51 protein-coding genes (1 of these 51 running past the window's edge) are annotated in these 57671 nt (G+C 66.3%); 27 read left to right on the forward strand and 24 right to left on the reverse strand.

Features of this window, described 5'->3' with window-relative positions:
- Positions 1–166 precede the first annotated feature (166 nt).
- Complete coding sequence (locus tag E3T31_RS01825; RefSeq protein ID WP_134467227.1) at positions 167–412, reverse strand: hypothetical protein; 246 nt, start codon at positions 410–412, stop codon at positions 167–169.
- Between the two features lie 175 nt (positions 413–587).
- The gene (locus tag E3T31_RS01830; protein ID WP_134467228.1) at positions 588–1448 is read right to left on the reverse strand and encodes an RDD family protein; all 861 of its coding nucleotides are present in this window, start codon (positions 1446–1448) and stop codon (positions 588–590) included.
- 17 nt (positions 1449–1465) lie between these two features.
- Between E3T31_RS01830 and E3T31_RS01835 the strand changes: the two genes are divergently transcribed.
- Positions 1466–2461, forward strand: a complete 996-nt coding sequence (locus E3T31_RS01835) for a stage II sporulation protein M (RefSeq protein WP_134467229.1) — start codon at positions 1466–1468, stop codon at positions 2459–2461.
- A gap of 1 nt (position 2462) precedes the next feature.
- On the opposite strand, the gene E3T31_RS01840 is transcribed toward E3T31_RS01835, so the two are convergent.
- From E3T31_RS01840 to E3T31_RS17610, 5 genes are read right to left on the reverse strand one after another with little or no spacing between them, the layout of a single operon-like run.
- Complete coding sequence (locus tag E3T31_RS01840; RefSeq protein WP_134467230.1) at positions 2463–3770, reverse strand: DUF58 domain-containing protein; 1308 nt, start codon at positions 3768–3770, stop codon at positions 2463–2465.
- A 2-nt stretch (positions 3771–3772) separates the two neighbouring features.
- Complete coding sequence (locus tag E3T31_RS01845; protein WP_134467231.1) at positions 3773–4768, reverse strand: MoxR family ATPase; 996 nt, start codon at positions 4766–4768, stop codon at positions 3773–3775.
- Positions 4765–6000 carry a DUF4350 domain-containing protein gene (locus E3T31_RS01850; RefSeq protein WP_134467232.1) on the reverse strand — a complete coding sequence of 412 codons (1236 nt, stop codon included), beginning with the start codon at positions 5998–6000 and terminating at the stop codon, positions 4765–4767. Before E3T31_RS01850 ends, E3T31_RS01845 begins: the two co-directional genes overlap by 4 nt.
- A complete protein-coding gene (locus E3T31_RS17605; RefSeq protein ID WP_166788358.1) occupies positions 5997–6656 on the reverse strand; it encodes a DUF4129 domain-containing protein in 660 nt (219 codons plus the stop codon). Before E3T31_RS17605 ends, E3T31_RS01850 begins: the two co-directional genes overlap by 4 nt.
- Complete coding sequence (locus E3T31_RS17610; RefSeq protein WP_166788359.1) at positions 6653–7774, reverse strand: hypothetical protein; 1122 nt, start codon at positions 7772–7774, stop codon at positions 6653–6655. Before E3T31_RS17610 ends, E3T31_RS17605 begins: the two co-directional genes overlap by 4 nt.
- A gap of 154 nt (positions 7775–7928) precedes the next feature.
- Here E3T31_RS17610 and mtrA point away from each other — a divergent pair, with 154 nt between their 5' ends.
- From mtrA to secA, 6 genes are all read left to right on the forward strand, one after another.
- Complete coding sequence (mtrA, locus tag E3T31_RS01860; RefSeq protein WP_134467234.1) at positions 7929–8609, forward strand: MtrAB system response regulator MtrA; 681 nt, start codon at positions 7929–7931, stop codon at positions 8607–8609.
- 45 nt (positions 8610–8654) lie between these two features.
- A complete protein-coding gene (gene mtrB / locus E3T31_RS01865; RefSeq protein ID WP_134467235.1) occupies positions 8655–10292 on the forward strand; it encodes an MtrAB system histidine kinase MtrB in 1638 nt (545 codons plus the stop codon).
- Positions 10285–11997 (forward strand): LpqB family beta-propeller domain-containing protein, encoded by a 1713-nt coding sequence (locus E3T31_RS01870; RefSeq protein WP_134467236.1) that lies wholly within the window; start codon positions 10285–10287, stop codon positions 11995–11997. Before mtrB ends, E3T31_RS01870 begins: the two co-directional genes overlap by 8 nt.
- 107 nt (positions 11998–12104) lie before the next feature.
- Positions 12105–12812 (forward strand): ComF family protein, encoded by a 708-nt coding sequence (locus E3T31_RS18010; protein ID WP_134467237.1) that lies wholly within the window; start codon positions 12105–12107, stop codon positions 12810–12812.
- A gap of 122 nt (positions 12813–12934) precedes the next feature.
- A complete protein-coding gene (hpf, locus tag E3T31_RS01880; protein WP_134467238.1) occupies positions 12935–13639 on the forward strand; it encodes a ribosome hibernation-promoting factor, HPF/YfiA family in 705 nt (234 codons plus the stop codon).
- Positions 13640–13779: 140 nt separating this feature from the next.
- Positions 13780–16587 (forward strand): preprotein translocase subunit SecA, encoded by a 2808-nt coding sequence (gene secA, locus E3T31_RS01885; RefSeq protein ID WP_134467239.1) that lies wholly within the window; start codon positions 13780–13782, stop codon positions 16585–16587.
- Between the two features lie 31 nt (positions 16588–16618).
- Here secA and E3T31_RS01890 read toward each other — a convergent pair whose 3' ends face one another.
- The gene (locus E3T31_RS01890) at positions 16619–17059 is read right to left on the reverse strand and encodes an Rv3235 family protein (protein WP_134467240.1); all 441 of its coding nucleotides are present in this window, start codon (positions 17057–17059) and stop codon (positions 16619–16621) included.
- Positions 17060–17189: 130 nt separating this feature from the next.
- Here E3T31_RS01890 and E3T31_RS01895 point away from each other — a divergent pair, with 130 nt between their 5' ends.
- The 3 genes from E3T31_RS01895 to E3T31_RS01905 all read left to right on the forward strand — a co-directional run bounded on the left by E3T31_RS01895 (position 17190) and on the right by E3T31_RS01905 (position 19764).
- Positions 17190–17789, forward strand: a complete 600-nt coding sequence (locus E3T31_RS01895; RefSeq protein ID WP_134467241.1) for a hypothetical protein — start codon at positions 17190–17192, stop codon at positions 17787–17789.
- 83 nt (positions 17790–17872) lie between these two features.
- A complete protein-coding gene (locus E3T31_RS01900) occupies positions 17873–18502 on the forward strand; it encodes a hypothetical protein (RefSeq protein ID WP_092451345.1) in 630 nt (209 codons plus the stop codon).
- Positions 18502–19764 carry a regulator gene (locus tag E3T31_RS01905; protein ID WP_134467242.1) on the forward strand — a complete coding sequence of 421 codons (1263 nt, stop codon included), beginning with the start codon at positions 18502–18504 and terminating at the stop codon, positions 19762–19764. The genes E3T31_RS01900 and E3T31_RS01905 overlap by 1 nt, the downstream gene beginning before the upstream one ends.
- A gap of 34 nt (positions 19765–19798) precedes the next feature.
- Here the strand turns inward: E3T31_RS01905 and E3T31_RS01910 are convergent, their stop codons facing one another.
- Both E3T31_RS01910 and E3T31_RS01915 read right to left on the reverse strand, forming a co-directional pair.
- Positions 19799–21544, reverse strand: a complete 1746-nt coding sequence (locus E3T31_RS01910) for a DUF5671 domain-containing protein (RefSeq protein ID WP_241977505.1) — start codon at positions 21542–21544, stop codon at positions 19799–19801.
- Positions 21544–22008 (reverse strand): hypothetical protein, encoded by a 465-nt coding sequence (locus tag E3T31_RS01915; RefSeq protein WP_134467243.1) that lies wholly within the window; start codon positions 22006–22008, stop codon positions 21544–21546. The genes E3T31_RS01910 and E3T31_RS01915 overlap by 1 nt, the downstream gene beginning before the upstream one ends.
- Before the next feature lie 79 nt (positions 22009–22087).
- Here E3T31_RS01915 and E3T31_RS01920 point away from each other — a divergent pair, with 79 nt between their 5' ends.
- A complete protein-coding gene (locus E3T31_RS01920) occupies positions 22088–23581 on the forward strand; it encodes a sensor histidine kinase (RefSeq protein WP_134467244.1) in 1494 nt (497 codons plus the stop codon).
- 203 nt (positions 23582–23784) lie between these two features.
- Here the strand turns inward: E3T31_RS01920 and E3T31_RS01925 are convergent, their stop codons facing one another.
- Positions 23785–24033 (reverse strand): WhiB family transcriptional regulator, encoded by a 249-nt coding sequence (locus E3T31_RS01925; RefSeq protein WP_035837005.1) that lies wholly within the window; start codon positions 24031–24033, stop codon positions 23785–23787.
- A gap of 192 nt (positions 24034–24225) precedes the next feature.
- Between E3T31_RS01925 and E3T31_RS01930 the strand changes: the two genes are divergently transcribed.
- A complete protein-coding gene (locus E3T31_RS01930) occupies positions 24226–24675 on the forward strand; it encodes a hypothetical protein (protein ID WP_241977507.1) in 450 nt (149 codons plus the stop codon).
- A gap of 25 nt (positions 24676–24700) precedes the next feature.
- Here E3T31_RS01930 and bcp read toward each other — a convergent pair whose 3' ends face one another.
- Genes bcp through aroA form a run of 3 tightly spaced genes read right to left on the reverse strand, consistent with a single transcriptional unit; the run spans position 24701 to position 27676 of the window.
- The gene (gene bcp, locus E3T31_RS01935; RefSeq protein ID WP_134467245.1) at positions 24701–25180 is read right to left on the reverse strand and encodes a thioredoxin-dependent thiol peroxidase; all 480 of its coding nucleotides are present in this window, start codon (positions 25178–25180) and stop codon (positions 24701–24703) included.
- 24 nt (positions 25181–25204) lie between these two features.
- Positions 25205–26314, reverse strand: coding sequence for a ribosome small subunit-dependent GTPase A (gene rsgA / locus E3T31_RS01940; RefSeq protein ID WP_134467246.1), 1110 nt, complete (start codon positions 26312–26314; stop codon positions 25205–25207).
- Positions 26315–27676: a 3-phosphoshikimate 1-carboxyvinyltransferase gene (aroA, locus tag E3T31_RS01945; RefSeq protein WP_134467247.1), complete on the reverse strand. Its 1362-nt coding sequence runs from the start codon at positions 27674–27676 to the stop codon at positions 26315–26317. It lies immediately after the preceding gene.
- Between the two features lie 105 nt (positions 27677–27781).
- Here aroA and E3T31_RS01950 point away from each other — a divergent pair, with 105 nt between their 5' ends.
- A complete protein-coding gene (locus tag E3T31_RS01950) occupies positions 27782–28450 on the forward strand; it encodes a sigma-70 family RNA polymerase sigma factor (RefSeq protein ID WP_092451332.1) in 669 nt (222 codons plus the stop codon).
- Complete coding sequence (locus E3T31_RS01955) at positions 28447–28689, forward strand: zf-HC2 domain-containing protein (RefSeq protein WP_104134452.1); 243 nt, start codon at positions 28447–28449, stop codon at positions 28687–28689. The genes E3T31_RS01950 and E3T31_RS01955 overlap by 4 nt, the downstream gene beginning before the upstream one ends.
- Positions 28690–28984: 295 nt before the next feature.
- Here the strand turns inward: E3T31_RS01955 and E3T31_RS01960 are convergent, their stop codons facing one another.
- On the reverse strand, positions 28985–32755 hold the full coding sequence (locus E3T31_RS01960) for a multifunctional oxoglutarate decarboxylase/oxoglutarate dehydrogenase thiamine pyrophosphate-binding subunit/dihydrolipoyllysine-residue succinyltransferase subunit (protein WP_134467248.1): 3771 nt from the start codon (positions 32753–32755) through the stop codon (positions 28985–28987).
- Between the two features lie 182 nt (positions 32756–32937).
- On the opposite strand from E3T31_RS01960, the gene E3T31_RS01965 reads away from it, so the two are divergent.
- The 8 genes from E3T31_RS01965 (at position 32938) to E3T31_RS02000 (ending at position 41848) form a co-directional block, all read left to right on the forward strand.
- Positions 32938–34377 (forward strand): GuaB1 family IMP dehydrogenase-related protein, encoded by a 1440-nt coding sequence (locus E3T31_RS01965; protein WP_134467249.1) that lies wholly within the window; start codon positions 32938–32940, stop codon positions 34375–34377.
- 221 nt (positions 34378–34598) lie between these two features.
- Entirely contained in the window at positions 34599–35936 is a 1338-nt protein-coding gene (locus E3T31_RS01970; protein WP_134467519.1) for a hemolysin family protein, read from the forward strand.
- Positions 35933–37003: a hemolysin family protein gene (locus tag E3T31_RS01975; RefSeq protein ID WP_134467250.1), complete on the forward strand. Its 1071-nt coding sequence runs from the start codon at positions 35933–35935 to the stop codon at positions 37001–37003. The genes E3T31_RS01970 and E3T31_RS01975 overlap by 4 nt, the downstream gene beginning before the upstream one ends.
- Positions 37004–37199: 196 nt before the next feature.
- A complete protein-coding gene (locus E3T31_RS01980; protein WP_134467251.1) occupies positions 37200–37637 on the forward strand; it encodes a VOC family protein in 438 nt (145 codons plus the stop codon).
- 251 nt (positions 37638–37888) lie between these two features.
- Positions 37889–38764, forward strand: coding sequence for an ADP/ATP-dependent (S)-NAD(P)H-hydrate dehydratase (locus E3T31_RS01985; RefSeq protein WP_134467252.1), 876 nt, complete (start codon positions 37889–37891; stop codon positions 38762–38764).
- Between the two features lie 162 nt (positions 38765–38926).
- Entirely contained in the window at positions 38927–40219 is a 1293-nt protein-coding gene (locus tag E3T31_RS01990; RefSeq protein ID WP_198416959.1) for a glycosyltransferase 87 family protein, read from the forward strand.
- 10 nt (positions 40220–40229) lie between these two features.
- Positions 40230–40532 carry a thiamine-binding protein gene (locus tag E3T31_RS01995; RefSeq protein ID WP_104132783.1) on the forward strand — a complete coding sequence of 101 codons (303 nt, stop codon included), beginning with the start codon at positions 40230–40232 and terminating at the stop codon, positions 40530–40532.
- A gap of 38 nt (positions 40533–40570) precedes the next feature.
- The gene (locus E3T31_RS02000) at positions 40571–41848 is read left to right on the forward strand and encodes an MFS transporter (protein ID WP_134467253.1); all 1278 of its coding nucleotides are present in this window, start codon (positions 40571–40573) and stop codon (positions 41846–41848) included.
- A 166-nt stretch (positions 41849–42014) separates the two neighbouring features.
- Here the strand turns inward: E3T31_RS02000 and E3T31_RS02005 are convergent, their stop codons facing one another.
- From E3T31_RS02005 to E3T31_RS02030, 6 genes are all read right to left on the reverse strand, one after another.
- Complete coding sequence (locus tag E3T31_RS02005) at positions 42015–42671, reverse strand: response regulator transcription factor (RefSeq protein ID WP_134441752.1); 657 nt, start codon at positions 42669–42671, stop codon at positions 42015–42017.
- Positions 42672–42716: 45 nt separating this feature from the next.
- The gene (locus E3T31_RS02010; RefSeq protein ID WP_134467254.1) at positions 42717–43817 is read right to left on the reverse strand and encodes a hypothetical protein; all 1101 of its coding nucleotides are present in this window, start codon (positions 43815–43817) and stop codon (positions 42717–42719) included.
- Between the two features lie 230 nt (positions 43818–44047).
- Positions 44048–45217: a sensor histidine kinase gene (locus E3T31_RS02015; protein WP_134467255.1), complete on the reverse strand. Its 1170-nt coding sequence runs from the start codon at positions 45215–45217 to the stop codon at positions 44048–44050.
- 70 nt (positions 45218–45287) lie between these two features.
- Positions 45288–46490 (reverse strand): homoserine O-acetyltransferase, encoded by a 1203-nt coding sequence (locus E3T31_RS02020; RefSeq protein ID WP_134467256.1) that lies wholly within the window; start codon positions 46488–46490, stop codon positions 45288–45290.
- Positions 46491–46563: 73 nt separating this feature from the next.
- On the reverse strand, positions 46564–47895 hold the full coding sequence (locus E3T31_RS02025; RefSeq protein ID WP_134467257.1) for a bifunctional o-acetylhomoserine/o-acetylserine sulfhydrylase: 1332 nt from the start codon (positions 47893–47895) through the stop codon (positions 46564–46566).
- A 113-nt stretch (positions 47896–48008) separates the two neighbouring features.
- The gene (locus tag E3T31_RS02030) at positions 48009–49109 is read right to left on the reverse strand and encodes an acyltransferase family protein (RefSeq protein ID WP_134467258.1); all 1101 of its coding nucleotides are present in this window, start codon (positions 49107–49109) and stop codon (positions 48009–48011) included.
- Positions 49110–49138: 29 nt separating this feature from the next.
- Between E3T31_RS02030 and E3T31_RS02035 the strand changes: the two genes are divergently transcribed.
- A complete protein-coding gene (locus E3T31_RS02035) occupies positions 49139–49921 on the forward strand; it encodes an SDR family oxidoreductase (protein WP_174844836.1) in 783 nt (260 codons plus the stop codon).
- A gap of 471 nt (positions 49922–50392) precedes the next feature.
- Here E3T31_RS02035 and E3T31_RS02040 read toward each other — a convergent pair whose 3' ends face one another.
- From E3T31_RS02040 to E3T31_RS02050, 3 genes are all read right to left on the reverse strand, one after another.
- The gene (locus tag E3T31_RS02040; protein WP_134467259.1) at positions 50393–52015 is read right to left on the reverse strand and encodes a cation acetate symporter; all 1623 of its coding nucleotides are present in this window, start codon (positions 52013–52015) and stop codon (positions 50393–50395) included.
- Positions 52012–52359 (reverse strand): DUF485 domain-containing protein, encoded by a 348-nt coding sequence (locus E3T31_RS02045; RefSeq protein WP_134467260.1) that lies wholly within the window; start codon positions 52357–52359, stop codon positions 52012–52014. The genes E3T31_RS02040 and E3T31_RS02045 overlap by 4 nt, the downstream gene beginning before the upstream one ends.
- Before the next feature lie 91 nt (positions 52360–52450).
- Complete coding sequence (locus E3T31_RS02050; RefSeq protein WP_134467261.1) at positions 52451–54379, reverse strand: AMP-binding protein; 1929 nt, start codon at positions 54377–54379, stop codon at positions 52451–52453.
- 88 nt (positions 54380–54467) lie between these two features.
- Here E3T31_RS02050 and E3T31_RS02055 point away from each other — a divergent pair, with 88 nt between their 5' ends.
- The 4 genes in view from E3T31_RS02055 to E3T31_RS02070 are tightly spaced (at most 31 nt apart) and all read left to right on the forward strand, a layout consistent with a single transcriptional unit that may run on beyond the window.
- Positions 54468–55166 carry a GntR family transcriptional regulator gene (locus E3T31_RS02055; protein WP_370304193.1) on the forward strand — a complete coding sequence of 233 codons (699 nt, stop codon included), beginning with the start codon at positions 54468–54470 and terminating at the stop codon, positions 55164–55166.
- Positions 55167–55197: 31 nt separating this feature from the next.
- The gene (locus tag E3T31_RS02060) at positions 55198–56733 is read left to right on the forward strand and encodes an MmgE/PrpD family protein (protein ID WP_241977508.1); all 1536 of its coding nucleotides are present in this window, start codon (positions 55198–55200) and stop codon (positions 56731–56733) included.
- Positions 56733–57650 carry a methylisocitrate lyase gene (gene prpB, locus E3T31_RS02065; RefSeq protein WP_134467263.1) on the forward strand — a complete coding sequence of 306 codons (918 nt, stop codon included), beginning with the start codon at positions 56733–56735 and terminating at the stop codon, positions 57648–57650. The genes E3T31_RS02060 and prpB overlap by 1 nt, the downstream gene beginning before the upstream one ends.
- A 10-nt stretch (positions 57651–57660) precedes the next feature.
- Positions 57661–57671: the beginning of a bifunctional 2-methylcitrate synthase/citrate synthase gene (locus tag E3T31_RS02070; protein WP_134441732.1), read on the forward strand. It continues 1129 nt past the right edge of the window; only the first 11 of its 1140 coding nucleotides appear in the window; its start codon is at positions 57661–57663; its stop codon lies off the right edge, out of view.

Raw genomic sequence — 57671 nt, forward strand, 5'->3', positions numbered from 1 at the left:
TAAGACTCTCAGCGCTGATGGTACTGCAGGGGGGACCCTGTGGGAGAGTAAGACACCGCCGGACTTAACTTAGAAACAAACAAAAAGGCCACCCGCAAGGGTGGCCTTTTTGCGTTAACGAGCCACCCGACGGGTGGCCCTTTTGCGTTAACGTGCGTTGCCGGGACTATTCGTCTACCCGGGTGGCCCGTCGCTTTTCGCTGATGCGGGTCTCCTGCGCTTGTCCAGCTGCGACGCGCCCAATCGGCGCGAGGATGGCGACCTTCTCGCCGATCCACTCGTCTACGGCTGGCATGGCCACGACCAGTGCGAGGAGCTTCGCGGCGCCCGCTCCGATGATCACGGCGCCGTTGATATAGACATAAAGAATCGGTGGCATCGCCGTGCCGAACACCGGTTCGGTCAGGAACACCTGGAGCCCCCCAGTAGTGCGTTTAACGCAGCGAGGTCTTCAAACCCGACGCGCCGCCCACGTGTTTCAAGTCGCAACGAGCATGTTCCCGCTCGCACTCATCCGTTGGTCGAGCTTGTGGAGACCGCCATCGACCAACGCGAGGTGGTCTGCGAAAACCAGCCACCGTGGTTCTCTAGCGGTTGGGGAAGCCGTGGGGGAGGCCGGTTAAGACCGGGGCCAGGCGGGCGAGGCGCCCACGTTCGAGGAGGAGCGCGGTGTACTCGCGTTCGCGGCGCACTGCGGCGACTCCAGCGAGAAGGTCCTCGGCGGAAGTTTCAGGCAATGGCGAGACGAACGGAGTGACCTCGGCGGTCAGGGATTGAGCCAGGCGCTCGCGCGTGAGCGGAGTGAGCTGTGGAGACTGGCGCAGGTATTGGGCGACGCGGCGGGACAGGCGGTCGGGCAGCCGGGCGACGTCGACGGTCTGGGACCAGACCAGGAGTTCTGAGGGGAGCGGTCGCACGACCTCGCGGTTGCGCGGCACCCGCTCGTGCTGGCTGTAGGTGCCGGCCAGCAGGTCGCCGAGTCGCTTAGAGCGGCCATTGAGGAGGGCAACGGTTGCGGCCAGTCCGCCGACGGTCATCACAATCTCAAGCACGCCGGTGAGGGAACGGATGAAGGCGTGCCGCAGTGAGATCGCTCCGCCGTCGTCGCGCACAATGCGGGCGCCAATGGCGAGTTTGCCGAGCGAACGGCCCTGTGTGAGAGTTTCGACCAGCACGGGCACGACCAGAATAGAGAAGACCAGCGCGGCGATCACGAACGCCTGGGTGAGCGCCGCGTCGGTGCGTTCCCCCAGGCTTCCAAAGAAGGCCAGCAGAATTAGCAGGTAAAGGGCTGCGTAGGCAACGGTGTCGATGATCGAGCCGGCAGCGCGCAGAAAGACGCTGGCCGGCCGCACGTCGAGCGCAACCGCCTCGCCGGTCACGAGCTCGTCATCGCGCGCCAAGTCGTCATGTTCGGCACGATCAGACGGGCGCGCGGTCTCCTTCATGTCTACTATTGAACCAGATGGATCTCGACGCATACACGGCAGCGCATCGCGCCGACTGGGACCGCCTGACCGAGCTCGGGGCCAGTCGGCGTCTGACCGGTGCCCAGGCGGACGAGCTGATCGAGCGGTATCAGGCTGGAGCCACCCAACTCTCCGCCATCAAGTCCACCGCCGGGTCGACCCTCGAGGGGGATCGGCTGTCGGTCGGTCTGTCGCGGGCGCGGCTGAGGTTCACCGGCGTGAGTGCCAATGTTTTAGCGCAGATTCCCCGGTTCTTCCTGGCTCAGCTTCCCGCGGCCCTGTACCGGCTGCGCTGGCTCACCCTCGCCGTTGCCGTCGTGACGTTCGCGGTCGCCGCGCTTTACGCCGTGTGGGCGTTCAACGATCCGCAGGTGCTGGCTAACCTGGGAACGGATGCCCAACTCGCGCAGATCGCGAATGAGGATTTCGTGGGGTACTACTCGGCGAACCCGGCGGCATCCTTTACCGGGTTGGTCTGGACCAACAACGCCTGGATCGCCGCGCAGTGCATCGCTTTTGGCATCGTCGGAGTGTACGTGCCGTTCATTATTCTGCAGAACGCGATGAACCTCGGCACCACGGCGGCCGTGATGTTCGCCTATGACAAGGGTGACGTGTTCTTTCTGTATATCGCTCCGCACGGCCTGCTCGAGCTCACCGCGATTTTTGTGGCGGCGGCCGGTGGGCTACTGATCTTCTGGGCCTGGATCGCTCCCGGCGCACGCACCCGCGGGCAAGCCCTCGCCGAAGACGGGCGGGCGCTGTTCACGGTGGCCATTGGTCTGGTTTTCGTGCTGCTGGTGTCCGGCATTATTGAGGGCTTCGTCACCGCCCAGCCGTGGCCGTGGCCGGTCAAGATCGGCATCGGAGCGGTCGCTCTGGGTGCCTTTCTGGCGTACATGATCGTCGTCGGCGGCCGTGCCTTCCGGGCCGGCGAGACCGGCGACCTCGGCGAATTCGAAGCCGGAAGCACCCGAATCTACAGCGCCTGAGTTAGAGCCGCCCGGCGGCCTTCAGCGCGATGTACCGGTCGGCCAGGGTCGGCGGAAGCTGCGCGGGGGAGTCGGTGACGACATCCGCTCCCAGCTGACGGATCGCGGCCGACACGCGGGCCACGTCGAGCAAGGCCCGCTCAGCTGCCGCCGCCCGGTAAATCTCGTCGCGGCCTCCGCGATCACCGGCCGCGAGAACGGTGACCGGGTCGAGAACAGATGCCACGACAACCGTGTGCCGTTTGGTCAGCTGGGGCAGCACCGAGAGCAGCCCGGTTGAGGCTCCGGCAGCGTCGATCGAGGTCAGCAGCACGATCAGGGCATGCTGGCTCGTGACCGAGCGCACCTGGCCGGGAATTGCCGCCCAGTCCATTTCGATCAGTTCCGGGTCGATCAGGGCCATGGAATCGACCATCTGCGCCAGCAGCGCGGCACCGCTGGCGCCCTGCACCCGACCGCGCACCCGCCGGTCGAAGGCGAGAAAGTCCACCCGGTCTCCAGCGACCGAGGCGAGGGCGGCGAGAAGCAGCGCGGCCTCGAACGCGGTGTCCAGCCGGGGTTCGTCGCTCACCCGGGCCGCCGAGGTGCGGCCAGTGTCGAGCACAATGACCACGCGGCGATCCCGTTCCGGTCGCCAGGTGCGCACCATTACATCGTTCCGCCGGGCGGTGGCCCGCCAGTCGATCGAGCGCACGTCGTCACCGCGCACGTATTCGCGCAGACTGTCGAATTCGGTGCCCGGCCCGCGCACCATCACGCTGGTACGCCCGTCGAGCTCCTTCAGCCGGGTGATGCGGGACGGCAGGTGTTTGCGAGCGTGAAACGGCGGCAGGACCCGGATGCGCCCGGGCGCGTTCAGGGTCACCTGACGGTTCCAGAGACCCAGCGGGCCGCGGGAGCGCACCGTCACCTGCAGGGCTCGACGTTCGCCCCGGCGAAAGGGCGTGAGCACGAGCGAGACGAGGCGCCGTTCTCCCGGCGGAATTTCGATCGGGATGCGGTTGGTGCTGGCACCCGCCGACGGTTGCCAGGCGTCGCGCACCACGCCGACCAGGCGTCGACGGCCGGAATTGCTGAGGTAGAGCCCGCTCGTGACCGATTCGCCGAGTCGTACGCGGGCGGGCAGCATCCGTTCGACGGTCAGTGCGCGCGGCGAGGCGGCGAGGGCGAGGTCGATGCCGCCGAGCAGGATCACCAGCAGCAGCCAGGCTGAAAGCAGCCCGAAGGCCGTCGGCACCGTGTTTCCGAGTAGCACGATGGGCACCACGCCGAGAGCGACGAGTGCAACGAACCGTCCGCTGAACGTCATCGTTAGATCGGAACCTGAACCTGCTGCAGCACGCCGCGCAGTATCGCATCGACCGAGACGCCCTCGAGTTCGGCCTCGGGTCGAAGCTGCACGCGGTGCCGCCAGACCGGCAACACCATCGCCTGAACGTGATCGGGCGTGATCGCGTCATAGCCGCTCAGCCAGCCCCAGGCCTTCGCGGCGGCGAGCAGCGCGGTCGTGCCGCGCGGGCTCACGCCGAGTTTGACCGAGGGGCTCACGCGCGTGGCGCGGGCCAGGTCTACGAGGTAGGCAAGCACATCCGCGCTCGAGCCGACGCGAGCAACGGCAGCCTGCGCGGCCGCGAGTTCCTCCGCGCCGAGTACCGCGGCGACGCCGGCACCGGCGAGGTCGCGCGGGTTGAATCCGGCCGCGTGGCGCCGCAGCACCTCGATCTCCTCGGTGCGCTGCGGCACGTCGAGCACGAGCTTGAGCAGAAACCGGTCGAGCTGAGCTTCGGGCAGCGTGTACGTGCCCTCGTACTCGATCGGGTTCATGGTCGCCGCCACGATGAACGGCTCCGGCAGTTTGAGCGACTCGCCGTCGACGCTGACCTGACGTTCCTCCATCGCTTCGAGCAGTGCCGACTGGGTCTTCGGCGGCGTGCGGTTGATTTCGTCGGCGAGCATGATGTTGGTGAACACCGGCCCCCGCCGAAACTCGAACTCGCCGGCCCGTGCGTCATAAATGAGCGACCCGGTCACATCGCCCGGCATCAGGTCGGGCGTGAACTGGATGCGCTTGGTATCGAGGCTCAGCGCCTGGCTGAGCGTGCGCACGAGCAGCGTCTTGGCCACCCCCGGCACGCCCTCGAGCAGCACATGGCCGCGGGCGAGCAGGGCGATGATCAGCCCGGTCACCGCGCCGTCCTGGCCGACGACGGCCTTGCCGACCTCGGCGCGCACTCGGTTGAGCGACGCGCGCAGGGCTGCTGCCTCATCGGCGACCGGCAGTTGGGTAGGCGTGGTGGGAATCGTCATGGTTCCATTCTTTCGGCTGAATCGGTTAAGGACTGTTGTGAACCGGATGCCGCCACTCCCGCAGCGACGGCCCGGCTGGCCGCGCATTCCAGAGCCTGCAGCGCGTCTGACAACGCCAGAAGTTGGGCATCGCGGGTGGGAACAGCCTCAACCAGCAGGCTTCGAACCTCGGCCGGGGTACGCCCGGTGATCCCGGCAACGGTGAGCATGATCTCCTCCAACGCGGCGAGATGCCCGAGCCCGACGGTGCTGGCGAGTCGCTGCACCGCCCCGATTCGGAGCGCATCGAGGGCGCGCAGCCGGGCATTGCCGCGGGCATAGAGCCGGGCGCGACCCTCCATGGTCTCGCTCGCCTTCACCGTGACCGGCAGGTTCTCGGCCACGAGCGGCCCAAATCGCCGTCCCCTCCAGAACGCGGCGGCCACGGCGGTCAGCCCGAGCAGCAGCAGCACCGGGGTCACCCAGCCGGGCGTCAGCGCGGCGAGCGAGGGCGGCCCGGTGCGGGGCAGGTCGGCGAGCGTCGGCAGGTACCAGATCAGGGAGCCACTCTGGCCGAGCAGGCCGAGGGCCAACGCCGCGTTGCCGTAGCCGGCCACGTTCTCGTTGTTGAACACCCGCAGGTCGGCGACCAGTGTGGCTCGGTCGTTGGCGACCACCGAGAATGTGTTGTCGCCGCTCGGAAAACAGCCCATCAGCAGGGAATCGGCCGGAAGGGACAGCGTGTCGCCGCCGGGAATCAGCTCTTCGGCGCGGTTAGCGGCCGGTAGGGCGCAGGCGGCGACGAGCGATTCCGCGCCGGACACCCCGCCGAAACCGACGGTCGGAGCGAGCGACTGCAGGGTGAGAAAGTCCGGCGCCACGACAACGGTGCGCGCGGCCAGCCGGGTCAGCTGGGCCAGCTGGGAATCGACCAGATAGCTGTTTTCGTCGTAGAGCAGAACGGTTGAATCCGTTTCGGCCAGGCTTCGCACCTCGGCCAGGGAATCGGCCAGCGTTACGGTGACGCCCTGCTGGCGCAGCACCTCGACCAGGGCCATCGAACCGGCCGGAGCGGGGTTGTCCCCGGCCAGCGCGCGGCCGGCGACGTTGGCGCCGCCCGACACGAGCACGGCGACGATCGCGACCACGATGATGCCGGCACCGGCGATGATCCAGAATGAGGAACGGCGCAGCTGGGCGCGCAGGGTCGGAGTGGCGACATCGGTTTCACCATCGATCACGGGCGCGCTCACAGCACTCCAGCCAGCGGCGCGGGCGATGCCGCGCCGAGCTCGGCGTCCAGCTCCGCGAGGGCTCGATACTCCGCCTCCGTGCCGGTCTGCTCGAGGTAGCGCACGCGGTCGAAAATGTCAGCGGCGCTCGAGAGGGCAGCGCCGGCCTGGGGGAATGCCAGCCCGGCCCGCGCTGCGAAATCGTGCGCGGTCGTGCCGGGGGTGACCGTGAGCACGGTGCGCTCCGCGAGCCCGCGGGCCACGGCGCGAAAAATCTCTTCACAGGCGAGGCTCCAGTCGCCCACGCTGGCAGCTCGAGAGGCCGCCGTGCGCATCTCGGCGCTGTTGCGCTGGTCGACGGCGCCGAACAATTCGCTGCTGATCCGCCGCCGGAGAGCCAGTTTCGGAGCCCCGAACACCAGCCAGCTGGCCACGATCGCCGCGATCACGACCAGGGTCGCCAGGACCGGCAGCCAGTTGGCGCCGCCACCGGACGGCAACGTCAGCGACTGCAGCCAGTCCAGAAAAGTCTGCGCGACCCGATCGAACCAGGTCGGCCTGGCCGCGGTGTACTGTGCCTTGGCGAGTTCCTCGCGCAGCCAGCTACGGGCATCCGGTGCGTCGGGATCAACCGGGACACCGACCGCGCCGATGAGCAGCACCACGGCCAGGGTCATGGCGCCGGGTGCCCGGTAACCAGATACGGGTCCGGCACGTCGAAGCCCTGCGCCGCCGACTCCACGTAGCGTGCGAGTTCCAAATCGAGGCCCTCTTTGCGCATGCGCAGGTCGAGGTAAATCAGCGCGACGGCCGCCGACTGCACGACCGCGGCCACGGCCGCAATGGGGATGGCAACGATCAAGGTGACCACGACCGTCACGATCGACGATTCGAGGGCGAAGGCACCATTGGGGTCGACTAGCACGGTTCCGAAACCGAGTACGAGCGAGACTGGAAGGCTGACGACCTGGCTGATGACCTGCACGATCAGGGCGACCAGCAGCAGCACGCCGAGCGTGCGCCAGAAATAGCCGCGAGTGAGCGACCATGACCGAATAACGGATGCCCGTACGCCCAAATTTTCGAGCACGATCAGGCTCGGCACCACACTGGTCTTGGTATAAAAGTAGAAGCTGGCCGCAGCGAGCAGCAGCCCGCCAAAGACGCCGACCAGAACCCCGGCGACGATGCCCGCGACACCGCCGACGGAAACCAGCAGCACCACGATGCCGGCAACCACGGCGACGCCGAGCAGCAGCGCGCCGGTAATGAGGATGGTCCACAGCGCCAGTGGCCAGAGGCGGGTCGCCGCTCGCCGCCACAGAGCGCTGAGTCGCTGCTTTTCGCCGAGGGTCGCGCGGGCCACCTCGACCACAATGATGGCCTGCAACAGTGCCGAGGCGATCACGGTCAGGGCCAGCGGAATAATGGCCGAGAGGACGCCGGTCAGCATTGAGCCGGCCGCGACGGCGTCCTGCTGGTCGAGCGGGGCGCTGTCGATCCGGTCGAACGCCCACAGCGTGACCAGGCCGACAACCAGCACGGTGACCAGCATGATGGCCGCCTGAATGATCAGGCCGCTGCCGAACGTCGCCTTGGGGTTTCGACGCAACACCTGAAAGGATGCCCCGAGCAGGGTGCCGAGACCGATCGGTCGCAGCGGGATCAACCCGGGTTTGGGCGGCGGCGCCCAGCCGTGCCCCGGAAGGGGGCCCTGGTAGGAGGGCGTCGGCGTGGCAAACTCCCCGTATTGGGGCGGAACCGGGGAGTCGGGGGCTTGCCAGTGGTCGGTCACCGTTCCATGCTGGCACAGGTCGCTCGAAGAAACGCCCGCGCGACCACTCTGTCAGCGGTCTCGGCTACTCTTATGCCAGACTTTGCCCTACTCATCGGGCAATCTGCCCCGCGCACCATCAGAACACACCGGACCTTGTTCTGGAAAGAGACCCATGACCGCACGCATTTTGGTTGTCGATGACGACACCGCCCTGTCCGAGATGATCGGTATCGTTTTGCAGGGCGAAGGCTTCACCCCGGGCTACTGCGCCGACGGATCACTCGCCCTCAACATTTTTCGCACCGAGAAGCCCGACCTGGTGCTGCTCGACCTCATGCTGCCCGGCCTCGACGGCATCGAGGTCTGCCGCCTGATCCGGGCCGAATCCGGCGTGCCCATCATCATGCTCACGGCCCGCTCCGACACCACTGATGTGGTCAAGGGGCTCGAATCCGGTGCCGACGACTACATGGTCAAGCCGTTCAATCCCAAGGAACTCGTCGCCCGCATCCGCACCCGCCTGCGTCCGCCAGCCGTCGACGGTGCGCTTAGCCTGCACATCGGCGACCTCGTCGTGAACGCGGTCGGCCATGAAGTCACCCGCGGCGATGCATCGATCAACCTCACCCCGCTCGAATTCGACCTGCTGCTGGCTCTCGCCTCCAAACCGCAACAGGTGTTCACCCGGGAGATGCTGCTGGAGCAGGTCTGGGGTTACCACTACAAGGCTGACACCCGGCTGGTGAACGTGCACGTGCAACGACTGCGCGCCAAGGTCGAGCACGACCCGGACAATCCGAAAATTGTCATGACGGTGCGCGGCGTCGGCTACCGTGCCGGTGTCGTCAGCTAGCCCCGCCATGAACGTCAGGCAACAGCAGAACCGGTGGAGCTCCCCATGCCGCAATTGACCTATTGGAGCAGACCACGCAACTGGCCGCGTCTGCTGCGTTCGTCGTGGCGATCCTCCCTGCAGTTTCGTACGGTGACCATTTCGGTCGCCTTCTCCGGGCTGGCCATCCTCGTCGTCGGCGTTTATATGTCGGTCAGCATCGGCAATGACCTGTTTCAGTCCCGGCTCAGCCAGGTGCTGCTCGATTCCAACCGGGCGACGAGCGCCGCGCAGAGCCTGTTTGATGCCTCGGATGCCACGGACCGGGTTCAGGTCCAGAACCTGCTCAGTTCCGCTCGAACCTCCATCTCCACGACGTCATCGAGCCGGCTGGTCGCCGTGCTTCGCGTGCCCGGCCAGGAATCGTCGACCGTTGCGCCGCAGGATTCCTCGACGTTCGGGCAGTCCACCGGGGTGATCGGCGCCGACCTGCGCACCCAGGTCCAGGGCAACAACGGTGAGCAATTCTGGCAATCGGTCACTCTGACCGGCGAGACCACGACCGTCCCCGGCATCGTCGTGGGGTCGCAGATCACCGTTCCGGTCGCGGGCCGCTACGAGCTCTACATCGCGTACAGCCTGCAAGACGCCGAAGCGACGCTGCTCTTCGTGCAGCAGACGCTCGGCGTCGCCGGTGTCGCCCTCGTGCTGCTGATCGGTGCCGTGACCTGGATTGTGGTTCGTTTCGTCGTTACACCGCTGCGGGTCGCCGCCGAAACCAGCCAGAAACTGGCCTCCGGCGATCTCATGGTGCGTATCCCGGAGAAGGGCGAAGACGTCATCGCCACGCTCGCGCGCTCATTCAACGGAATGGCCGACAGCCTGCAAAGTCAGATTCGTGAACTCGCCGACCTGTCCGAGGTACAACAACGCTTTGTCTCGGATGTCTCGCACGAACTGCGCACGCCGCTGACGACCATCCGCTTGGCCGGTGATGTGCTCTACGACCAGCGGGCGAGTTTTCCGCCGGCGACCGGGCGCACGGCCGAGCTGCTGCACACCCAGGTGGAGCGGTTTGAGCTGCTGCTGAGCGACCTGCTCGAAATCAGCCGCTACGACGCCGGCTCTGTTGAACTGGAGAGCGAACCGACGAACCTGGTTTATCTCGCCGAGGACGCCATCGACAGCCTGCGATCCCTGGCCGAATCCAAGGGCAGCGACCTGCGGCTGGTGGCGCCGGGCGGGTACCTCAACGCCGACGTCGATCCGCGACGCATCCGTCGGGTGCTGCACAACCTCATCGGCAACGCTATCGAGCATGGTGAGGGTAAACCGGTCGTGGTGTCGGTCGACAGCGACGCGAAGGCGGTCGCGCTCGCCGTGCGCGATTACGGCCTGGGCATGAGCCAGGCCGAAGTCGCGCACGTCTTCGACCGGTTCTGGCGCGCTGACCCGTCCCGTCAGCGCACGATCGGCGGCACCGGCCTGGGGCTGGCGATCTCGCGGGAAGACGCGAGCGTGCACAACGGATGGCTGCAGGTCTGGTCCCGTCCCGGCGAGGGTTCCTGCTTTCGGCTGACTCTGCCCCGCACCGCCCAGGGCCTGCTCGAATCCTCGCCCCTTCCGCTGCCACCCGCCGACGCCACGGACCAGCTCGGCGAGTCCGGGCACGTTCCCGTTCTGGGCGGAGGCCCGCATGCCTAACCACCATTCACCGTGGCGCGGCTGGGTCTGCCGCGTTGTACCGGCCGGACTCGTCGCTATCGCGCTGGCCGTCGGCCTGGGCGGCTGCACCGGCATTCCCCGCGACGGAGTGGTGCACGCCGGAACGGACCTCGCCCCCGACGCCAATCCGGCTCCGGTTTTTCTCCCGGCGCTGCCGCAGAAGGACGCGTCAACGGATTCCATTCTGCGCGGATTCATCGATGCTTCCTCGAGCCCGGAGAACAACTACGATATCGCTCGCCAATTTCTCGTTCCGCAGTTCGGTTCCGTCTGGGACCCCACCGTCGGAGTCACGGTCGACAATGGCTCTGGGCGGACCCTCACCGTCGTCGACGAGGGCACAACGCTCGTGGCCATCACGCCGATCGCCGAGGTGGACGTGTCCGGCGAATACCGCGAGGTCGACGCCACCCCGGTTCCGTTGCGCTACGAATTTGCGAAGGTCGGTGACCAGTGGCGCATTAGTGTGGCCCCCAACGGTACCGTCATTGATGAAAACACCTTCAACGACGTGTTCAGCGCTCAGCCGGTGTACTTCTACGACCCAGGGTTTCGCTATCTGGTGCCGGACCTGCGCTGGTTTCCGCGCGGAGCATCCGCCCCCACCAAACTGGTCAACGCCGTGCTCGGCGGGCCGAGCGCCTGGCTGGATGGCGCGGTCGCCACGGCGTTCCCGGCCGGGTCCAAACTCACCGCTGACGCGGTACAGGTTGTGGGGCGCCAGGCCATGGTCGATCTGAACAGCGAGGCGCTCAACGCCGATCGGCAAACCCTGCAGCGCATGAAGGCGCAGCTCGCGGCCAGCCTGCCAGCTGGCCTGTCCGTTGACATCACGATCGACCAGAACTCCCAGTCCATCGACGACCTGCAGTCGGGGGCTCCCACGGTGGACCCGCGCGTCGACGCCCGCGCGCTCGTCTTGCGCGGCGGTGAATTCGGCTTTCTCGCCGCGACCGGGCAAAGCGTCACCCCGCTCGACGGGCTGTCGGCGACCATCGCCCAGCTGGCCCCCACCGCGGTGACGCTCTCGTCCGGCCAGGGAACGGCCGCGGTTCTCGCCGCCGACGGAGTCTACGTCGTGCGCGCCGGCGACGACCCTGAGCTGCTCGATTCTCGCTCGGGCCTGCTCGCGCCGTCCAGCGACAACGACCGCTTCGTCTGGTCGGTGCCGTCGAACGACCCGAGCGCGTTGGTCGTCTACAGCCCAACGGGGGAAGCGACAGTGTTGCCAACACCCTGGCCGGAGGCGACGTCGATTACCGCCCTGAAAATCTCCCGCGACGGCTCCCGGCTGATCGCCCTGCTCGGCACCGGATCCGAAACCCGATTCGTGGTCGCGTCGATCATTCGTGACGGGTCGGTTCCCACCGGCATCGGACCGCCAGTACTGCTGGCCGGAGGCGGAGGGGTCGGCCTCGATGCGACCTGGATCGACGAATTGACCGTCGCCTCGCTCAGTGCCCTGCCGAGCGGCGAGGCCCGCATCGTCACGCAGCAGCTCGGTGGCGTCAGCTCCACCCTGGAGTCGCCCGCGAGCAGCCGGTTCATCGTCGGCAGCAACTCGGTGCGCGACCTGCGTGCCCTCACCGACACCGGTAGCCTCGAGGTGCAACGCGGAGCGGGCTGGCAGGCCCGCATCGACGACGTGACGCTGCTCGCCACCCAGCAGGGTCTCGCCCGCTGAACGCGCGCTGAAGCCGGCCGACTCCTCCACCGGCGGCGCCGGGCGTGGCCGTCCGCCACCCGCCCGCTCGCGCCCATCCGCACCGCAGCATCGGGCACACTGGCGCCATGAGCCACCGGCTGCGTGACCACCTGACCGCTGCGGCACTGGACGCCTGGGCGGCGCTGCTGCCCACCTCCTGCAGCGGCTGTGGAGCCGCTGACCGGGCCCTGTGCGCGGCCTGCCGGCTGGCGCTGCTCCCGGCCGTGCACCCGGTCACCCGCGACGACGTGCGCATCTGGTCGGCGCTCAACTACGAGGGTGTGGCCCGCCACGTGATCGCTGCCTACAAAGACAACGGGCGAACGGATGCCGCCGCGGCGCTGGCTGCACCGCTGCGAGCAGCCATCGTGGCCGCGCTCGTCGCCGCACCGAGCCTGCCCGCACCGACCCTGCCCGCACTCAGCCGGGTCGCGCCGGGCCCGGCCGGAATCGAGCTCGTGACCATCCCCTCCTCACGCCAAGCCTGGCGGGCCCGCGGCTACCACCCGGTCGATGCACTGCTGCATCGCGCTGGCCTCCACCCGGCCCCGTTGCTCGCCCAACGCGGCGTGGTCAGCGACCAGGTCGGTCTGGGCCGTGCTGAGCGCGCCGCGAACAAAGACCACAGCCTCATGGCCCGACATCCACTCAACGGAGTCGCAGTAATCCTGGTCGACGACATCGTGACCACCGGCGCCACGCTCCTCGAGGCGCGCCGTGCCGTGTTGGCTGCGGGCGGCACCGTCGTTGGCCTGGCCACACTAGCGGAAACACGGCGTCTGCTGCCGCGATAACGACCCGTCGCACAAACTGGTTCACAAATACTGTGACTTATCCCACCGCCCCGGCTACGGTGGAGACAAAGGCGCGCAATGATCGCCCGGTTTGAGGGCGGTCCGCCAAACTGGAGGTCGTCATGGAAACTAACATCGTCGGACGCAACCTTGGTATCACTGATCGCTTCCGGGATTACGCGACGGAGAAGGCCGAGAAAATCGCCCTCCTTGCAGAGAAGGCCCTCGCACTCGAAATCAAGGTCAGCCGCCACCACGAGAAGAACGGTGCAGCCGTCGGCAATGACCGGGTTGAACTCACCCTGATCGGTAAGGGTCCGCTCGTTCGGGCCGAAGCGGACGGATCCGACAAGTACGCTGCCTTCGACGTGGCGCTCGGCCGTTTGCTCGAGCGCGTTCGCCGCGCCAAGGACCGCAAGAAGGTGCACCGCGGTGGAGCCCACCGCCCCACCTCGCTGCACGAGGCATCCGCGGTTGGATTCAGCGTCATCGACATCACGCCGGCCAACCCCGAAACGCTCGAGCGGGTGCGCACCGGCGCCATTCCCATCGTGCAAGCGGATGCCCCCGCCGTCGCGGACGAGGAAGAGTACTGCCCCGTCGTCATCCGTCGCAAGGTCTTCGCCGCTGCGCCCATGTCGGTCGACGATGCGCTCTACTTCATGGAGCTGGTCGGGCACGACTTCTACCTGTTCCAGGATATCGAAACCAAGCGTCCGAGCGTGGTCTACCGCCGCAAGGGCTGGGACTATGGAGTGATCGAACTCGATAGTGCCGTCAGTGAGTTGCACGAGGCTGTGCCCGTTGCCAGCGGGCGTGCCAACTGACCAACTAGCATTGCCTTAGTTGCCGACCAGGTCGGCGCTCTGGCATCTGCCAGACGAGAGGCGCAGGCAGGCGCTGCGGGAGCGGTTCAAGCGAGCTTCCGCAGCGCGTGTCTGCACCGTTTGACTAGTGGAGTACATTCGTGGCGTCAATTCTTGAAAAGGTTCTTCGTGTTGGTGAAGGCCGCGTTCTGCGCCGCCTGGAAAACTACGCGAAAGCCATCAACGCGCTGGAAGAGGACTTCCACGAGCTCACCGACGAGGAGCTCAAAAATGAAACCGTCACCCTGCGGGAACGGTACTCCAACGGCGAATCGCTCGATGACCTGCTCCCCGAGGCGTTCGCCGCCGTGCGCGAGGCGAGCACCCGCACGCTCGGGTTGCGTCACTTCGACGTACAGCTGATGGGCGGGGCAGCACTGCACCTCGGAAACATCGCCGAGATGAAGACCGGTGAGGGCAAGACCCTGGTCGCCACCACCGCCGCCTATCTCAATGCGATCAGCAGCCGCGGCGTGCACGTCATCACGGTCAACGACTACCTCGCGAGCTACCAAAGCGAGCTTATGGGCCGCGTCTTCCGCGCCCTCGGCATGACGACCGGATGCATCGTCTCCGGCCAGACGCCGGCTGCGCGTCGGGAAATGTATGCCGCCGACATCACCTACGGCACCAACAATGAATTCGGTTTCGACTACCTGCGCGACAACATGGCCTGGCAGTCCAGCGACATGGTGCAGCGCGGTCACTACTTCGCCATCGTCGACGAGGTCGACTCGATTCTCATCGACGAGGCACGCACCCCCCTGATCATCTCCGGACCCGCTTCCGGCGAAGCCAACCGCTGGTTCAACGAGTTCGCCAGCCTGGCCAAGCGCCTGGTTCCCGACGAAGATTTCGAGGTCGACGAGAAGAAGCGCACCATCGGTGTGCTCGAACCCGGCATTGAAAAGGTCGAGGATTACCTCGGCATCGACAACCTGTACGAATCGGCCAACACCCCGCTGATCTCGTTCCTGAACAACGCTATCAAGGCGAACGCCCTGTTCAAGAAGGACAAGGACTACGTCGTGATGAACGGCGAGGTACTCATCGTGGATGAGCACACCGGCCGAATCCTGATGGGCCGTCGCTACAATGAGGGCATCCACCAGGCCATCGAAGCCAAGGAGGGTGTCGCGGTCAAGGCCGAGAACCAGACCCTGGCCACGGTCACCCTGCAGAACTATTTCCGCCTCTACTCCAAGATCTCCGGCATGACCGGAACAGCCGAGACCGAGGCTGCCGAGTTCATGAGCACCTACAAGCTCGGCGTGGTGGCCATCCCCACCAACAAGCCGATGAAGCGCCTCGACCAGTCCGATCTGATCTACAAGAACGAAGAGTCCAAGTTTCGTCAGGTCGTCGAGGACATCGTCGAACGCCATGCGGCCGGGCAGCCAGTTCTGGTCGGCACCACGAGCGTTGAAAAGAGCGAATACCTGTCGCGTCTGCTCGCCAAGAAGGGCGTGCGGCACGAGGTGCTCAACGCCAAGAACCACGCCCGTGAGGCCGCGATCGTCGCGCAGGCCGGTCGCCTCGGTTCGGTGACCGTGGCCACCAACATGGCCGGTCGTGGTACCGACGTGATGCTCGGCGGCAACGCCGAGTTCATCGCCGTCGCCGAGATGAACTCGAAGGGTCTCAGCCCGATTGAGACCCCCGACGAGTATGAACTTGCCTGGGATGACGTCTTCACCGCGGTGAAGGCCGACGTGGCGGAAGAGGCTGACAAGGTCATCGCCGCCGGTGGCCTGTACGTGCTCGGCACCGAACGGCACGAGTCCCGTCGCATCGACAACCAGCTGCGCGGACGCAGCGGTCGCCAGGGCGACCCGGGCGAGAGCCGCTTCTACCTCTCCCTCACCGACGACCTCATGCGCCTGTTCAATGCCGGCGCCGCCGAAGCACTGATGGGGCGCCAGGGAGTGCCCGACGATATGGCGATCGAGTCTAAGGTCGTCAGCCGGGCCATTCGCAGCGCCCAGTCGCAGGTCGAGGGTCGCAACGCCGAGATTCGCAAGAACGTGCTCAAGTATGACGACGTACTCAACCGTCAGCGCGAGGCGATCTACGGCGACCGCCGGCACATCCTTGAGGGCGACGACCTGCACGAGCGCACCCAGACCTTCCTCACCAACGTCATCGACGAGGTGCTCGACGTGCACGCCGGCGAAGGCAACGGCGACGACTGGGACTTCGATGCCATGTGGACCGAGCTCAAGACGCTCTACCCGGTGGGACTGACCATCGACGAGGTCGTATCAGAGGCCGGCGACAAGGGCAAGATCAACCGCGACTTCATGCGCCGCGAGATTCTCTCCGACGCCAAGCTCGCCTACACCCGCCGGGAAGAGTCCCTCGGTTCTCCGGCCATGCGCGAGCTCGAACGCCGCGTGGTGCTGTCGGTCATCGACCGCCGCTGGCGCGACCACCTGTACGAGATGGATTACCTGAAGGACGGCATCGGTCTGCGCGCGATGGCTCAGCGCGACCCTCTGGTCGAGTACCAGCGTGAAGGCTTCGCCATGTTCCAGCAGATGATGGGACAGATTCGCGAAGAAACGGTCGGGTTTCTGTTCAACCTCGACGTCGAGGTGACGGCCGGAGCCGGAGCAGTCGCCGGACCGGTCGTCGCGGCCAAGGGACTTTCCCCGGCCGATTCACCCGAGGAGAAGCTCAGCTACACCGCCCCGAGCGATTCGGGTGGAGTCGAGGTGCGCAACCAGCGCGGTCAGATTCAGCAGGCCGCTACCGATCGAGCCCGACGCACGGCCACCGTCGCAGCGAGCGACGACGAGCCGACCGAGCCGGCCGGACCGCCCCAGCGTGGAGCCTTCGGCCAGAAAACCGAGGGTGCTGCCCCGGTAAACCGGGCGGAGCGTCGCTCGCAGGGTAAGAAAACAACGTAGCGTTTCGGTCGCCCTCGGTTTTGGCCGTGCTTTACAGCACGACCAGAACCGAGGCTCGCCACCGCCGGTCCATCCCCTCCAAACAGATTGCGACCGCATAGCTCCGGTGCCGCTCACACACGACGACGACGGCGTCTAGGCCTCCAGCGTCGCGCTTCACCTGGGTGACGTGGCCGATGGCGAGCCGGGGGCGGTCAGCAACCTGGCCGGTGACTGCGCGCGCCCGCGCCGCGATCGACGCTCGAACGCGCAGATGGGCATAGACGTCGTCGGTTACCCAGCTCGCAAGGTGTTCAATCTGTCGGACTCCGGCGATGACCTCGAAGGCGCAGATCGCCAGGGCCCGAAGCAGCGGTTCCGGATCGGGGAGCTCCGCCAGGGTACTGGGCTGGGGACCGAAGAACTCGTCGTCTTCGATTCGCTCCCGCCGGAGGGCCTGCGCATTCGATTCGCTGCTACCGGGTGACGGCATGATGCCTCCTGACGTCGAGCACGAGCTGCAATAGCGGAAACCTAAGCAGCATTGTTCCGGCACTGTCGAGGGCTTAAAGAGCCTGTGGACAACGTGAGCGAGAACGCCCAGGTTCGGCTACTTTCGGTGTGTGCGCTGGGATGATTTGTTTGACGACCTGGAAGGGCAGCTCGACTACGAGCTGCAGGCCGAGGTCGCTGACCTGTGCCTGCACGAGGAACGGGAGCGTCTGGAGAAGCTCTCCCTGCGCACCCGGCTGAGCAACGTGGTGCGGTCCGCGAGCCTCGGCAGCACCCTTCGGCTGCGCGTGGTGCTCGTGTCGGGCCAAACGCTCGCCCTGCGTCCGACCGCGCTAGGCCGGGACTGGCTTGCGGCCGACCTGCTCGATTCCGAGAGCGCTCGCGGCCAGTGCGTGGTCCCGCTCGCGGCTATCGCCGCAGTCTTGCTCGACGAGGAACAGATCAGGGCGTCGTTGGCCGTGGAATCGGCAGCGACCGGTCGGGGAGTCGAACGGGTCGGACTGCCGTTCGTCCTGCGCAACCTGTGCCGTCGCCGGCGCGCCGTGGAGCTGGACACCCGGGCCGGTGTGGTGGCCGGAACCATCGACCGGGTGGCGCGGGACCACATTGATCTGGCGGTGCATCCGCTCGGAACGTTGCGCCGTGGCCCCGAAATCGCTCACTACCGCATCGTGCCGATCTGGCAGATCCATGTCATCCGGCTGAAATGACGCTGCCCTGTGGAGAACTTTTTCACCGGGCGGCACAGTGGGCCACGATAAGAGCGAATCCTTCCAAACAAGCGAGGTAGCGGATGATGTCACCCGGTTCCACACGTACGCGCCGCCGCTTCTGGGTGGACCCCCGATTTGTCATCGGCCTCGTGCTCGTCGCCGCGTCGATTGCCGGCGTGAGTGCGATCGTCGCCGGCAGCGACCGCACCACGGCGGTCTATACCGCACGCCACACGCTCACCGTCGGCGATCGCCTCACGAAGACCGACCTCGTTGAAACCCGGGTACGGTTGGGCGGAGCCGCCGACCTCTATCTGTCGCCCACGGTCGAGCCGGGCTTGCTGGTCACCCAGACCATTCTGGCCGGGGAACTCGTGGCGCGCTCCGCGGTCGGAGCAGCAGCCGGAGAGCTGACGACGAGTGTCGTCGTAGACGTTCCCGGCCGGTTGGCAGCCAGGGTCGTGTCCGGTTCGGTGGTGGACATCTGGTCGGCGCGGGCGACCGGGCCGGGCGAATACGCGCCGCCGACGATTCTCGTGGCGCAGGCTGTCGTGGTGCGGATCGTGATCCCGACCGGCATCATCGCCGCAGACAATGGTCAATCCGTGGAATTGCTCGTACCCAAGGCGAACGTCGCCGACGTGCTCGAAGCGATCATGAACGGTGATGCCCTCGCGATCGTACCGGTCAATACCCCCGTGGTTCCCTGATGGCCCGGATCGCGCTCGTGCTGGACCGAGCGACCGAGCAGCGCATGCTGGCCGACATCATCGAGTGCGGGCACAGTGTGGTGACGCGCGTGGATACCGCCCGGGATTTTCTGGAATCGCTGTCGCACGGGCAGCCGCACGTCGTCGTGGTCAGTGGTCGGCGGGAGTCTCTGACCGGCCAGCTGATCGCCGCCTGCGATGAGCGGGGCATCCGGGTCGTCGCCATCGCCGCATCGGAACAGGAACGTCGGCACGCCGGCTCGCTCGGCCTGTACGAAACCGTGGCCCTGCCCTGTGACTGGGCGGAGATCGAAGACCTGCTCGTCTCGGGCGTGGTGGTGCCGCTGCGCGTGGGGGATCGGCACTTCACCGGCGGCGCGCTGAGTGCCGGCTCCGTCATCGCGGTGTGGGGCCCGTCCGGGGCGCCCGGGCGTACCACGCTCGCCATTAACATTGCAGCCGAAATTGCCGCGGCCGGCCACACCGTGGTGCTGGCCGACGTCGACACCTACGGCGCGTCGATCGCACCGCGGCTCGGCATGCTCGACGAGGCTCCCGGCTTTGCCGCCGCCTGCCGCCTGGCCGGCAGTGACAGCCTGAACCGGTCAGAACTCGAGCGCATCGCCCAGCGCTACAACTCCCCGAAGGGCGCCTTCTGGGTGTTGACCGGTCTCGGCCGGCCGTCTCGCTGGCCGGAATTGTCGACCGAGCGGGTCACCCGCACGATCGATGCGCTGCGACACTGGGTGGATTACGTGGTGCTGGACACCGGATTCAATCTGGAGAGCGACGAGGAATTGAGCAGCGATCTGCTGGCACCGCGCCGCAACGCGGCCACGGTGACCGCGCTGCGGATGGCCGACCACGTCGTCGCCTGCGGACTGGCCGACCCGATCGGCATGGCGCGGTTTTTGCGGTCCTGGGTGGACCTCGCCGAGGTCACGACCGGCCGTGCCGTGAGTGTTGTGATCAATCAGGTGCGGGCGAGCGCCCTGGGGCTCAATCCGCGTGGGCAGGTCCTGAGAACCCTCAAGCTGCTCGGCAACATCGACTCCGCCGTTCTGGTGCCGCACGACCAGATCGCGCTCGATACCGCCGTACTGACCGGCCACACCCTGCGGGACGGGGCGCCGAAGTCCCTGGCGCGCGTCAGCATCCGTCGATTTGTGCTCGACGAGCTGATCGTCGTTGCGGTCGGCCAAACCGAGCGGGTGCCGCGGCGAGTGCGCTGGCCTGGCCGTAAGGCCGCCCCGGCGATCTGATCTGACCAGTACTGATCGATCAGGCCTGCGCTGGTCAGTTCTGCAGCGGGATGACGTCGACGCTGCCGCCGACGCCCACGACGACGAGCACGCGTGCTCCGGTGACTCCGGCCAAGGCCAGGCCGAGGCGCTCGGCCGATGGCAGGACGTCGTCGCGAGGTACAGCGTGGATCGGTGCAGCGTCGATCGGTGCAGGGCCGTCGGGGGAGGCCGCACGCTGCCAGACCGTGACGGCGGCGCCGGTCAGCTCGGCGATGAGGTCGCGGGTCGCGGTCGGGTCGCCGGCCGTGACCAGAATGACCCGGTGGATGGCACGGCCGGGCAGCCCGGCCTCAGCCAGCGCAGCGCGGTCCCTTCGCCAGACCGAGAAGTGGTAGCCGGCGGCGAGGCCGGTGGCGACGAGCAGCCCCAACGGTGCTCGCACCCGGTCGAGCAGGCTCTGTCGGCTCAGGTCGTCGAGGACGAATTCGAAGATGCGGTAGCCGATCACGAGCAGGGTGATAATGGCCACGATCGCGCTGATTCCGAAGATGAGAATGAGGTAGACCCGGCGGCCCGTCACCTGGGCGGACACCGGATCGACCGGGCGCAGCGGCTTCCAGGCGGCCCACCAGACCGGGCCACCCACGATTGCGGCGCTAAGTCCGCCGAGCAGTAGGGAGCGCGTGTCCGACCCGACCACGACCGGCGCCAGGCCGGACAGCAGGGCATTGACGATGATTCCCAGTCCGGTAGCCGCAGCCACCAGACCGAAGCCGGAAACGACGAGGGTGGCGGCCAGCCGGGTCGGCAGCGCTCGCTGCCGCAGCAGACCGAGGTGGTAGGCCCAGACCAGAGCGCCGACCAGAGCGGTCGCCAAGGCGGTGCCGAGCGGATCGAGAATATCGTCCAGCGGATGCTCGCGGGCAAAGGCCAGCCGGAGCAGCACGAACAGCACCGTGCCCGTGCCCACCAGCGACGCGGCAGCGGCGGCCGCGATCCCCAGGACGACGAGGGCAAGATCGGCCAGCACACCGCGCACGAGCCGGGCGCGCTCCCGCATCCACTGCCACCACCAGATCAGGGTGCCGCCGAGAAACCAGACGCCGGCCTGCAGGGCCAGCCGCCACCAGGGGTCGCCAATGACGATCGAGGACTGGAGCGCGTCAACGGCCGCATTGATCAGGGATGCGAGCGCGGTCACCGCTCCGACCGCTCCGATCAGCAAGCCGAAAATCGCGCTCAGAATGGGCGCGACGCTCGTCAACTGCATGGGACTCTTGGACGGGTGTCGGGACATCCACCGGTGCCAGGCCCAGACCAGCGTCCAGATCAGCGCGACCGCGAGGGTACGCGGCTGCCAGTCGCCCCGCACCAGTGCCGCCAGGGTCCCGAGCAGGGCAGAAGCCGCGGTCACGAGCGCGACCGTCTGCAGGCCGGCCAGGTAGAGCCCCCAGGAGATCGACGCCCGCTCCGCGCTCGCCATCCGCCGCCACAGCACCCACCAGAGCAGCGCGGCGAACGGGCCGGCGATCAGGGTGAAGGCGAGGGACCGCGCGAGTCCGGTCACATCGCTACCGGCCAGGTTGGTGCCGGTATCGAGGGCGCGCCCCAGGAGGCCGCTCAGGCCGATCGCGGCGATGACCACGAGCGCGAACAACAGGATGTACACGACCACTCGGCGTGCCGTCGGGGTTGATGTGCTGCCGGGCTGTCCAGGAGATCGGCGCACAGCGATGACGATGCCGGTCATGCCCACGCCCAGCACGGCGACAAGGACGAGGAGAACCACGATGGACATTACTTCGTTACCGTCGGGTTCGGGCAGATGGAGAGTTCCCAGGGAGCTGTCTCGATCAGCCAAGCACCGTCCGCCCTGACCAGGTCGAAATTGCTCTCAAACTCATACTCGGAGGCGCCGAACGGGCCGTCGTCGTAGGACGTGACCAGGGACACGACGACATCGGCTGAGTTGGGGCGAACCGTCGTTGACACCAGTACGACGCGAAGGCTGTTGGTTGGACCGTGTTCGACGGGCCCACAGCCCACCAAGGCCTCTGCGGTGAGCAGCTTTTCGGCCGCATCTTCGTCACCGGCGATGACGGCCGCAGAATAGGCCTGCACCACGCCTTCCGGGGTGCCTGGGTCGAACGGTTCCGGTGCGCCGCGGGTGAAGACCACCACGAGGGCGACGAGCACCAGGGCGGCGATAGTGCCGAGGATGACGATCAAGGTGCGATCTTTAGTGCCCGCCGGTGTGTGCATGTTCTCATCATGGACCCAATGGTGTGGCATCACCACAGCGGGTGCCGGCGGGAGCGCGCGGGGATCTAGGCTAGTGATCGTGTCGACTCTCAGTGATCTCGTTCTTGCCCAGGGCCGCAGCAGCGCGGAAGACGTGGACTGGCTGCACATGCTCGTTGCCGACGGCCAGCTGCTGGCCGACCTCGCCTTCGCCGATATTGTCGTATGGGTTCCGGCGCAGTCTGGCAGCTTCGTCGCCGTCGCGCATGCCCGGCCGTCGAGTGCCGCCACGCTGTTCTATCGCGACTTCGTCGGGCAGCAGATCAAGGTCGAGTGGCGTAATCAGGTTACCGAGGCGTTCGAGACCGCCAGGATCGTCGACGCCACCGCTCCCGACTGGTACGAGGAGACGCCGACCCGGGTGCGGGCTATCCCGGTGCTGCGCCGGCTGAGCACGACCGGTGCTGCGGTAACGGATGCCCCGGTGGCGGTGCTGACCTGCCACAGCAACCTGAGCGAGGCACGCACGCCGGGACGCCAGGAGCTGACCTTCAACGATTGCGCCAACGATCTGTTCGCCATGATCGCGTCCGGGGACTTTCCCGACCTCGGCGCTCCGACCGGTCCGCGCCGCGGCGCGCCACGAGCCTCCGACGGGCTGCTCCGGCTCGATGTCGACGGACTGACCACCTTTGCCAGCCCCAACGCGCTCTCGGCGTTTAACCGCATGGGTTTCATCGAGGAACTCGAGGGGGAGTCGCTTGCCGAGGTGACGACCGGCCTGCTCACCGGCACCGCCGTCGTGGACGAGTCGCTGCCCCTGGTGGTCACCGGGCGGGCACCGTGGCGCACCGACATTGAAGCGCGCGGCGTGACGGTGTCGCTCCGGGCGATTCCCATTCGCAACCGCGGCGAACGCGTCGGCGCGATCGTGTTGTCGCGGGACGTTACCGAACTGCGGCACCAGGAACGTGAGCTGATCACCAAGGATGCCACCATCCGGGAGATTCACCACCGGGTCAAGAACAACCTGCAGACCGTCGCCTCGCTGCTGCGGATCCAGGCTCGGCGTACCCAGTCCGACCGGGCGCGCGAGGCGCTGACCCAGGCGATGCGGCGGGTCGCTGCGATTGCCGTCGTGCACGACACCCTGTCCGAGGGACTCAGTCAGATCGTCGACTTCGACGCCGTTTTCGAGCGGGTGCTATTGCTCACGGTGGAGGTCGCATCCGCTCACAATACGACCGTGCATCCCAAGTCGTCGGGTAGCTTCGGCACCCTGCCCAGCGCCTATGCGACGCCGCTCGCGCTGGTTTTGACCGAACTGGTCACCAATGCCGTCGAGCACGGCCTCGCTGGGCGCGAGGGCGAGGTGTCGATCGAGGCGCAGCGCAGCGAGGAGACGCTGACCGTCATGGTGCGTGACACCGGTGCCGGATTACCGGAAGGTAAGGTCGGTTCGGGGCTCGGCACCCAGATCGTGCGCACGCTCATTCAGGGCGAGCTCGGTGGCACCATCGACTGGCACACCATGATGGGCAGCGGCACCGAGGTCACGATCGAGATCCCCCTCCGCTTCATGCAGGAGTCCTAGCCCTTTCGGGACCGGGCCTGGGCCCCGTCCCCGGGCCCAGGTTAGAAACTGGGCCCGGGGACATAAGGTGGGCCCAGCGAGCGGATGCCGATTCCGCGCGGACGCCGCGGCCCGGCTGCGCGCAGAGCACAAAAAAACGAGCCCGCGGCCTCCGGGAATACCGGATGGCCGTAGGCTCGCGTTCTGTAGCGGTGCCGGCTTTGCTAGGAAGCGCGACGGGCGCGTGCGGCGCGACGCTTGAGCGCACGCCGCTCGTCCTCGCTCAGGCCTCCCCAGACCCCAGAGTCCTGACCGGTCTCGAGTGCGTACTGGAGGCAGACCTCCGTGACGTTGCAGCGAGCGCACACCGATTTTGCCTTCTCGATCTGGTCCACAGCGGGTCCAGTGTTACCGACCGGAAAAAAAAGTTCCGGGTCAGCGGTGAGGCAGGCAGCTTTATCGCGCCAGTCCATAGGGATGCTCCTTTTATTACATGGGTGCACGGCCGATTGGCCAGAGTTGCAGGGTGATGGCCGGTTGCAGGAAAGTGGGATCTGCGCGATAACCGCGTTGAAACAGCTCACGTCCCTGTGAGCGTCAACCGGGCCTCAAATATCGTCCCATAATAGAGGTATCAAATCAATAGTTTTGTATGGCTTTTCGCTGTGAACAGCGACTCTGGTGCGCGGCGCCCAGCTCGGATCGACCTCCGGGCGCTTCGTCGCGCCCCCCTTCTGGGGGTGCTTGTAGCGCTCGTAGCTCTGGAGGCGCTCGCACTGTGGGCGCTCACGGCCTGGTGGGTGCTCGAACTGCTCATCGATACACCGACCTCGATGGGTGGCGCGCTCGCCCTGCTGGCACTGACGGCCGTCGCGGCCGTGTGGGTGAGCGCAATCACGGTCGGCGCCCTGCGCGGGCGTGCGTGGATTCGCGGAGCCGCGGTCACCTGGCAGCTCGTACAGATCATGATCGCCGTCGGTTGCTTCCAGGGCATCTACGCCCGCCCCGACGTCGGATGGGCGCTGCTCGCCCCCTCGATCGTGGTGCTCGTGCTGGTCTTCACTCCGAAGGTCGTCGCCGCGACCAGTCACGAACCGAAGCCCGACGCCGACTGACCACGGCCGCCTGACCGCTAGACGGTCAGGCGTCGATGCCGAGCTTCTTGCGCAGGCTGGCGACGTGGCCGGTGGCCTTGACGTTGTACAGGGCGTGGGTGATGATGCCGGCTTCGTCCAGCACGAACGTCGACCGCAGCACGCCGGTCACGATCTTGCCGTAGAGGTTCTTCTCGCCCCAGGCACCGTAGGCGCGGTGCACGTCCAGTGCGCTGTCGCTCAGCAGCGGAAAGTTAACCGCATCATGCTCCTGGAACGTCTTGAGCTTGGCCGGGGCATCCTTCGACAGGCCGAGCACCTGGTAGCCCGCGGACTTGAGCGACCCGAGGTTGTCGCGAAAGTCACAGGCCTGGGTCGTGCAGCCGGGGGTCATCGCCGCCGGATAGAAATACACGACCACCTTGCTGCCCGCGAAACCGCTAAGCGAAACGGATGCCCCATCCTGGTCGGTCAGGGTGAACTGGGGGGCCGTATCGCCGACTGCAAGGCGCGCTGAATCCGTCATGGTTCCATCGTATCGAGAGCAGACTCAGCGGGCGGGCACAAACGTGGCGAGCAACCGTTGCAGCGAGTCGAGGCGCACCCGGCCGGTGTCGCCGAGCTCGCCGGCCTCAACCGCGTCGATGATCGCGCAGTCCGGCGAATCGGGCAGGTGAGTACAGCCGCGCGGGCAGCGCTCCGCGATCGTCGCGAGGTCGGTGAAGGCCTTGAGAATATTGTCGGTGTTGATGTGACCGAGACCGAAGGAGCGCACGCCGGGGGTGTCGATAACCCAGCCGCGGCCAGCATCCGTTTCGAGGCGCAGTGACACCGTCGACGACGAGGTATGCCGGCCGCGCCCGGTGACGGTGTTGACGACGCCGATGGCGCGGTTGGTGCCGGGCACGAGCGCGTTCACCAGGGTGGACTTGCCGACGCCGGAGTGCCCGACGAAGACCGTGTCGTGCCCGACCAACGCGGCCGAGATCTCGGCGATCGGCATGCCGCCCTCACCACTCTGGAACACCGGAAGGTCGAGGCCAGCGAAGTTGGCCAGGAACGCGGCGGGGTCGGCGAGGTCGGTCTTGGTGATGCACAGAATGGGTTTCACGCCGGCGTCATAGGCCGCGACCAAATAACGATCCACCAAGCGGATGCGCGGCTCTGGGTTGGCCGCAGCGACCACGATCAGCATCTGGTCGGCGTTGGCCACGATCACGCGCTCGACGGCGTCGGTGTCGTCGGCGCTCCTCCGCAGCAGGGTGTCGCGCGGCACGATGCGCACGATGCGGGCCAGGCTACCCTCGGCTCCGGTGGTGTCGCCGACGATATCGACCCGGTCGCCGTTGACGACGGCCTTTTTGCGCAGCTCGCTGGCCCGCGCGGTTGTGATTCGACGCTCGGTGGGCAGATTTTCGTCGAGCATGACGGTGTAGCGACCGCGATCTACCGAGAGGATGCGCCCGGTCAGCGCATCCTGATGGCTCGGCCGGGTCTTGGAGCGCGGTTTACTACCCTTGCGGCCGGGGCGCACGCGCACGCTCGACTCGTCGAACTCCGGTTCGTCGTCGTCGGCGGAGGCCCACCAGGTGTCGCCGGGATCGCCGGCGAGGTCCTCGGCAAGACCCTCAGAACCGTCAGCGGGCGGCGCCACGGGCATCTACAGCGCCGCTTCGGAGATCATCGCGTGCCACAACTCGGGAAACTGGGGGAGCGTCTTCGCGGTCGTACCGATGTTCTCAACCTCGACGCCGGGCACGGCGAGGCCGATCAGCGCACCGGCCGTGGCCATGCGGTGGTCGTCGTAGCTGAGCCACTGGCCGCCGTGCAGGGGCGCCGGTTCGATCCGGAGGCCGTCGGGCAGCTCGGTGACCTTGCCGCCCAGCCGATTGATCTCGGTCGCCAGTGCGGCGAGACGGTCGGTCTCGTGGTGGCGAATGTGCCCGATGCCGGTGATCGTGCTCGGCGTCGAGGCCAGGGCGGCCAGAGCGACGAGGGTGCAGGCGAGTTCCCCGCCAGCGGAGAGATCCAGGTCGACGCCGACGATGTGCTCGCCCCCGGTGACGGTGAGCCGGTCACCGGCGCGCGTGACGACGGCGCCGAACAACGGCAGCAGCTGGGCGAGGTCGGCCCCGACCTGCGTCGTCGTCTCCGGCCAGCCGGTGATGGTGACACTGCCGCCGGCCACGAGCGCGGCGCACAGAAAGGGTGCCGCGTTTGATAAATCGGGTTCGATGTCGACCGTGCGACCGGCGAGCAGACCGGGTGCGACGATCCACTCGCCGACGTTCGGCGTAGACACGTCGACGCCGCGCGCGCGCAGCACCTCGATGGTCATCTCGATGTGCGGCAGGCTCGGCAGCCGTTCGCCGGAGTGGATGAGGTGCAGCCCGTGCTCGAAGCGTGCGCCGGCCAGCAGCAACCCCGACACAAACTGGCTTGAGCTGCCGGCGTCGATGGTGGCCGCTCCGCCGGTGACCGCTCCGCGGCCGTGCACGGTGAAGGGTAGGGCGTGCTTGCCATCGTCGTTGATATCGCCGCCGAGGTCGCGCAGAGCGCCGATGATGGGACCCATCGGGCGGCGGCGCGCACCGGCATCGCCGTCGAACGTGGTCGGGCCGAGCGCGAGGGCTGCGAGCGGGGGCAGAAAACGCATGACCGTGCCGGCCAGGCCGCAATCGATCGTGGTGGAGCCAAGCAATTCCTCGGGCGGGGTCACCAGCAGGTCCGTTCCGAACGCCCCGTCGCCCGCAACGGCCTCGATCGTGGCGCCGAGCTGCCGCAGGGCATCGACCATGAGATCGCTGTCGCGCGAGTGCAGCGGCGCGCGCAGCAGAGACGGTTCAGTGGCGAGAGCGGATGCGACGAGCTCCCGGTTGGTCAGGGATTTCGAGCCCGGCAGAGCCAGCACCGCCTGCAATGGCGCGCCAATGCTCGGCGCCGGCCACCAGACATCCACTTCGGTCGGTGAATTGTCGCCGTACGGATCGAACTCCGGCTTGGAATATCTCGAGATCAACATCGGTTATCAGAATAGTCGGTGATAACAATCTGAGGGAGGCCCGTGACGGTGTCAATGCTGTTAGAAAGACCCTTGGCTGTGGGGAACGGCCTAGAATTGCCCGTGATGACTTCAGACACGCCCGTCAATTCGGAATCTATTCCGGTTGACGACACAGAACTGGTTGCACCGACCAAGGCCGAGCTGCGCGAGCAGACCCGCGGACTGTTCGAAGAACAGGCCCTGCCGTTCCTCGACCAGTTGTACGCGGCCGCGATGCGCATGACCCGCAACCCGTCCGATGCCCAGGACCTCGTGCAGGAGACCTTTGTCAAGGCCTTCGCCGCGTTCGCGCAGTACGAGCAGGGCACCAACCTCAAGGCCTGGCTGTACCGCATCCTCACCAACACCTTCATCAACCAGTACCGCAAGAAGCAGCGTGAGCCCTATCAGGGCACCATTGATGAGCTCGAAGACTGGCAGCTGGGCGGCGCCGAATCGACGACCGCCATGTCGGGACGGTCGGCCGAGGCCGAGGCCATCGACCATCTGCCGGACAGCGCCGTCAAAGAAGCCCTGCAGTCCATTCCCGAAGACTTCCGACTCGCCGTGTACTTCGCCGACGTCGAAGGCTTCTCCTACCAGGAGATCGCCGAAATCATGAAAACACCCATTGGCACCGTGATGAGCCGCCTGCACCGTGGCCGGCGACTCCTGCGTGAGCTCCTGGCCGGTTACGCGGCCGAGCGCGGACTAGGCCAGGGCCAGAAAACATCCGGGAGCGCAAGCAAATGACCGATTGTGGTTGCGAGAAGGCCAAGGCCGAACTCGAAGAATACCTGCACAACGAACTCCGCAAAGACGATGCGGCCGACATTCAGGAGCACCTGGCGACCTGCACCGACTGCAGCGCCGAACACCTGGTCGGACGCACCATGACCGAGGTGATGCAGCGCGCCTGCAAGGAAACCGCGCCCGAAGTTCTGCGCGACCAGGTCCTGCTCAAGCTGCGCGCCCTCCAGGCCTCGCACTAGCTGCGCGCACGCTCAATCGCCTGTCGCTGTTCGCTGGCAGGCAAACGGATGCCGCCGCGCTCGCACGCGGGCCGGCCACGCCGCACCCTCGTGGCACTCGTCATGGATCGTGGGACTCTAGCGCGGGGTGCCGCGAGCGGCGGCGTGACCGCGCGCATCCGCTAACGGCACGTGTTCGTCGCGCCGGCCCCGGTTGCAACCGGCCAGGCACGGGCCGCCAGGCCGCGCCCGCCGCCGCCGCGCAGGAACACCAATGGAGGGTGACCCCGGGGTCACCCTCCATTTTCACGTGCGGTTACAGCGTGAGCGCGTCTCGCTGCAGCTTGGCCTGCTCGACCGCGTGGCGCTTGGCCGAACCTGCCGCCGGCGAGGCCGACGCTGGGCGGGAGAACAGCCGCATGGCGCGCGGGCCGAGCTTGTTGGTCTCCAGGTAGAAGAACGGCCAGGCTCCCTGGTTCTCCGGTTCGTCCTGCACCCAGGCCAGTTCGGCGTTCGGATACTGGGCGGCGACGTTCTTTAGCTCAACGGAGGGCAGCGGGTAGAACTGCTCGACGCGCACGAGGGCGATCTCGGGGTTCGGGTTCTTCTCGAGTTCGTTCAGCAGGTCGTAGTAGATCTTTCCGGCCATGAACAGAACGCGCTTGACGGCGTTCTTGTCGTTCACGCGTGCATCGTCGATGACCGTTTCGAACTTGCCGCTGGTCAATTCAGACACGGCGCTCGTCGCTCCGCGCAGGCGCAGCATCGACTTGGGCGTGAACACGATCAGCGGACGGCGCGGACGCATGTAGGCCTGGCGACGCAGCAGGTGGAAGTACGACGCGGGCGTCGACGGGCGCGCCACGGTCATGTTTTCCTCGGCACACAGCTGCAGGAATCGTTCGATGCGGGCTGAGGAGTGGTCAGGGCCCTGACCCTCGTAGCCGTGCGGCAGCAGCAGCACAACGGATGACCGCTGGCCCCACTTCTGCTCGGCGGAGGACACAAACTGGTCGATGATGGTCTGCGCACCGTTGGCGAAGTCACCGAACTGGGCTTCCCAGAGCACGAGCGCGTCGGCGCGTTCCACCGAATAGCCGTACTCGAAGCCCATGGCGGCGTATTCGCTCAGCAGCGAGTCGTAGATCCAGAATCGGGCCTGGTTGTCCTTGAGGTTGGCCAGTGGCAGCCATTCCTGGCCGTTCACCCGGTCGTGCAGCACCGCGTGACGCTGCACGAACGTGCCGCGGCGGGCATCCTGTCCGGCAAAACGCACCGGGGTACCCTCGACCAGCAGCGAGCCGAGCGCGAGCAGTTCGCCGAAGCTCCAGTCGATATTGCCGTTGCGGCTCATGTCGAGGCGCTTCTGCAACAGCTGCTGCAGCTTATTGTGCACGGTGAAACCGGCCGGCTTGTTGTTGAACGCATCACCGATGAGCTGGATGACGCTCTCCGGGACACCGGTGGTCTCTGGCTCACCTGCGGCGTCTTCACGGGCCTGAGCTTCAGCTTCGGCCTTGGCCGTGGCGGCCATTTCCGGCGTGATGACCGGGATCGACGCGGTCTGGGCAGCGTGGGTCTCGAGGAAGGCGCGCTCGAGGCGATCCTGGAAGTCGCGGTGGGCGGCTTCGTATTCTTCCTCGGTGATGTCACCACGGCCGACGAGCGCCTCGGTGTACAGCTTGCGCACGCTGCGCTTGGCCTCGACCAGGTTGTACATCAGCGGCTGCGTCATCGAGGGGTCGTCGCCCTCGTTGTGGCCCCGACGGCGGTAGCAGATGAGGTCGACGACGACATCCTTCTTGAATTCCTGGCGGTAGGCGAAGGCTAGTTCGCCGACGCGTACCACGGCCTCCGGGTCATCCCCGTTGACGTGGAAGATCGGCGCCTGGATGGTCTTGGCGACGTCGGTGGCGTAAACGCTGGTGCGGGCATCCTGCGGCAGGGTGGTGAACCCGAGCTGGTTGTTGACCACGATGTGTACGGTTCCGCCGGTGCGGTAGCCGCGCAGCTGGGACATCTGCAGGGTTTCGAGTACGACGCCCTGGCCGGCCATCGCGGCGTCGCCGTGGATGAGGATCGGCAGGGTGGAGAAGGTGCCGATCGGCTTGCGGTCCTGCTTGGCGCGCACGATGCCCTCGAGCACGCCGTCGCCGGCCTCGAGGTGCGAGGGGTTCGCGGCCAGTGACACCGGAATCTCGGCGCCGTCTTCACCGCGGAACATGCCTGTGGTACCGAGGTGGTACTTCACGTCGCCGGAGCCGTGTACGGTGCGTGGGTCCTGCGTGCCCTCGAACTCGCGGAAGATCTCGCCGTAGGTCTTACCGGCGATGTTGGTGAGAACGTTCAGGCGGCCACGGTGGGCCATCCCGATCGCGACCTCGTCGAGACCCTGCTCTGCGGCGCCCTGCAAAATGGTGTCCAGTAGCGGAATGGTGCACTCGCCGCCCTCGAGGCTGAAGCGCTTCTGACCGACGTACTTGGTCTGCAGAAACGTTTCGAAGGCTTCGGCCTCGTTGAGCTTGGCCAGAATACGCATCTGCTCGTGGTGGGTGGGCTTGACGTAGGACTTCTCGATTTTCTCCTGCACCCACTTGCGCTGGGCCGGGTCCTGAATGTGCATGTACTCGATGCCGGTGGTGCGGCAGTACGAGTCACGCAGCACACCGAGAATGTCGCGCAGCAGCATCTGGCGCTTCGCTCCGAAACCGCCGGTCACGAAGGACCGGTCGAGGTCCCAGAAGGTGAGCCCGTGGGTGGCGATGTCGAGGTCGGGGTGGCTGCGCTGTGAGTACTCAAGCGGGTCGATGTCGGCCATCAGGTGGCCGCGCACCCGGAACGAGTTGATCAGTTCCTGCACCCGCGCGGTCTTGTCGACGGCGCTCGCGAGGTCGACGCTGATGTCCGGGGCCCAGTGGATCGGGTCGTACGGGATGCGCAGCGCCGAGAAGATCTCTTCGTAGAAGTTGTGCTGGCCGATCAAAAGCTCGTGCACGATCTTGAGGAACTCGCCCGAACCAGCACCTTGAATGACGCGGTGGTCGTAGGTGCTGGTGAGGGTGATGGTCTTGGAGATGGCCAGGCCGGTGAGCGTCTTGACGCTCGAGCCCTGGAATTCGGCCGGGTAGTCGAGGGCGCCGGCGCCGATGATGCAGCCCTGGCCCTTCATCAGGCGGGGCACCGAGTGCACGGTGCCGATGCCGCCCGGATTGGTCAGCGACAGGGTCGCTCCGGCGAAGTCGTCGGCCGTGAGCTTGTTCTGGCGGGCGCGAGTGACGAGGTCTTCGTAGGCGGCGAGGTATTCGCCGAAGGTCATCGTGTCGGCACGCTTGATCGCCGGAACCAGCAGGGCGCGGGTGCCGTCGGGCTTGGGCATGTCGATGGCCAGTCCCATGCCGACGTGGGCGGGGGCGACGACGGAGGGCTTGCCGTCGACCTCGTCGTAGTAGACGTTCTGGCTCGGGAACATCTTGAGCGCGCGAATCAGCGCCCAGCCGATCAGGTGGGTAAAACTGACCTTGCCGCCGCGTGCCCGCTTCATGTGGTTGTTCATGACGATGCGGTTGTCGATGAGCAGCTTGGCCGGGATGGTGCGCACGCTTGTCGCGGTCGGCACGGTCAGGCTCGTGACCATGTTGGTCGCGAGTGACTTCGCCATACCGCGCAGCGGAACGACCTTGTCCTGCTTGACCGGCGCTGACTCGTCGGTGACGACGGTCTGCGGGCTGGTGACGGGAGCGTCGGCGGGAACCGGGGCCGGCTTCGGCGCGCTCGAGGTGGTGCGGGCCGTCGGCTGGTTCTCAGTCACCTGAGCTGGCGCTGCCGGTACGGCCGGGGCTGCGGCGGGTGCGGCTGCGGCCGGCGCCGGTGAAACGGATGCTGCTGGCGCTGCTGCGGGGGCAGCATCCGCTGGAACGGGAGTGTTCGCGGTCTGGTTGTAGCTCTCCAACACCGGCCACCACGACTCATCAACCAAGTTCTTGTCGATCAGGAATCGCTCATACAATTCGTCAACGAGCCACTCGTTTGCTCCGAATTCGCCCGACGTTGTCTCGTCAGAAGCTCCACCGGTTACCTGGCTTGACACCGTGGGATCGCCCACTCTCTGCTTTGAATTTGGATGCCCTCGGCAAGGTCCGTTGCCGGGTCATTCTGCGCTTTCATTGAGCCTGTCGCTGACGATCGTGACCGCCAGGTCAGTCTTACTGACCAGCCTAATCCCATCCCGCGCGACCACTAACACCCTGTCGAACGGCTAGCGTTCTTGGTATGCAGTTCTATGGAACGACGCCCAGCCATGATTTGACTTACTCCGACGTGTTTTTGGTGCCCGGACAATCGGCTGTCACTAGCCGGTTGGATGTCTCCCTGGCACCGAATGACGGTACGGATGCGACGATTCCGATCGTGTCGGCGAATATGAACTCGGTCACCGGGCCACGCCTGGCTGCCTCGCTGGCCCGCCGCGGGGGGCTCGGAGTGCTGCCGCAGGACATGCCGTTGCAGGACCTCGATGCCGCTATCCGCTGGGTTAAAGCCCAATCGGTTCGTTTCGACACGCCGTTCACCTTTGCCCCGGACGATACCGTCGAGATGGCGTTGCGGCAGGTTCCGGCCTCGCCCGGCCAGGGAATCGTCATCCACTCCACCAGCGGAGACTACCTGGGCTGCATCGTCGCCAGCCGGCTGGCGACCGCGCTGCCCGATGCGCGCCTCGGCGATCTACTGCACGGTGAACTCGCCGCGCTCGACGCCGACGACGTCGAGGGGCCGCGCCGCGCCTTCGACCTGATGACGGAGGCTGACATCGATTTCGCGCCGGTGATGCACCACGGCACCGTCGTCGGAACGCTCAGCCGCAAGAGCGCCCTGCGCTCTACCCTGTACCAGCCGACACTGGACGCCCACGGTCGGCTCAAGGTCGCTGCCGCGATCGGCATCAACGGCGACGTCGCCGCCAAGGCCCGCGCCCTCGCCGCTGCCGGCGTCGACATTCTGGTGATCGACACCGCGCACGGCCACCAAGACGGCATGCTGCGTGCTCTCGGCATCGTCGCCGACCTGAACCTCGGGCTGCCGATCGTGGCCGGCAACGTCGTCACCAAGGACGCCGTGCGCGACCTGGTCGGCGCCGGCGCCACGATCGTCAAGGTGGGAGTCGGTCCGGGCGCCATGTGCACCACCCGCATGATGACCGCCGTCGGTCGGCCCCAGTTCTCGGCCGTGCTCGAAACGGCCACCGCGGCCCGTGAGCTGGGCGCGCATGTCTGGGCCGACGGGGGAGTGCGCTATCCGCGGGACGTGGCCCTCGCGCTGGCCGCTGGGGCGGCATCCGTCATGATCGGTTCCTGGTTTGCCGGCACGACCGAGGCGCCAGGAACGCTGAATACGGATGCCCGCGGCGCGCTATACAAGGAAAGCTGGGGAATGGCCTCGACCAAGGCCGTTCAGGCACGCTTCGAGCGCCTCGACGCCTACGACCTCGCCCGTAAGACCCTGTTCGCCGAGGGAATCTCGAGCTCGAAGATCTACCTCGACCCGCTGCGGCCGTCGATCGAGGACCTGCTCGACATGATCACCTCTGGGGTGCGCTCGTCGTTCACCTACGCCGGCGCCACCACCGTCGCCGACTTTCACGAGAAAGCGCTCGTGGGCATTCAGTCCGCGGCCGGGTACGAAGAGGGCAAGGCGCTGCCGGTCTCCTGGTAGGTGTGGTCGGGCGCTGCCGGACGGTTCTCGGACTGCGCTGGTGGGTGTGGTCGGGTGCTGCCGGAGGATTCTCGTGCTGCGCTGGTGGGTGTGGTCGGGCGCGCAGGCAGGTGCGCCCGGTATACTCGGAGGAATAATGGATGACCCTCCCACCGCTGAACCCTCGCCTGACAAACCCTCGCCCGTGACTGCCGGCGGTGAAATCCTTGTCTGAGCTGATCATGCTCGGGTTCGGCCTCATCCTCACGGTGGGAACGGGCATCTTCGTCGCCAGTGAGTTCGCCCTGGTGAATCTCGATCGCGCCGACCTTGAAGCGCGCCGCGATCGCGGGGAAACCCGTCTCGCCATGACCATCGCAGCGCTGAAAATCACCTCGACCCACCTGTCGAGTGCGCAACTGGGCATCACCCTGACCACGCTGCTGACCGGGTACACGATCGAACCGGCCCTCTCGTCCCTGCTGCGGGGCCCGCTCACCGCGGCCGGGCTGCCGGTTGACCTGGTTCCCGTCTTCGGCACCACGATCGCCATCGTCTCGGCGACCCTCGTGTCGATGGTCATCGGCGAACTGGTCCCGAAGAATTTTGCGCTTGCGTTGCCGATTCCGACCGCTCGGCTGGTCATTCCGTTTCAGACCGCGTTCACCGCCGTGTTCAAACCGGCCGTGCTCGTGCTCAACAACAGCGCCAACGGCCTGTTGCGCGCGTTCGGCATCGAACCCAAGGAGGAGCTCTCGGGTGCCCGCACCGCTGAAGAGCTCTCCTCGCTCGTTCGGCGCTCGGCCAGCGCCGGGCTGCTCGAGAAGGACACCGCGACCCTCCTGCGCCGCACGTTGATGTTCTCCGGACACACCGCGTCCGATGTCATGACTCCGCGCCCGCGGGTCGCGAGTATCCACCGCACTGATTCGGCGCAGGACATCATCGACCTCGCGCGTTCCACCGGTTTTTCCCGGTTCCCGGTCGTCGACGAGAGCGTCGACGACGTCGCGGGTGTCGTGCACGTCAAGCAGGCGGTGGCCGTGCCGCGAAATCGGCGAGCGGATGTGCCGGTGTCGGCCCTGCAGACCGACCCGGTTCGCGTGCCCGAAACGATGAAACTCGACGACCTGCTCGGCGAGTTGCGCGGTCGTGGCTACCAGATGGCGATCGTCGTCGACGAATATGGCGGAACCGCCGGCGTCGTCACCCTGGAGGACCTGGTCGAGGAACTGGTCGGCGAGGTCGCCGACGAGCACGACAGGGCCAGGGCCGGCGTCGTGCGCTCGCCCGACTCGCTGACCTTTCCCGGAATGCTGCGGCCGGATGAACTGCTCGATCGTACCGGTGTCGTCGTGCGGGAACAGGGCCCCTACGAGACCGTGGCCGGCTTTGTGATGAGCGAGCTGGGGCGGTTGCCGGTCATCGGCGACCGCGTGCCGGTGCCGGGCGGATTCCTCACCGTTGAGCGCCTGGAAGGGCGTCGCATCGACCGACTGCGTTTCACCCCGGAGGTGGCGCCGGAGCCGGCGGTTCCGCCCGGGCCCAAGACTGATCGAAAGAAGGTGAGCGACAAATGAGCGATTGGGCCGGACTTGCCTGGTTGGTCGTGCTGCTCGCCGCCAACGCCTTCTTCGTCGGAGCGGAATTCGCCGTCATCTCGGCACGTCGTTCCCAGATTGAGCCGCTCGCCGAGGCCGGAAAACGCAGCGCCAAGACCGCGCTCTGGGCGATGGAACACGCAACGCTCATGCTCGCGACCTCGCAGCTGGGCATCACGGTCTGTTCGCTGCTCATTTTGAACGTCTCCGAACCGGCGATCCACCACCTGCTCGAGGTGCCGCTGGCCCTGACCGGCCTGCCGGAGGGGCTGATCGGTACGATCGCCTTCATCGTCGCACTGCTGCTGGTCTCGTACCTGCACGTTGTGTTCGGCGAGATGGTACCGAAAAACCTGTCTTTCTCGGTCCCCGACCAGGCCGTGTTGCTGCTTGCCCCGCCGCTCGTGTTCGTCGCCCGCGTCTTTCGTCCGGTGATCGTCACGCTCAACGCCTGCGCGAATGGTGTGCTGCGGCTGTTTGGAGTGCAGCCGAAGAATGAGGCGACGAGCGCGTACACGCTCGACGAGGTAGCCACGATCGTCACGCAGTCCACCAAAGAGGGTGTGCTGAGCGACGGGACCGGCGCCCTGACCGCCGCCTTCGAGTTCACCAACCTCAAGGTGCGCGACGTGGCTGTTGGTCTGTCCAAGCTGGTCAGTCTGCCCGAGTCGGCCACCCCGGCCGACGTGGAGAAGGCCGTCACTCGCCACGGGTTCTCCCGGTACGTGCTGGCCGATGCCGAGGGCTATCTCACCGGATACGTGCACCTGAAGGACGTTCTCGACCTCGATATCGCATCGGCCGGGGAAGCAACGCTGGCAGCGCCGGACAGCTACTCGGGGCGGATCCCGGCCAAGCGCATCCGTGCCTTGATCTCAATCTTTGAAGACACCGACCTCGAAGATGCCCTCGCGACCATGCGCCGTTCTGGCGCGCACCTCGCGCGGTCGTTCACCGCCGAGGGCGAAACCACCGGGGTGCTCTTTCTCGAGGACATTATCGAGGAGCTCGTCGGCGAAGTGCAGGACGCCACCCGCCGCGAATAGCTCCGTTGAGATGGTCGCGCGTCGCCTTCCGCGAATGACCGCCCCCGAAACGGGTGGCCGCTACGCCCGTTACCGTAGCGCGCACCCAGATCGGGCGCGGTCGCGAAGCGGATGCCGCCAGCGCCTCGCCAAGACACCGACACGGGCGTAAACTACTCCCTGAAAAATGCACATTCGGTGCAGAAAGGGAATGCTCATGTTAAGCCAATTGGAACCCTACTCGGTGCTTCCTGCTCGCGATTTAGCGCGGGCCCGGCGCTTCTACCAGGACGTGCTCGGCATGGAACCGGAGGAGGAACGCGTAGAGGGACTGCTCTACCGCACCCCGAAGGGCGCCGTCATCATGATGTACGAAACCGAGAATGCCGGCACCGCCGCGAACACCGCGATCGGTTTCGACACCGACGATATCGAAGCCGAAGTCGCCGTGCTGCGCGGGCGCGGCGTCACGTTCGAGGAATACGATTTTCCAGGATTGAAGACCGAGAACGGCATCGCGACGACCATTGAGGATCGTGCGGCCTGGTTCAAGGACACCGAGGGCAACATTATCTGTGTCTCGCAGACCGTCTCCTTGGGGAGCAGCCCGCGGCGGGAGCGTGAGGACTCCGCGAATTCAACCGTCAGCGACTAAATGGTTCGCGAGCTGAATCGGCCGCGACCTGAAACCACACTGGCGCGGTAGCGCGCGCGGATGACCGCGTCCGATCTGGGTGCGCGCTACGCCGGTTACCGTAGCGAGTACCCGTTTCGGGTGCGCTCGTGCAAAGTCGACCGGTCCTGGTCTCCCGGGGTGCTCCAACCGACCGGGCGTGTCCGGACGGCAACCGCTCGCGGCATCCGCTGGTGTGATCGTGCTGAACCGAAACGACCTATCGTGGAGGCATGGTGAAACCGCGCGGCTGGCTCGAATGGGAGGCCGAACAGGCCCGCGACTGGATCGCGCGGCCCCAGGCCGGAGACGACAAATACTCCCGTGGTGTGCTCGGAGTGCGCACCGGTTCCAAGGACTACCCGGGCGCAGCGGTGCTCGGCGTCGACGCGGCCGTGCGCACCGGCGTCGGCATGGTGCGCTACCTCGGGCCGCGCCGAGCACGCGACCTGGTACTGCAGCGCCGCCCCGAGATCGTGACCCTGCCCGGACGGGTACAGGCCTGGCTGCTCGGCTCCGGCATCAACGCCGCCACGAGAACGGATGCCGTCAGCGCTGCCCTCGACGAAGCGCTCGCCGAGGGCCTGCCCACCGTCATCGACGCCGGCGCCCTCGACCTGGTCTCGCACGCAATCGGACCGACGGTCATCACACCGCATGCCGGCGAACTGGCCGCGATGCTCGAGGGCGAGGCCAAGCCGGGCTCAGCCTCGCAGATCGCAGCGAATCCGGGGGAATGGGCCATTCGCGCCGCCCGGCTGTTTGACGTCACGGTGCTGCTCAAGGGAGCAGTCACCCACGTTGCCTCACCGGCCGGCGCCCGCCTGACCGTGTCGACCGGGCCGGCCTGGCTCGCGACGGCGGGGTCCGGCGACGTGCTCGGCGGCATCCTCGGGGCGCTGCTCGCGACCCACTCCGACCAGCTCGAAGCGGACGCCGCGTCCCTCGCCCCGCTCGCCGCGACTGCAGCGCTCATCCACGCCGAAGCGGCGAACCTCGCTTCCGCCGGCGGTCCGATCGCGGCCCTGGACGTGGCCGACGCCGTACCGCGAGCCGTCGCCGCGTTCCTGGACTATGGCATCGCGCCGGGGGCTCGTCCGGCGCGCTGACGCGCGCCTTTCCCCACCGCCGAGCTCGCTCGGCGTGCTGACGTTTGCGCGGCGCGCAGTCGCGATGCCCTTCCGGCGCGCCAGAGCGCAACGCGGGCGAGAAACTCCCGGGTGAGCTGCGCGGGCGGTGTCCCTGGGCCGCCGCCTGTGCGAAGGTAAAGCGTGCGAATTCACGACGAGCCCCGCGGGGCAACCGGCGCGCGGCCTGCGCGGCCGGTGCTGCGGCATCCGCCCGCCGCGCTATGGTCGGCGTTCGTGCTCGTGCACCTGCTGCTGATCACGCTGGCCTTGTTCGGGCCGGGGTATCCGCTCGGCGATGTTGAGGTGGTGTATCGCGGATGGGCCGAGGACGCCGCGGCCGGCAACATCGTGGGCATAACCGATAATTTCGTCTACCCGTTGCTCGCGCTCGTGCCGATCGTTGGCGCATTGTCCCTCGGCGGCCCGGCCTATCTCGGCACCTGGGTTGGGCTAATCACCGTGCTCAACGCCGGGTCGTTCTTCGTACTCCTGCGCACGCACCGACCCGCGGCGTGGTGGTGGCTGGCATTCCTGGCGTTGCTTGGCCCGATTGCGCTGCTGCGCATCGATGCGGTCACGGTGCCGCTCTGCATCATCGCCCTGCTGGGCCTGCGGCGCCGTCCGCTCTGGGGCACGGTGCTGCTGACCATTGCGACCTGGATCAAGATCTGGCCGGTGGCCGCCCTCGCCGCCCTGTTTGTGGCGTCCAAACTGCGCTGGCGGATGCTCGGGGTCGCCGCAGCCGTCACCACGGCGGTCGTCGCCGCGGCCGGGGCGCTCAGCCTGGCTCGAGGCAGTGGCATCCACGTACTGAGTTTCGTGGGCGAGCAGGCGGGCCGGGGGATCCAGATTGAATCACCCATCGCTGTGCCGTGGCTGTGGCAGGCCGTGCTCAACGTGCCCGGCAGCTTCATCTACTACGACCAGCAGATCCTCACCTTTCAAGTCGCCGGCGCTGGCACCGTCGCCGCAAGCGCCGTGATGACTCCGCTGCTCGCGCTCGCCGCCGCCGCCGTGCTGCTGCTCGGAGTGCGGGCCCAGCGGCGGGGAGTCGGCTGGTTGGCGGTCTTTCCGCCGCTGACCCTCGCCCTGACCGTGACCCTCATCGCCGTCAATAAGGTGGGGTCGCCGCAGTTCATCAGTTGGCTGGCCGCACCGATCATTCTCGGACTCGTGTTGAACGGGCGCGCCTGGCGCACGCCGGCGCTGCTCGCACTCGCGCTCGCCGCCCTCACCCAGCTGGTCTACCCGTACCTCTACGACTGGCTGCTGGTGGCCCATCCCCTCATGATTCTGGTGCTGACCGTGCGCAACCTACTCGAATTCGTGCTGCTCGGCTGGGCGCTCTTCACGCTGTACCGACTGGGCATGTCAGGCCGGCCCGCCCGCGACCGTTTCACCACGAAACCACTCACCACCAAACCACTCATCTAGGGAGCCCACCATGCTTGTAGCATTCTCCGTCGCACCGTCCGTCGCCGCGGACTCGCAGGGATCCGTGCACGATGCGGTTGCCGCCGCGGTGCGCATCGTCCGCGAATCCGGACTGCCGAATCACACCGACTCCATGTTCACCACCATCGAGGGCGACTGGGATGAAGTCTTCGCCGTGATCAAGGCGGCGACCGAGGCGGTGGGCGCCTTCGGGCCGCGCGTTTCCCTCGTGCTGAAGGCGGACATCCGGCCCGGCCACACAGGTGAGCTGACCGGCAAGCTCGAGCGCCTGGAGACCGCCCTCTCCGAGTGAATCGTCCGCTCCAGCTGGCCTGGGCTTAGGCTTGTTGTATGCCCCTCACTCCTGACGGGTCGACGCAGCTGTCGTCGACCCGTATTCGTCTTGCCCTGCTCGCCCTCGCCCTGGGCGGATTCGGCATCGGCGCGACCGAATTCGTTGCCATGGGTCTGCTGCCGAACCTGGCCGCCGACCTGCTGCCCGGTCTCTATGCTGCGGCGCCGGATGCCGCCAACGCGCAGGTCGGCTGGCTGATCTCGGCTTATGCTCTCGGTGTTGTCGTCGGAGCGCCCACGATCGCGGCCGCTGCGGCCCGCTGGCCGCGCAAACAACTGCTCCTGGCCCTGCTGACCGCGTTCACGCTCGGCACGATCGCCTCGGCCCTGCTGCCGACCTTTGAGACCGTTCTCGTTGCCCGCTTTGTGGCCGGGCTGCCGCACGGCGCCTACTTCGGCATCGCCTCGCTCGTCGCCGCCCGCCTGATGGGCCCCGGCAAACGGGCTCGCGGTATCGCAATCGTGCTCTCCGGGCTGACCATCTCCAACGTCATCGGGGTGCCCACGATCACCTGGATCGGTCAGGTGAGCGGATGGCGAATCGCCTACCTCGTCGTCGCCGCGATCTTCGCGCTCACCTTCGTGGCCGTCGCCGCGTTCGTGCCGTTTCAGGCCGGCAACCCCAAGGCCACCATGCGCGCCGAGCTGCGAGCGTTCAGCCAGTTGCAGGTCTGGATCACGCTCTCGATCGGTGCGATCGGCTTCGGCGGCCTGTTCGCGGTCTACACCTATGTCGCGCCGCTGGTGATCGACATCACCGGGCTCACGGCCGCCGCGGTTCCGCTCATTCTCGTCGTTATCGGCCTCGGCATGACGGTCGGCAACTTCGCCGGGGGAGCGCTGGCCGACTGGAGCGTGCGCCGTACCATGTACGTTTCCTTCGCCGTGCTGATCGCGGCCCTCGTCACGCTCGGTCTCTCTGCGCAGTCGCTCAGCGGGTTGGTGATCGGCATGTTCTTCATCGGTGCGGCGGCATCCGCGCTCTCGCCGACCATTCAGGCCCGACTGATGGACGTCGCGCACGAGAGTCAGTCGCTCGCGGCGGCGCTCAACCATTCCTCGCTCAACGTCGGTAACGCCCTCGGCGCGGCCCTCGGCGGCGTGGCCATCGCCGCTGGGCTCGGCTACCTGGCCCCGGTCTGGATCGGCGTCGCCCTGAGCGCGCTCGGCGTGCTGCTGACCCTGCTCACCTTCAGCATCGACCGTCGGCGCCGCCTGTTGGGCCAGCACGTGCCCTACGGCACGCAGCTGATCCCGGTCGTCCGCAAGGGTTGACGTCGGCGCGTGCCGTGCGGCGCTGTGCTGATCGAGACGCAGCTGATCCCGGTCGTCCGCAAGGGTTGACGTCGGCGCGTGCCTGCCGGCATCCACTCAATCGAAGCCGCGTTAATGAACGAACCGGCCCGCATTTCGAAAAATGGAGCCGGTCGGTAAACGAACGTCAGTCCGTCTGCAGCAGGATGCCGTCGTGGATGGCGCGCTTGCGCAGCGCGACCTTGGTACCCACGTCGTACCCGGCCAGGCGGTACTTCTCGCGAATGCGCTTCAGGTAGCTCTTGGCGGTCTCCTCGGAGATGCCGAGCTGGTAGGCGACAGCCTTCACCGGCTCACCGGCGCCGTAGAGCGCCATGACGCGGCGTTCCTGGGCGCTGAGGCGGGGACCTTCAACGTTCTCGGTCGAGTTGAGCGCGTAGTCGAGCTCAGCGGAGATGTAGGACTTGCCGTTGTAGGCAGCACGAATGGCATCGACAATCATGCTCGCTTCCTCGCTCTTTACGAGGTAGCCGAGGGCGCCGGCGGCGAGGGCTTCGCGCACGAGAGCCGGCTCGGAGTAGGTGCTCATGAGCACCGTCTTCACCCCGGTCGTCTTGAGCGTGGAGATCTTCAGGGACACCGGAATGTTGTCTTTGAGATCGAGGTCGAGCAACACGACGTCCACCGGAAACTCGGGGTGGGTCAGTAACTCGGGCCAGGTCGTCACGGCCGCGACCATCTCGATGTCGTCAGCGGCGCTTCGAATCCACTCGGTGAGCGCCCCCAGGAGCATCCTGTGGTCGTCAACTAGGGCCAAACGGATGGGACGGGGTGTCGTCGTCATGTGTTGCCTCCTACTGAGTGCACCTTATCGTCTATATCCCCAATACTAGGCATCAGCTGGATTGTCCACACTGCACTCGATGTCTACCCGTAAGCTTCCGGCCCGATTGGAGTCCACATGCGGGCCAACCGCACGAATCGCCTGCCAGGTTTCGGGATCGACACGCCGCCGCGATACCCCAGTTGTGGTCAATTCAATCGGAAAACGCACCCGGTGGTGCAGCCCCACCCCCTGTGTGGGGGCAATCGGTCCGAGCCGCAGTGAAACGGATGCTCCCGATCGCTGGGTATCCACCAACAGCAGCCAAATCGTCAGGAGCAGCCCGTCACGTTGGGTCGGCGATAACAGCCCGGCGAGCCCGGCCGGGTCGCTCAGGGCAACGACGGGGCCCAGAAACTCGCTCTCCGTGATCGCGTGGTGCAGCCAGGTTTCGGTGCGGCCCTCGATCAGGTGCACGCGCAACTGGGTGGCGAGCGACGCAGCGGTCGTGGCCGTGGACGCGGCCAACGGAAGCGCTGTCCGTCCCTGGGCCACATCGTCGAGCAGGGTCTCGGCATCGAGGTCGAGCCGGGCCAGCTGCTCCGAGGCGAGCATGCCGACCGCAAACCGCGGCTGGGACACGGTGCTCTGCACGAGCACGAGGTCGAGCTCGCGCTGAACCATGCGCCGAAACGCTTGCACAATGCTTGCGCCCACCAGCGGCGGTACCACCGCGAGGGCGACCCCGAGAATGTCAGGTCCCAGCGCCAGCATGTCGCTGCGGGCTTCGAACAGGGTGGCCGCGCCCATGATGACACCGAGGGCGAGCGCTGCCAGGGTGATATCGCGGGATTCCCGCAGGGTCACAATCGTCAGCAAAAAGGCGCCAACGGCTGGGGCCGCGGTGGGAAAGGTCGCCGTTCCCGGAAATCCCCAGGATCCGGCCAGATCGAGGGCGACCACGATCGCGCAGAGGCCGAGGGCGAGTAGAAACAGCCAGACGGGCATACGGGAGGAGAACTCGTGGACCGCCAGGTTCACCCCGACCGCTGTCGCGGCGAGTATCAGCCAGGCCACGATACTCAGGGTGGGCGTGGGAGTCTGGCCCCATTCGACCCCCATCCGTACCAGCAGGAACACGGCGATAACGCCTCCGCTGATGCTCATCCCGATTCCAAGGTGGCGGGCACCCAAACCGTTTTGATTCGATCGGAAAACGGTGAAATGACTGTCGCCACGCAGACTCGACCGCGGAAACCGCAGCGGCGACAGCGCTGCCCTGGTCGTCTGGCCAACGGATGTTACCGGCCAACTGCGTTCGTCCGGTGCTCCCAGCAGGCGCGCGCCCACACCGCGGGTGCGAACGATATCAATGGGGGCGGTGTCGCTCAGCTGAGTCATTTGGGGACCTCAAGAACAACCGTCGTTCCGGCACCCGGCGAGGAAAACAAGCGAGCGTTGCCCCCCACGTCACGCAGCCGGGCGATGACCGATTCGGCGACGCCGAGCCGTTCGGAGCCGACCTGGCCGAGGTCGAAGCCGACCCCGGTGTCGGTGACCATTGCGCGAACAGTGGTGTCGTCATCCGTTATTGTCACGTCGGCATGGTCGACACCGGCGTGACGGCGCACGTTCTCGAGGCACTCAGAGAGAGCAAGTAGAAAGGAATCGAGCACGTTGCTGGGCAACTGCACCTGCCCGCTGCCGTGCCAGTTGACGGTCAGGCCGACACGTTCGAAGCGCTGACGCACTGCGTCGAGCGTGTTGCCGAGGGTCAGCACCGAGGCCGGTTCGAGGGTATACCCGCCGGAACGACTCGGAGTCGGCAGACCACCGAGCCGCAATTGACGCAGTAGCCGGGCGTCGTCACCGGCCTGTTTTTGCAGGGCTGCCGGGCTCACTCCGACGCCGGAATGGGCCAGCAGAGTCAGCGTCGCGAGCACCGTATCGTGCAGTAACCGGGCGTCCTGTCGGCGTTGCGCCTCGAGTTCGCTCGCGTACCGTTCGGCGCGGTGGGCACGCCCGATTGCGGCGATGCGGTGCATCACCCGGGGGACGCTCTGCGCGATCCACCAGGAGGCGAGGGTGAAGGAGAGCCACATGGTTACCGTCAGGGTGAGCAAAACGACCCGGTCGGGGGCGTTCACCGTCACGACGGCAATGGTCGCGACGGTCAGCACGAAGAAGAAACCGAGCAGCAGCAGCCGGCGCGCGCTCGTGATCAGTACCGCCGCGACCGCGCACATGGGCGCGGTCGCCACCATGCCGATCACGCTTTCCTCGACCAGGTTTGGAGGAACTCCGGGGTGGCTTGCGAAGCCCACGATCAGGATCGTTCCTTCCCCGCACAGCACGATTAGGACCGCCCAGCGCAGGGCGCCGGTGCGGCCGAGCAGGTACTGCGCGGCCGCGAGCAGCAGGATGAGCGCCACCGCCGCAATGCGCGCGTCTCTGGCAACGCCCCCGGGTACGAACAAGCACGCCAGCGTCGTGGCCGAGCCGGTCAGCCCGGCCGCCTGCACCGCTCTGCGAAGGAGCCGGTCGCGCTCCTTGAGAATGCGTTGCATGGGTGCCTGTCGGGTGGGAGATGAACATGTCTATCTGCACCATACCGGGCGGGACGCCGGAGAGTGCTCCCTAGTCCAACACCCGCCGTATTTGGGCGCCGATCGCTTCGTTCTCGATGAGGAAGCCATCGTGACCATACCCGGATTCCAGCACGACAGCGGTGGGGCCATCGATATTGTTCGGCAGGTGGGCGGCGATGGTGCGCTGGCCGTCGACCGGGAACAGTCGGTCACTGTCGATACCGACGACAACGGACCGGGCGGTGACCCGGCCGAGGGCGGTCGCCACGCCGCCGCGGCCGCGCCCGACATCGTGGGAATTCATGGCTTCGACCAACACGATGTAGCTGTTGGCGTCGAAGCGCCTGGTGAATTTATTCCCGTGAAAGTCAAGATACGATTCCACGGCGAAGCGACCGTTGGCGCCGAGCGGACTGATATCGCTCTGCCAGCCACGGTCGAAGCGTGCGTTGAGTTCGGCTGGGCTGCGGTAGTTCAACAGGGCCATGCGGCGGGCGAGGGCCAGCCCGCGCGTCGGTCCGTCACCATCTGCTTCATCGTAATAATCGCCGGCCCGAAAGGCCGGGTCGGTGCGAATCGCCTCGATCTGAACCGAGTTGACGGCGATCTGATCGGCCGTGGTGATTGGCGGCGCGGCCAAAATGATCAGGCGCTCGACCCGCTCGGGGGTGATGATCGCCCATTCCAAGGCGTGCATGCCGCCCATTGACCCGCCGATGACGGCCGCCCAGCGGCCGATACCGAGCCGGTCGCTGAAAACGCGCTGGGCGCTGACCTGGTCGCGAATCGTGAGATAGGGAAAACGGATGCCCCACTCCAGACCGTCCGGAGCCAGCGACGCCGGCCCGGTACTGCCCTGGCAGCCGCCGAGCATGTTCGGCGCCACGACGAACCACCGGTCGGTGTCGATGGCGAGGCCCGGTCCGACGATGCCGTCCCACCAGCCACCGGTCTCCTGGCCGAGGCCGGGGGCGCCGGCCAGGTGGCTGTCGCCGGTGAGCGCGTGCAGCACGAGCACGGCATTGTCTCCGGCCGGGTTGAGGGTGCCCCAGGTCTCGTAGGCGAGGCGCACCATGGGGAGGCTGCCGCCGGCCTCAAAGCTCAGCGGGCCGAGATTGGCGAATTGCCGGTTTCCCACCGGGTCACCGTCACGCCAGGCACCGGTCGCCGGAGGCTTGCCGAGGACCGAGCGCGCCTGGGCTTCGGTGATGAAGCTCGACGGGACCGTGTCTGCTGATGATTGCCATTCCATACCCGTCCATTCTGTCGGTCGAATGGACGGCCCGGGCGCATGTTACGTTGTGCGCCCGGGCCCAGCGACCCGGTTAGGCGTCGGCGCGGTCGCGCTTGACGATGGCGCGGGCCGCGGCGAGGCCAGCCTCGAGGTCGGCTTTCAGGTCGACCACGTTTTCGATTCCGACCGAGAGCCGCACCAGGCCCGGGGTGACGCCGGCGGTGAGCTGCTGCTCCGGGGTGAGCTGGGCGTGCGTGGTCGAGGCCGGGTGAATGACCAGGGAACGCACGTCGCCGATGTTGGCGAGGTGGCTGAACAGGCTCAGATTGTCGACGAGGGCGCGGCCGGCGGCGACTCCGCCCTTGAGTTCGAAGGAGAGCACCGCTCCGACGCCGAGCGGGGCGTACTTGTTGGCATTGGCGTACCAGGGGCTCGAGGGCAGGCCGGCGTAGTTCACCGAGGCGATGTCGTCGTGGTTGTCGAGCCACTCGGCGATGTCCTGGGCATTCTGCACGTGGCGTTCGATGCGCAGGCTGAGCGTCTCGATGCCTTGGATGAGCTGCCAGGCGCTCGCCGGGGCGATGGCGCTTCCGAGGTCACGCAGCAGCTGCACGCGAGCCTTGATGACGTAGGCGATTCCGTCACCGACCGCGGTGGTGTAGCTCGCGCCGTGGTACGAGGGGTCGGGTTCGGTCAGTCCGGGGAACTTCTCCACGTTCTTCGACCACTCGAACTTGCCACCGTCGACGAGAACCCCGCCGATGACGGCGCCGTGGCCGCCGAGGAATTTCGTGGCCGAGTGCACGATGATGTCAGCGCCGTGCTCGAACGGGCGAATCAGGTACGGCGTCGCGATCGTGTTATCGACGATCAGCGGAATTCCCGCAGCGTGGGCGATATCCGCGACCAGCGTGATGTCGAGCACGTTGATGCGCGGGTTGCCGATGGTTTCGGCGAAGAACAGCTTGGTGTTCGGGCGCACCGCACGGGCCCACTCGGCCGCGTCATCCTGGTCCTCGACGAAGGTCGTTTCGATGCCGAGCTTGGCCAGGGTGTACTTGAACAGGTTGTAGGTGCCGCCATAGATCGAGCTCGACGAGACAATGTGGTCGCCGGCCTGGGCGATGTTCAACACCGCAAAAGTGGACGCCGACTGTCCGCTGGACAGCAGCAGCGCCGCGGTGCCCCCCTCGAGTGCGGCCACGCGCTCCTCGACGACGGCCTGGGTGGGGTTCTGGATGCGGGTGTAGATGTTGCCGAATTCGGCCAGCGCAAACAGGTTCTGGGCGTGCTCTGCGCTGTTGAAGACATACGAGGTGGTCTGGTAGATCGGCGTCGCCCGAGCGTTGGTGGTCGGGTCCGGGTGTGCTCCGGTGTGAACCTGCTTGGTCTCAAACTTCCACGATGAAGAATTGTCGGTCACGATAGCCTCCGGATCACTCGGCGCGGACTTTCCGGCGCTCTGGCCACGAGCATATGGAGCCGGTGTGAACCCTGCAACGGATCCCGCAACACGGCGTCATCTTCTGCCCGAGGCTACTTTCGGTCGCGATGCGGCAGCACAATCGTGCCGGTCGGTGTCGCAGCGCCCGGGCGAAACAGCCACCGGGCTCTCGGCTCGACCAGGGGCCGCGTCACCCTCCGCACGATCGGCAGCGAGAGCACGATCGAGATGGCCACGCTCAGCACGATCATCGCCGGAAACACCCAGCCCGGTTGCGGCCCGTCGAGTACACCGGTTTCACGCAGCGGGTAGAGCAGAAAGGTGTGCAGCAGATAGATATACATCGTGGCCGCTCCGAGCTCACTGAACCAGGTCGTGCGCCGGGGGATCAGCATCAGGAACGCCACGATCAGCGCGAAGGCGAGCAGCATGACGGCCAAACGGATGCCGCCGGCCCACCATGAGGAGTAATCAAACGTCGCGTACGACTCGTCATAGAGCAGAAAACGGCGCACCTGCAGCTCGCGCAGGGTCTCGATATTGAGGGCGATCAGCAGGTATAGCCCGCCAAACAGCCCGAGCGCCCCGGCCCGCCAGCGCCAGACCAGCTCCGCGCGCAGTTCGAGCCAGGTGTCGGTCAGCAGCCACTGCCGTAGTTTCCAGCCGAATACGAAGAACGGGAGCAGCCCGAGGGTGCGGGCGAGGGTGAAGGTGCCATCGATCGACGAGATGTAGCCGGCGCCGATGGAGATCACAATGCTGATGGTGAGGGGATAGCGCAGCAAGACCAGGTAGGGCAATGCGATCCGCCAGATCAGCAGGGCGAGCAGAAACCACAGGGTCCAGCTGGCACTGGAGTAATCCAGCAGAAATTTGCCGCCGAGGATCCAGCGCAGCCCGGTCCAGATGGTTTCGAAGATGAGGTACGGAAAAACGATGTCGGTGAGCAGCCGCTGCATCTGTCGCGCGTCGGGCGGCCCCGACTTGGCAAAATAGCCGCTCACGGCAACGAAAACCGGCACGTGGAATGCGTAGATGAACAGGTACAGCGTATAGGCGGCATCCGCTTCGCCGATGAGTTTGAGAATGGCGTGGCCGATCACCACGAGGGTGACCGCGATCCAGCGCGCGTTGTCCCAGAGGGGTAGGCGACGCTTCTGCGGTCGAGTGGTGGCGGTGCCAAGTGCGCTCATTGAATCCATTCTCCCGCCACAATGGAGAAATGAGTACTCGAAGAGTGGTTGTGACCGGAGCAAGTTCGGGAATCGGAGCGGCGACCGTTCGCCTGTTCCGGCTGCGAGGCTGGGATGTGGTCGGGGTCGCGCGGCGGGCCGACCGCCTTGCTACGCTGCGAGCGGACACGGGAGCGGATGTCTTCACCGCTGACCTGACGCTGCAAGCGGATGTCGACGCCCTGCGCGACTACCTCGTCGCCAGCGGCCCGGTGCACGCGCTCGTCAACAATGCCGGCGGCGCCAAGGGCCTCGACACGGTGGAGGCCGGGAGCATCGAGGACTGGGCCTGGATGTTCGAGATCAACGTGCTCGCCGTCAAGCGGGTCACCACGGCGATTCTGCCGCTGCTGCGCTCCGGCATCGGCTCTGGGGCCGGGTCGGCCGACATCGTCACCATCACCTCGATCGCCGGGCACGTGGCCTATCTCGGCGGCGGCGGCTACAACGCGGCCAAGTTCGCTGCCCACGCCATGACCGAGGTGCTGCGCCTCGAGCTCTCCGGTGAGCCGATTCGGGTGATCGAGATTGCGCCGGGCATGGTCAAAACGGATGAGTTCGGTCTGGTTCGTTTCAACGGTGACGCCGACAAGGCGTTCGCGGCCTACGACAACGTGCCAGATCCGCTGTCGGCGGAGGACATCGCGGAGACCATCGTGTCGAGCGTTGAGCGCCCGGCACACGTGAACCTCGACCTGATCGTGATCAAGCCGGTCGCCCAGGCGGCCCCGACCCGCATCGCCCGCGGTCCGCTGACGGTGCGCGAGCCCTAACCACGTTCCGGCCGCGCGGGGGTTGCGCCAATTCGCGGGACCTGCGCCGGTGCGCGGGAGTTTGGGAGCGGGGGCGGTGCTGGCCGGCCTCGTTACGCGGGTGTTCCGCCAGTGCGCGGGACTTGTGGCCTGGCCACAACTCCCACGTAGCTCGCCGCGCGGGACCTGCGCCAGCGCGCGGGAGTTGGGCCTCCCGCACAGCGGCGCAACTCCCGCGCGCCGCGAAGGGGTGACAACTGACCCGGAGCTGCCCTCGAAACTGAGCCATCCTGCCACCGTATTTAGCCACATTTTGAACTGGAGTGGGCATACTGCCGACATGAGGGTGTCTGCGGGGCAGCTCGCGCGCATCCGCTGGCCGAGGTCGGCGATCACCGTACCCCGGCGAGCGGATGCCTGCAGCAGCAGGGGCACAGAAACGGGCCGGACAGGATGTGAATCCTGGCCGGCCCGTTTGTGTACTGCGTGCGGTTAGTGCTCGACGGCCTTTTCGGCGCCGTGCCCGGTGAGCGAACGTACCGACATTTCGGCGGCGAGCTTCGGGCTTTCCTTGACGGTGCTGGTGACCGATCCGAGCCAGCCCAGGAAGAATCCGAGCGGGATCGAGATGATGCCGGGGTTGCTCAGCGGGAAGATCGCGAAGTTCACGTCGGCGCCGAACATGGAGGTCTCCGTGCCCGAGAACACCGGCGAGAAGATGATCAGGAGCACGGCTGACGCCAATCCGCCGTACATGCTCCAGACCGCGCCCCGGGTGGTGAAACCACGCCAGAACAGGGAGTAGAGAATGGTCGGGAGGTTGGCGCTCGCCGCGACGGCGAAGGCGAGGGCAACGAGGAAGGCAATGTTTTGCCCCTGCACACCGATACCACCGGCGATGGCGAGGATTCCGATCACGATAACGGTACGACGAGCGACCTTGACCTCGTCGTCGGGGTTTCCCTTACCCTTCTTGATGACGGAACCGTAAATGTCGTGCGCGAAACTCGTCGCTGCCGTGATGGTGATGCCAGCCACGACGGCCAGAATCGTCGCGAAGGCGATTGCCGAGATGAAGCCGAGCAACAGCGGACCACCAAGAGCGAGCGCGAGCAGCGGGGCTGCCGAGTTCACTCCACCGGGAGCGGCGAGCACGGTGTCAGCACCGACGAGCGATGCGGCACCGAAGCCGAGCACCAGGGTGAAGATGTAGAACGCGCCGATGAGCCAAATCGCCCAGACCACAGAGCGACGAGCTTCCTTGGCGGTCGGAACCGTGTAGAAACGCATGAGCACGTGCGGCAGGCCGGCGGTACCCAGAACCAGGGCGAGGGCGAGCGAGATGAAGTCGAGCGGGTTGGTGCCGTACTTCAGGCCCGGAGCCAGGATCGCATCGGCGGGAACGGAGGTCGAAACGGCAACAGCGCTGTCGAGCAGTGCCGACAGGTTGAAACCGTTCAGCGCGAGAACCCAGATCGACATGGCGAGTGCGCCGATGATGAGCAGGAACGCCTTGACGATCTGCACCCAGGTGGTGCCCTTCATGCCGCCCACGAGTACGTAGACGATCATCAGCGCACCGACGACGGTGACCACGATGGACTGGCCGAGCTTGTCGTTGATGCCGAGGAGCAGCGACACGAGTCCGCCGGCTCCGGCCATCTGGGCGAGCAGGTAGAAGAAGCAGACGGCCAGTGTGGTCGTTGCTGCTGCCACGCGCACTGGACCCTGCTTCAACCGGAAGGAGAGCACATCGGCCATCGTGAACTTGCCGGTGTTGCGCATGAGTTCGGCAACGAGCAGCAAGGCCACGAGCCAGGCCACCAGGAACCCGATCGAATACATGAACCCGTCGTAGCCGCTGATCGCGATCGCACCGACGATGCCGAGAAACGATGCCGCGGAGAGGTAGTCGCCGGCGATGGCGAACCCGTTCTGTGGTCCGGTGAATGAGCGGCCGCCGGTGTAGTAATCCGCGGCGGACTTGTTGTTGCGGCCGGAGCGGATGACAATCACGAGCGTGATCGCAACAAAGGCGAGGAAGATGGAGATGTTCAGGACCGGGTTGTTTTCAACCGGTTTGACCGCCGTGGCTAGAAAATGCAGTGCGTTCATCGCTGTTCCATCCGCTCGAGCTCAAGGCGAAGTTCTTCGGTGCGGGGGTCGATCTTGCGGTTCGCGAAGGTCACGTAGGTCATCGTTATGGCGAACGTCGTGACGAACTGGCCGAGGCCGAGGAGCAGCCCAATGTTGATGCGGCCAAAAACCGGTGTTGCCATGAACTCGTGCAGATATGCGGCAGCGAGCACGTAGGCGACGTACCAGACAAAGAAGAAGATTGCCATGGGTACGACGAACCTGTTGCGGGTACGCTTCAACTCGAGAAAACGGGGAGTCTTCTCAAAAGCCTCGTAATCGATGATGGACTTCGGTGGGGCGTCTTTCACTGCTTCACTCATGGGGCCTCCTTGCCTCGGGAACGAAAAATACGGGTTTTGCGGAAAAAGTGTGGGTGCGCGGTGGGGGCGGAGCGTGGTCTCGACCGGTGGTCTACAAAACGGATGCTGTCAGCACTCGTTTGAGATCGTCGAGAACGGTGGGGTCTTCGATAGTGGGGGGAACGGAATATTCTTCACCGTCGACGATCTGTCGAATGGTTTTGCGAAGAATCTTGCCCGACCGCGTTTTGGGCAGTCGGTCGAGTATGGTGACGTCGCGAAACGCTGCAACCGGGCCGACATGCTCCCGGACGAGCGCGACGAGTTCGGCGGCCAGAACGTCGTGGTCGACACTAGTCCCTACTTTGAGGGTCACGAAACCAGCGGCGCGCTGGCCCTTGAGAGCGTCGTGCACGCCAAGCACCGCGCACTCGGCGACGGCCGGGTGCAGGGTGAGTACCTCTTCGAGCGACCCGGTGGAGAGCCGGTGGCCGGCCACGTTGATCACATCGTCGGTGCGGCCCATCACGAACAGGTAGCCGTCGGCGTCGAAATGGCCGGAGTCGCCGGTGGCGTAGTAGCCGGGGAAGGCGGTCAGGTAAGAACTCGCAAACCGTTCCTCGCTGCCCCAGACCCCGAGCAGGGTTCCGGGCGGCAGGGGGAGCCGAATGGCGATGTTGCCGTCCTTGCCGACTTTCTCGATCGGCTTGCCCCTGGAATCCAGAATGGCAATGTCGTATCCGGGCACCGGGACGGTGGCTGAACCCGGCTTGGTCGGCAATTCTTCAATGCCGAGCAGATTGGCGCAGATCGCCCACCCGGTCTCGGTCTGCCACCAGTGGTCGACGACCGGGCAGTGCAGCCCATTGTTGGCCCAGTGGAAGGTCTCGGGGTCGAGTCGTTCGCCGGCCAGGAACAGGCTGGTCAGGCTCGAAACGTCGTGGTTCTTCAGTTCGAGCAGGTCGGGGTCGACCCGGCGGATGGCCCGAATGGCGGTCGGCGCGGTGAACAGAACCTTCACCTTGTAGTCGTCGACGACGCGCCAGAAGGCGCCGGCATCCGGGGTGCCGATCGGCTTGCCCTCATAGAGGACCGTGGTCGCGCCCGCCAGGAGCGGCGCGTAGACGATGTAGGAGTGTCCGACCACCCAGCCGACGTCGGATGCGGCCCAGTAGACGTCGCCCGGTCCCACATCGTAAATGTTGCGCATCGACCAGTTCAGGGCGACGGCATGGCCGCCGTTGTCGCGGATGATGCCCTTGGGCTTACCGGTCGTACCGGACGTGTACAGGATGTACAGCGGGTCTTCGGAGCGCAGGGCGACCGGGTCGGCCGGCGCGGCTTTGGCCTCTTCGTCTGCCCAGTCGAGCCAGACGGCATCCGCTTCTGAACGGTTCTGGTAGTCAGCAGCTGAGCCGGGGATGCTGTCCCGGCCCTGCACGATCACGGTGTGCACCGAACCCTGGCTCAGGGCGATGGCCTTGTCGACCAGTGGCAGGTATTCCACCGCGCGGCCAGGCTCCAGGCCGCCGGATGCCGTGACGATGACACTCGGGCGGGCGTCATCAATGCGCACGGCCAGTTCGGTTGCGGCGAAACCACCGAACACGACCGAGTGCACCGCGCCGATGCGGGCGCAGGCGAGCATGGCGACAACGGCTTCGGGAATCATCGGCAGGTAGATGACGACGCGGTCGCCGGTGCCAACGCCGTTGGCGCGGAGCACGCCGGCGAACCTGGCGACGCGGCCGAGCAGGTCGAGGTAGCTGAGCTTGACCCGGGTGCCGGTCATGGCGGAGTCATAGATCAGCGCGGTGTGGGCGCCGCGGCCGGCCAGCACGTGGCGGTCGAGTGCGTTGTAGCTGGTATTGAGAGTGCCGCCGGGAAACCAGCTGCCGGTCGCCGGGCCGTCGGGAGCGAGCGCCAGACGGGGCTGCGTGATCCAGTCGATGCCCTCAGCCGCCTCAAGCCAGAAGGCTTCCGTCGACGAAATGCTGCGTCGCCAGGCATCCCGGTAGCTCGCACCTGATTCGCCGTTCATGTCTATCTTCTCCATCGAAGTGCCTCTGTATACAAAGAGTGGTTGAAGTATTGCATACAACCCAGCATTGTGGAATATGATCTGAGTTGTGTATACAGAAACCGCAATGTTGGGGTTAGACGTGCCGCTCCGCGCCAGTGAGCGAGCGTACCGTCAGCTGCGCGGGGAGATCCTGAACGGACTCCTCGCACCAGGGGCTGCCCTGCTCGAAGTCGAACAGGCCGAGCGTATTGGCATATCGCGCACCCCGCTGCGGGAAGCGGTGGCCCGATTGATTGCCGACGGACTCGTCGTCGGTCGCCGAGGCCGTGGCTTTGAAGTCACCGACATCTCGGTCGACAGTATTTCCGAACTTTACGAACTGCGCCAGGCGCTCGAGGTGCAGGCCATTCGTCTGGCGGCGATTCGCCGTGATCCCACCCCGTTCGCCCTGCTCCGTGAGGGTTTCGTCAACGCTCCGCAACTGCTGGAACAGGGCGACGTCGGAGTGCACCGATACTACGGGCTGATCGATGAACTCGAAGATGCCATCGATGCCGCGGTCGACAACCCCTTTCTTGTCGGCGCCCTGCGCGCCGTACGCACGCACTTGGCCCGAATCCGTCGGCTCGCTCGGAGAAACACAGTGCGGCTCCACGCCGCGGCGGCCGAGCATCTGCTGATTCTCGACGCCATTATCGCCGGCGATCCGTCGCTGGCGGCCCATGCCACCCATATTCATCTTCATCAAAGCCTCCAGAGCGTCCTCGCGGCGATCGATGAGGGCTCGGCCACTGTCGCCAATTAGCGACCCTGGTCACCTAACGAAGGGATCCACCGTGCAGCTTCACCACGTTCGAGTTCACAAGAGCGACGAGAATCTGGCCCGCGAGGACCAGCTGGCCTGGAAAATCGCCGAGGTCGCCGCCGACCCGGCCCTCGTCTCCGAAGAGGTGACCGAGATGGTCATCAACCGGGTGATCGACAACGCCTCCGTCGCGGCGGCCAGCCTGACTCGTCGCCCGGTGATCGCCGCCCGCTCGCAGGCGCTCGCACATCCGCGTTCCAATGGCGGCGACGGAGCGACTGTGTTCGGCCTCGCCCCCGCCCGCCGGGTTTCCCCGGAGTGGGCGGCCTGGGCCAACGGTGTGGCCGTGCGTGAACTCGACTACCACGACACGTTCCTCGCCGCCGAGTACTCGCACCCCGGCGACAACATCCCGCCGATCACGGCGGTCGCCCAGCACCTCGCGGCCTCCCGCGGCCTGACCGGCAGCGACCTGATTCGCGGCATCGCCACCGGCTACGAGATTCAGATCGACCTGGTGAAATCGATCAGCCTGCACGCGCACAAGATCGACCACGTTGCCCACCTCGGCCCGTCGGTCGCCGCCGGTATCGGCACCCTGCTCGGCCTCGACAAGGAAACCATCTTTCAGGCCGTCGGTCAGGCGCTGCACACCACGACCGCGACGCGCCAATCCCGCAAGGGCGAAATCTCCAGCTGGAAGGCGCACGCCCCGGCTTTCGCTGGCAAGATGGCTGTCGAAGCCGTCGACCGTGCGCTGCGCGGCGAGACCAGCCCGACTCCCATCTATGAGGGCGAAGACGGCGTCATCGCCTGGCTGCTCGACGGCCCGGACGGCTCCTACGACGTGTCGCTGCCGAAAGCCGGCAGCATCAAGCGGGCCATTCTGGACAGCTATACCAAGGAGCACTCGGCCGAATACCAGGCTCAAGCCTGGATCGACCTCGCTCGCAAGCTGCACAACGAACACCCCGAACTGCTCGTCGCCGGGGCTATCACGAGCGTTGTCATCCACACCAGCCACCACACGCACTACGTGATCGGCTCCGGCGCCAACGACCCGCAGAAGTACGACCCCACCGCGAGCCGCGAGACGCTCGACCACTCCATTCCCTATATCTTCACGGTCGCTCTGCAGGACGGCAGCTGGAACCACGTCGATTCCTACAGCCCGGAGCGAGCCGGCCGCCCAGACACCATCGCCCTGTGGCAGACCGTCACAACCACCGAGGATAAGGAGTGGACGCGTCGCTACCACTCCCTCGACCCGGCCGAGAAGGCCTTCGGCGGTCGCGTCGAGATCGAACTGGCCAATGGAACCCGCATCGTGGACGAGATTGCCGTCGCCGATGCTCATCCGCTTGGCGCTCGCCCCTTTGCCCGCGCGGAGTACATCAACAAGTTCCGCACCCTCGCTGCGCCGGTCATGGAGATGTCAGAGATTGAGCGCTTTCTCGCTCTGGCCCAGCGTCTGCCCGAGCTCGGCGCGGCTGAGCTCGGCGGCCTGACCATCGTGGCCAAGCCGGGATTGCTCTCCTCCATTACCGCGCCGATCGGAATCTTCTAATGCTGTACGCCGGCACCTCCGCCGCTGACAAGCGCATTGCCCTGCGGTCCGGCCTGTCCAGCGGCAGGATTTTGCGCTTTCCGGGCGCGTTCAACCCGCTTTCGGCCAAACTCATTCAGCAGAAGGGGTTCGAGGGCGTCTACATTTCGGGTGCCGTGCTCTCGGCCGACCTCGGCCTGCCCGACATTGGCCTGACCACCCTCACCGAGGTGGCCGGCCGGTCGCAGCAGATCGCCCGGATGACCGACCTGCCGGCCATCGTCGATGCCGACACCGGCTTCGGTGAGCCGATGAACGTGGCGCGCACCATTCAGACTCTCGAGGATGCCGGCCTGGCCGGAATGCACATCGAGGACCAGATCAACCCGAAACGCTGCGGTCACCTGGATGGCAAGCAGGTCGTGGATGCTGACACCGCGATCAAGCGCATCCGCGCGGCGGTCGATGCCCGCCGGGATGCGAACTTTCTTGTGATGGCGCGCACGGACATCCGTGCCGTTGACGGTTTGGATGCCGCGGTGACTCGGGCTAAGCAACTGCAGGATGCCGGAGCGGACGCGATCTTCCCCGAGGCGATGGGTAGCCTGGCCGAGTTCGAGACGATCCGGGCGGCCGTCTCGGTACCGATCCTGGCGAACATGACCGAATTCGGCAAGGGCGAGCTGTACACCGTGCAGCAGCTCGAAAACGTGGGCATGAACCTGGTGATCTTTCCGGTGTCGTTGCTGCGCCTCGCGATGGGGTCGGCGGCTCGCGGACTCGATGCGATCGAGCAGACCGGCTCGCTCACGACGATGCTGCCCGAGATGCAGCACCGGGCTGACCTGTACGAGTTGCTCGACTACGCGTCGTATAGCCAGTTCGATTCGGGTATCTTCGATTTCACGCTGAACCCGCACATTTCGTCCAAGGTATAAGGGGAGCACAATGTCTGACAC

It is taken from the genome of Cryobacterium sp. TMS1-13-1 (assembly GCF_004403125.1).
Taxonomy (GTDB): Bacteria; Actinomycetota; Actinomycetes; order Actinomycetales; family Microbacteriaceae; genus Cryobacterium; species Cryobacterium levicorallinum.

What these genes read in the sequence shown, in the direction of transcription:
- E3T31_RS01830 (WP_134467228.1), bottom strand. Translation starts at nt 1,448, where the DNA reads ATGAAGGAGACCGCGCGCCCGTCTGATCGTGCCGAACATGACGACTTG.
- E3T31_RS01835 (WP_134467229.1), top strand. Translation starts at nt 1,466, where the DNA reads ATGGATCTCGACGCATACACGGCAGCGCATCGCGCCGACTGGGACCGC.
- E3T31_RS01840 (WP_134467230.1), bottom strand. Translation starts at nt 3,770, where the DNA reads ATGACGTTCAGCGGACGGTTCGTTGCACTCGTCGCTCTCGGCGTGGTG.
- E3T31_RS01845 (WP_134467231.1), bottom strand. Translation starts at nt 4,768, where the DNA reads ATGACGATTCCCACCACGCCTACCCAACTGCCGGTCGCCGATGAGGCA.
- E3T31_RS17605 (WP_166788358.1), bottom strand. Translation starts at nt 6,656, where the DNA reads ATGACCCTGGCCGTGGTGCTGCTCATCGGCGCGGTCGGTGTCCCGGTT.
- mtrA (WP_134467234.1), top strand. Translation starts at nt 7,929, where the DNA reads ATGACCGCACGCATTTTGGTTGTCGATGACGACACCGCCCTGTCCGAG.
- mtrB (WP_134467235.1), top strand. Translation starts at nt 8,655, where the DNA reads ATGCCGCAATTGACCTATTGGAGCAGACCACGCAACTGGCCGCGTCTG.
- E3T31_RS01870 (WP_134467236.1), top strand. Translation starts at nt 10,285, where the DNA reads ATGCCTAACCACCATTCACCGTGGCGCGGCTGGGTCTGCCGCGTTGTA.
- E3T31_RS18010 (WP_134467237.1), top strand. Translation starts at nt 12,105, where the DNA reads ATGAGCCACCGGCTGCGTGACCACCTGACCGCTGCGGCACTGGACGCC.
- hpf (WP_134467238.1), top strand. Translation starts at nt 12,935, where the DNA reads ATGGAAACTAACATCGTCGGACGCAACCTTGGTATCACTGATCGCTTC.
- E3T31_RS01890 (WP_134467240.1), bottom strand. Translation starts at nt 17,059, where the DNA reads ATGCCGTCACCCGGTAGCAGCGAATCGAATGCGCAGGCCCTCCGGCGG.
- E3T31_RS01900 (WP_092451345.1), top strand. Translation starts at nt 17,873, where the DNA reads ATGATGTCACCCGGTTCCACACGTACGCGCCGCCGCTTCTGGGTGGAC.
- E3T31_RS01905 (WP_134467242.1), top strand. Translation starts at nt 18,502, where the DNA reads ATGGCCCGGATCGCGCTCGTGCTGGACCGAGCGACCGAGCAGCGCATG.
- E3T31_RS01910 (WP_241977505.1), bottom strand. Translation starts at nt 21,544, where the DNA reads ATGTCCATCGTGGTTCTCCTCGTCCTTGTCGCCGTGCTGGGCGTGGGC.
- E3T31_RS01915 (WP_134467243.1), bottom strand. Translation starts at nt 22,008, where the DNA reads ATGCACACACCGGCGGGCACTAAAGATCGCACCTTGATCGTCATCCTC.
- E3T31_RS01925 (WP_035837005.1), bottom strand. Translation starts at nt 24,033, where the DNA reads ATGGACTGGCGCGATAAAGCTGCCTGCCTCACCGCTGACCCGGAACTT.
- bcp (WP_134467245.1), bottom strand. Translation starts at nt 25,180, where the DNA reads ATGACGGATTCAGCGCGCCTTGCAGTCGGCGATACGGCCCCCCAGTTC.
- rsgA (WP_134467246.1), bottom strand. Translation starts at nt 26,314, where the DNA reads ATGCCCGTGGCGCCGCCCGCTGACGGTTCTGAGGGTCTTGCCGAGGAC.
- aroA (WP_134467247.1), bottom strand. Translation starts at nt 27,676, where the DNA reads ATGTTGATCTCGAGATATTCCAAGCCGGAGTTCGATCCGTACGGCGAC.
- E3T31_RS01950 (WP_092451332.1), top strand. Translation starts at nt 27,782, where the DNA reads ATGACTTCAGACACGCCCGTCAATTCGGAATCTATTCCGGTTGACGAC.
- E3T31_RS01955 (WP_104134452.1), top strand. Translation starts at nt 28,447, where the DNA reads ATGACCGATTGTGGTTGCGAGAAGGCCAAGGCCGAACTCGAAGAATAC.
- E3T31_RS01965 (WP_134467249.1), top strand. Translation starts at nt 32,938, where the DNA reads ATGCAGTTCTATGGAACGACGCCCAGCCATGATTTGACTTACTCCGAC.
- E3T31_RS01970 (WP_134467519.1), top strand. Translation starts at nt 34,599, where the DNA reads ATGCTCGGGTTCGGCCTCATCCTCACGGTGGGAACGGGCATCTTCGTC.
- E3T31_RS01975 (WP_134467250.1), top strand. Translation starts at nt 35,933, where the DNA reads ATGAGCGATTGGGCCGGACTTGCCTGGTTGGTCGTGCTGCTCGCCGCC.
- E3T31_RS01980 (WP_134467251.1), top strand. Translation starts at nt 37,200, where the DNA reads ATGTTAAGCCAATTGGAACCCTACTCGGTGCTTCCTGCTCGCGATTTA.
- E3T31_RS01985 (WP_134467252.1), top strand. Translation starts at nt 37,889, where the DNA reads ATGGTGAAACCGCGCGGCTGGCTCGAATGGGAGGCCGAACAGGCCCGC.
- E3T31_RS01995 (WP_104132783.1), top strand. Translation starts at nt 40,230, where the DNA reads ATGCTTGTAGCATTCTCCGTCGCACCGTCCGTCGCCGCGGACTCGCAG.
- E3T31_RS02000 (WP_134467253.1), top strand. Translation starts at nt 40,571, where the DNA reads ATGCCCCTCACTCCTGACGGGTCGACGCAGCTGTCGTCGACCCGTATT.
- E3T31_RS02005 (WP_134441752.1), bottom strand. Translation starts at nt 42,671, where the DNA reads ATGACGACGACACCCCGTCCCATCCGTTTGGCCCTAGTTGACGACCAC.
- E3T31_RS02010 (WP_134467254.1), bottom strand. Translation starts at nt 43,817, where the DNA reads ATGAGCATCAGCGGAGGCGTTATCGCCGTGTTCCTGCTGGTACGGATG.
- E3T31_RS02015 (WP_134467255.1), bottom strand. Translation starts at nt 45,217, where the DNA reads ATGCAACGCATTCTCAAGGAGCGCGACCGGCTCCTTCGCAGAGCGGTG.
- E3T31_RS02020 (WP_134467256.1), bottom strand. Translation starts at nt 46,490, where the DNA reads ATGGAATGGCAATCATCAGCAGACACGGTCCCGTCGAGCTTCATCACC.
- E3T31_RS02030 (WP_134467258.1), bottom strand. Translation starts at nt 49,109, where the DNA reads ATGAGCGCACTTGGCACCGCCACCACTCGACCGCAGAAGCGTCGCCTA.
- E3T31_RS02035 (WP_174844836.1), top strand. Translation starts at nt 49,139, where the DNA reads ATGAGTACTCGAAGAGTGGTTGTGACCGGAGCAAGTTCGGGAATCGGA.
- E3T31_RS02040 (WP_134467259.1), bottom strand. Translation starts at nt 52,015, where the DNA reads ATGAACGCACTGCATTTTCTAGCCACGGCGGTCAAACCGGTTGAAAAC.
- E3T31_RS02045 (WP_134467260.1), bottom strand. Translation starts at nt 52,359, where the DNA reads ATGAGTGAAGCAGTGAAAGACGCCCCACCGAAGTCCATCATCGATTAC.
- E3T31_RS02050 (WP_134467261.1), bottom strand. Translation starts at nt 54,379, where the DNA reads ATGAACGGCGAATCAGGTGCGAGCTACCGGGATGCCTGGCGACGCAGC.
- prpB (WP_134467263.1), top strand. Translation starts at nt 56,733, where the DNA reads ATGCTGTACGCCGGCACCTCCGCCGCTGACAAGCGCATTGCCCTGCGG.